Genomic DNA, 57,671 nt, shown 5'->3' with positions numbered 1-57,671 from the left:
TTGCGCAGGTCCGACTCGAACACGAGCCGGAACGCCTCGCCCTCGCCGTCGACGAAGTCGAAGTACGCCTTGGTGGCGAGATGGACGCGAATTTTGTTGTCGGTCGTGCCCGCCAACGCCTGGGTGACGTGGTTCACCAAGGCTTCGGTGTGCTGATCGATCAGCGCGAGGTAGAGGTCCAGCTTGCCGGGAAAGTGCTGGTAGAGGACCGGTTTGGAGACTCCCGCCCGGTCCGCGATGTCGTCCATCGCCGCGGCGTGGTAGCCGTTGGCGACGAAGACCTCCTGTGCGGCGGTGAGCAACTGCCGGCGCCGCGCCGACCGAGGCAAACGGCCGGTTCTGCCGCTGCTCGCGGTGACAGGATCACTGCTCACCGGGGTAGCCATGGTCTCCTCCAGCCTTGCGGAACCTCCGCACTTACCGCCGGGTAGCAAGAGTACGCGAGCTGTCTCGAACCTTCTGCCCGCTCCGCGGAACCGCCGTTCGGTCTGTCCGTTTGCACCCTTCGGTACCGGACCGTTCCCCCTCAGGTGCCTGACCGGACAGGCGATCCGTCGGTAGCCTGCGGGAGAGGTCGAACGAGACGGGAGCACGTCGTGACCACCGCTCCGCATCGCAACCAGCACCTGGTTGGGGCGCGTCCGGTGTTCACGGTGCGATCTCGCGGTCCGGGCGGTTCCCGGCCGATCGCGGTGGCCGCGTTGCTCGACGCCGTGCGCGCGGTGGTCGGGGTCCGTGGCGCCGAGCTTCGGACGGCGGCGGGTGGAGACCGTACTCTGCACGTGGATCTCGTCGACGGTGCCGACGAGGCCGCAGTGGCGTGGTCAGTGACCCGGATCCTGGACGAAAGGCTCGGCGTGGAGGTGGACCAGACGCGCTCGGTTCTGGTGGACGACGGAGTGGACGAGGCTCGGAGCGTTCCGCTCGACGGCCCGCAGCGCCGCGTCCAACTGGAGCGCTTACAGGTCGTCACCGGCGGCCTCGACGTCCGGGTGGACGTCGCGCTCGCGACGTCCTCGGCGCGGGTGGTGGGCTCCGCCACCGGACCCGCGGTCGAACGGACGGTGCTCCGGACGGTGGCCGGCGCGACCCTCAACGCGGTCGACGCGCTGCTGGAGGGCAGGGCCCGCTGCGGCCTCGACCAGGCCGAGCTCACCGACATCGGCTCCGACCGGCTCGCGGTGGCGGTCGTGACGCTGTTGACGCCGGGGCAGGTCGACCGCCTCGCCGGTGTCGCGCTGGTCCGGGGTGACGCCCGCCAGGCGATGGTGCGGGCGGTGCTGTCGGCGCTCAACCGGCGGTTCGAGTCGCTGCTCCCGGAGACCGCCGCCCCGGCGCCGTCCTGGGCGACCAGCTTCCCGCCCTCCGTGCCGCCGCTCGCGGTCGAGAACACCGCGACGTACCGGACGATCATGGGACCCGACGATCCCGAGGTCCCGCCCTACGACGCCGAGCCGGAGCCGGACGCGGCGGCCGCCGAGAGCGGGGGCGGCCACGCCGCCCACACCGACGCGACGCCGTCGGAGCCCGCCCGCGAGCCGATCCGAGGCGGCCGAGCGGCGCGCCGGGCCGCAGCCGCCCAGAGCGAGGCCGCAGCGCAGACCGAGGCGCCCGGGCGTCGTCGCGGTGATACCGGTAGTTATCCGGTTCCGAGCAGCGTCGAGCCGGAGTACGCGCCGAGCACGCCGTTGGTCTCGCCGTCGCCGTACACCGAGTCGATCGCGGCCCCGACCGGCGAGTTGGAACTCGCGCCGGGGCCGAACGGCGCGGCCGACCTGGGCGACTGGGCGGCGGCCACGTGGGCGCGGCTGGTTCGGAACGACGTCACCAAGGACTCCCCGGACGCGGAAGCGCCGGTCTCGCCCGCGGCCGCGCCCGCCGAGCGCTACCCGACCGGAAGTTTCCCGGTCGTCTCGATCGACCCCGACCGCACGAGCGGATCGATCCCGAGCGTAGATCTGCCGCTCCCGTCCGACCCGGAGCCGGACGCTCGGACCAGCGGCGATCTCTCGGCCTCGGCGGCGTCCGCGGTCTTCACCCCGCCGGCCGAGCCCACCTGGACGCCGCCGGAGGAGCCGGTGTGGTCCTGGCCGACGTCCGACGAGCCGGCGCCCGCCGCCGAGTGGACGCCGCCGCGCTGGGACGACCCGACTCCCACTCCGGACCAGCCGGGCAACATCCCACCGTCCTACGGCCGAACCGCGCACGGTGCGGCGGCATCGGGCGACAGTGCGGCGAACGGGGCCGCCGGTACGAACGGCAGTTCGGCGTTGGGCGGTCGGTCCGGCCTGTCCGGCGGGCTCGGTAGCGGCAGTTACCTGGAGCGGGAGTACGGCGGGCTGGGTCTGCCGCCACGGCGCGCCGAGGAATCGCCTGGTTTCCCCGAGCAGTCGCCGACCGGTGGGTCCGGCGGCGGGCGGGGGCGGCACGGTCGCGCGGAGTCCCCGGTCTCCGGGCAGCCCGCCGCGGGTCTCGGCCAGCCCGGCCCCGGGCACTCCGACCTGAGCCGGCCGTCTGGTCTGGGCCAGCCCTCGGGTCTGGGCCAGCCCTCGGGTCTGGGTCAGCCTTCCGGGTTGGGCCAGCCGCCGGGGTTGGGTCAGGCGTCCGGATACGGACCGTCGGCCGGGCCGGGACAGTCGACGCACGGCCCGAACGGTTACGGGGCGAACGGCGCCGGGCCGAACGGGGCAGGACCGAACGGGGCGGGGCCGAACGGGGCGGGGCCGAACGGATACGGCTCGACCGGGCTCGGTTCCGGGTCGGTCGGAGGCTTGGGTAGCCCGGTGGGGCTCGGTGGTTCGGCGATGCCGGGCAGCCCGGCCGGACTCGGCGGCCCGGGCGGTCTGGGCAACTCGGGTGGTCTGGGCAATTCGGGTGGTCTGGGGACCCCCGGCGGCTTGGGTAACTCGGGCGGACTGGGCGGGCTCGGACCCGCGTCGGGCTCCGCCGGCTACGGCACCAGCGGTCTGGGCGGCCCCACGTCCACGCCACCGCCGCGTCGTCGGCACGCCGCCGAGCCGACCGGCGCCTGGCCGGTGCACGACCCGCTCGGCCCCGGCGGCTCGTGGGCCGACCCGCAGCCGCCCCTACCTCCGGCGCAACGGGAGCCGAGCCAGTCCGAGCGGGGCTACCGGTCGGGTCCGCCCGGCTCCTCCGGCGAGTACCCGGAGCGGCGTGAGCAGCCACCCCGGGCGCGGCGGCGCTACGCGGACGAGGAGAACGGTCGGCACGGCGGCTACTAGGCGTTCTGTCCACGGACGTCGGTGACGGGCAGTACACCTGGACGACCAGTCGGGGTCAGCGGGCACACTGGGAAAAGTGAGACCAGCTCGACTCGCCCCTGATTCCGCTGTCCGCCCCCTCACCGTCCCACCGGTACCGCCCTGGCCCGGACGCACCGTCGACATCGACTGGCCAGGTGGAACGGTCGAGGTGCACGTCCGGGACACCCCGGCCACCGCACCGGACGCCGAACCGGCGCTCTACGTCCACGGCCTCGGCGGTTCTGGGCAGAACTGGACCGACCTCGCCGACCTCCTCTCCGACCGGCTCGACGGGCAGGCGATCGACCTGCCCGGATTCGGGCGTAGCGGTCCGGCCCTGCCCGGCGGCTACAGCCAGGAGGGCTACGCGGAGCTGGTGATCCGCTGGATCGAGGCGTCCGGACGCGGTCCGGTCCACCTGTTCGGCAACTCGCTCGGCGGTGCGGTGGTCATCCGGGCCGCCGCCCGGCGTCCGGATTTGGTGCGGACGCTGACGCTGATCTCGCCCGCGATGCCGGTGTACCGCCCGCGGGCCACGCACCGCCACATGCTCCCGGTGCTGGTCGTGCCACGCGTCGAGCGGGTGGTGGAGCGCATCCTTCGGGCCGCGACACCGCACCAGATGGCGCAGGGCATGGTCGACGTCTGTTTCGCCGACCCGACGTCGCTCCCGGAGCAGCGCTGGGACGAGGCCGTCGCCGAGGCCGAGCACCGGCTGGGGGTGCCGTGGGGAGCCGTCGCCTACGTCCGGTCGGTGCGTGGTCTGGTCGCCTCGTACCTGGTGCCGCCGGGTCGCTCGCTGTGGCGCCTGGCCGGGCAGATTCAGGCGCCCACGCTCGTGATTTGGGGTCATCGCGATCGGATGGTCGACGTCAAATTGGCGACAAGGACCGCAAAAGCGATACCGAATAGCCGTCTGCTCGTTCTACGCGGTGTGGGACATACAGCTCAACTCGAATCGCCCCGTATCGTGGCTCGGGCAGTTCTTCCGTTGCTGGACCGGAAGATTCGCTCCGCCGTGGGTTGATGCAAGGGCATTCTTGGTGGTGCACGGGGTAAACCGCGGTGGGGCTGGGGACACAGTGACCGGGGAGGCGAACTGAGCGAGCGGACCGCGGGCCCGTCCGTACGCGGAGACGACCCCGCACAGTCGCCGGACGATCGCCGCCCGGACAGCCGGCGTCGGGTGGCGCCCGAGCCACGCACCGACGCGTTCCGGGAGCGACGTGTGCGCCGCGTCGGTCATCCGGATGCGGAACACCGGGCGCGGCACGCCGTGCGCACGGAGATCCGCCGCGGACGCCGGCCCGGTGATCGTCCCGCGTCGGCACCACCGCACTCCGGAGCCTCCGCGAGCTATCTGCGCGCCGCGCGGCGGCGCGCCGCCCGGCGTCGGCGGCGGTTCCTGGTCCTGCTGACGCTGCTCACCTGCGTCCTCGTGCTGGTGGATCTGGTCCGGGGTAGCCGGACGGAACAGGAGCAGGTCGAACGGACCCGGGTGACGACCGCGGCGCTTCCGTCCGCGGTGCCGTCCGCGACGACCAATCCGAGCGGTGAGGCGATCCAGCCGGAGGCGAGCCCCAGCGCGTCGCCTGCCGTCTCGGTGCCGAAACGGGGCAGCGGGGCGTTCACCACCGCGAGCGGGACGACGCCGGTCCGCGGTACCGCCGGGACGCTCGTCCGCTACCAGGTGAGGGTGGAGCGCGGGTCCGGGCAGAAGCCCGACGACTTCGCCGCGGCCGTCGACGCCACGCTGTCGGATCCGCGCGGCTGGACCGCGGCGAAGAGGTGGCGCTTCCAGCGGGTGACCGGCGGCACCGTGGACGCGGTGATCTTGCTCGCCACGCCGGAGACCACGAACACGATCTGCCGCGCCGGTGGGCTGGACCCGGCCGGTTACACGTCGTGCCGGACCGGCGACAAGGTCGTCATCAACCTCGCGCGCTGGCTGCTCGCGGTGCCGGCGTTCAAGGGCGACCTGGCGACCTACCGCCAGTACGTCGTCAACCACGAGATGGGCCACCAGCTCGGCCACGGACACGTGCGCTGCGGCGGACGCGGCAAACCCGCGCCGGTGATGCAGCAGCAGACGCTCGGCCTGCAAGGCTGCGCGCCGAACGCCTGGCCGTTCGTCAACGGCCGCTACTTGACCGGCCAGTCGACGTCGGGCCAGTAACGGCTGCGGTCCTGTAGCCGAGGGCCGGGAACACTGACCGTTCCACGGGCTGTCCCACTACTTGGGCGTCGGGAACAATGGGCTTCCGATGCCGGTTCCCAACCGGTGGAGGCGCCGTACCGGCGCAGACTCTTTGCATGGAAGGAGCAGCTCGTGGCCCTGCCGCCGCTGGTCGAGCCGGCCGCGTCGCTGTCCGTCGACGAGGTGCGCCGCTATTCGCGGCACCTGATCATCCCCGACGTCGGGATGGACGGGCAGAAGCGGTTGAAGAACGCCAAGGTGCTGTGTGTGGGCGCGGGTGGGCTCGGTTCGCCGACGCTCATGTACCTGGCCGCCGCGGGTGTCGGGACGCTCGGCATCGTGGAGTTCGACACCGTCGACGAGTCGAACCTGCAGCGCCAGATCATCCACGGCCAGTCCGACATCGGCCGCAGCAAGGCGGAGTCGGCGCGGGACTCGGTCAAGGAGATCAACCCGTACGTCAACGTGATCCTGCACGAGACCCGGCTCGAGTCGGACAACGTGCTGGACATCTTCCGCGACTACGACCTGATCGTCGACGGCACCGACAACTTCGCCACCCGGTACCTGGTCAACGACGCGGCGGTGCTGCTCGGCAAGCCGTACGTCTGGGGCTCGATCTACCGGTTCGAGGGCCAGGTCAGCGTGTTCTGGGACGAGCACGGGCCGAACTACCGCGACCTGTACCCGGTGCCGCCGCCGCCCGGCATGGTGCCCAGCTGCGCCGAGGGCGGCGTCCTCGGCATTCTCTGCGCGTCGATCGCGTCCGTGCAGGCCACCGAGGCCATCAAGCTGATCACCGGCATCGGTGAGACGCTGCTCGGCCGGCTGATGGTCTACGACGCCCTGGAGATGTCGTACCGGACGATCAAGATCCGCAAGGACCCCGAGGCGGAGCCGATCACCGGCCTGATCGACTACGAGGAGTTCTGCGGCACGGTCTCCGAGGAGGCGCAGGACGCGGCTCGCGGATCGACGATCACCGCTTCCGAGCTCAAGGAGTGGGCCGACGCCGGCAAGGACTTCTACCTGGTCGACGTCCGTGAGCCCGCCGAGTTCGAGATCGTGAGCATCCCGGGCGCGACGCTCATCCCGAAGAACGACATCCTGATGGGCCAGGCGCTCGCGCAGCTCCCGCAGGACAAGCAGATCGTCCTCTACTGCAAGACCGGCATCCGGTCGGCCGAGGCGCTCGCCGCGGTCAAGGGCGCGGGGTTCAAGGACGCCGTGCACGTGCAGGGTGGCGTGATCGGCTGGGTCAAGCAGATCGACCCGAGCCTCCCCGAGTACTAAAAGCGCATGCGGCCGAATGATGTGGCGTTGGGCTCACCATGGCGAGCCCAACGCCACATCGTTCCGGGTCAGTCGACGCGCGCGGGCTCCCGCTCGGCGTGGGCCAGCCGGGAATGGGTCCGGCCGTAGGCGAAGTAGATGACGATCCCGATCGCCATCCAGGCCAGGAACCGCAGCCAGGTCGCGACCTGCAAGAACAGCATCAGGATGACGCACGAGGTGACGGCGAGCGTCGAGACCAGCGGCAGCGCTTTCACCCGGAACGCCCGCGGCAAGTCGGGGCGGGTGCGGCGGAGCACCAGCACCGAGATCGACACCAGCACGAACGCGAACAGCGTCCCGATGTTGACCATCTCGGCGAGCGCGGAGAGCGGCAGCAGCCCAGCCAGCACCGCGACGATCACACCGACGATGATCGTGATGACGTACGGCGTCCCGAACCGCGGGTGCACCTTGCCCAGGCCCCGCGGCAGCAGCCCGTCCCGGCTCATCGCGAACGCGACCCGGCTCTGGCCGAGCATCAGCACCATGATCACCGTGGTCAGACCGGCCAGCGCGCCGATCGTGATCAGGTCCGCGAAGAACGGTTGTCCGACGTCGCGGAACGCGGTCGCCAGCGGGGCTTCCGGGTCCAACTGGTCGTAGCGCTGCATGCCGACGACGACCAGCGACACCGCGACGTAGAGGACCGTGCAGATCAGCAGCGAGCCGAGGATTCCGCGCGGCACGTCCCGCTGCGGGTTACGGGTCTCCTCGGCGGCGGTCGCCACCACGTCGAAACCGATGTAGGCGAAGAACACCAGCGCGGCGGCGGCCAGGATGCCGCTGACCCCGAAGCTGGCCGGGCCGGAACCGAAGATCGTCTGGATCAGCGTGGCGGAGAGGCCGGACTCACCCTCCGTGGGCTTGCTCGGCGGCACGAACGGCGAGTAGTTGGACGCCTTGACGAAGAACAACCCGGCGACGATCACGAACAGGACCACCGCGATCTTGATCGTCACGACGATCGCGTTCAGCCGCGACGAGATGCGGATGCCGGTGACCAGCACCGCGGTCAGTGCCAGCGCGACCAGCGCCGCCGGCAGGTTGAAGACCCCGTCCTCGGCGCTGGCGATCGAGGCCGGTAGCTCCCAGCCGATCGACTCCAGCAGCACGGCGAGGTACTGCGACCAACCGACCGACACGGTGGCGGCACCGATCAACAACTCCAGGATCAGGTCCCAGCCGATGATCCAGGCGACCAGCTCGCCGATGCCCGCGTAGGAGAACGTGTAGGCGCTACCCGCCACCGGCAGCGTGGAGGCGAACTCCGCGTAACAGAGCCCGGCCAGGCCGCAGGCGATCGCCGCGAGAACGAAAGAGATCGCGACGGCCGGCCCGGCGGACTCCTTCGCTGCTTCGCCGGTGAGCACGAAGATTCCGGTCCCGATGATGACGCCGACACCGAAGACCGTGAGGTCCAGTCCGGACAGATCCTTCCGCAGCCGATGTTCGGGCTCTTCGGTCTCCCGAATGGCCTGCTCCACCGATTTTCTGCGCATCACGCTCATGGCTACCTCCCGGTCCGGCCGCCGTCGGATGCCCAGCCCCATACCTCGATCCGGGGACAGCCACACGCTCGTGGCGCTGCCGATTGGTCGGAACCGACGTCTCTCGACAGTCGGGAGGCTCGACGCTGCCGGCTACGCCGGTTCTCCGGGCCACCAGCGGGTGGCGTTCATCGCCACCTTGACGCCGCGGAACGCGACGCCCTCGGCACGGAGGCGGCGCGTCGCCTCGTCCTCGTGGCCCGGTGGGAGCCGACCGTCGGCGGCCACCACCCGGTGCCACGGCACCGCGCCGCCGTACCGCGCCATCACCGCGCCGACGGTGCGGGCCGACCCGCTGCCGGTTCGCTCCCGGACGACCTCGGCGACCATGCCGTAGCTCATCACCCGGCCGGGCGGGATCGCATCGACGACGTCCAGGACCTGCTCGACGTACTCACTCGGAGGCGCTGCGGTCACCGGCCCATTGAACCCTTCTCCGCCCGTGGCCGTCGTCGAGGTCTCGCGATCTCGGCAGCCGTGGCGCCGTCGGGGGCAGCCGGGCGTGGTGCCGGACGCCAGAATGCGACGGCGACCGAACGTGACAGGAGCGGGGACCTTGTCGTGTTCGATCTCACTACTTCCGCCGTGCCCACCGGAGCCGCCAGGATGCAAACGTGACAGTCACTCCGGTTTCGGCGACGCCCCAGCTGGGGCGCGGCATCCGGGTCGGGTACTCGGCCGGCTCCGTGGTGAACGGTGCGTTCGGGACGGTGCCGGGGCTGTTGCTGCTGCCGTACCTCACCGACACGTTCGCCGTCGCCGCCGGGCTCGCCGGCCTGCTCGTCCTGTTACCCAAAGCCTGGGACGTGTTGCTCAACCCGGTGGCGGGCCGGATCTCCGACCGGACGACGTCCCGCTGGGGTCCGCGCCGTCCGTACCTGCTCATCGGCGGTCTGAGCACCGCGGTCACGTTCGCCGCGTTGTTCGCTGGACCGTTCACCGGCGCGGCGGGTGCCGCCTACGTGACGCTCGCGTTCCTGGCCACCGCCACCGCGTTCGCGTTCTTCCAGGTGCCCTACGTCGCGATGCCGGCCGAGATCACTGCTGGTACCGCCGACCCCTACGCCGAGCGCACCCGGCTGATGACCTGGCGGATCGCAGTGCTGGCGCTCGCCATCCTCGCTTCCGGTGGTGCGGCACCCGCGATCCGGGACGCCGCGGGCGGTGGCCTCGCCGGCTACCGCGTCGCCGGTCTGGCTGTCGCCGTGCTGATCGCTGCGGGGGCGCTCGCGGCGTTCTGGGGCACCCGGCGCGCGCCGGTGGGCCCGGCGCACGAGAGCGAGCCGTCGCTGCGCAAGCAGCTCGCCGTGGCGCGGCGGAACCGTCCGTTCGCGCTGCTGCTCGGCTGCTTCGTGGTCCAAGCCGTGGGCATCGGCGTGATGCTGGCCGGTACCGACTACGCCGCCGCGGGTCCGCTCGGCGACGCGGGGGCGACCTCCCTGCTGTTCCTCTGCTTCGTGGGCCCTGCGCTGGTGGTCACGCCGGTGTGGGGCAAGGTCGGCGATCGGATCGGCAAACGCGCCGGGTACGTCGTCGGCTCGGTGCTGTTCGCGGTCGGTGCGCTGTTGGCCGGGGCCGCGTTCGCGCTCGGTGACGCGCCGTTGGGCGCGGTGCTCGGCGCGACCGCGCTGGTCGGCTGTGGGTACGCCGGCCAGCAGGTGTTCGGCCTGGCGATGCTGCCGGACACGATCGCCGCGGACGAGGCGGTCACCGGCCGCCGCCAGGCCGGGGTGTTCACCGGGCTGTGGACCGGCGGCGAGACGCTCGGGCTCGCGCTCGGCCCCGGCCTCTTCGGGCTTGTGCTGCAGCTCGGCGGCTATCGGTCCGGGGTGGACGCCGAGGCTCAGCCGGACAGCGCCAGGACCGCGATCGTCCTCGGCTTCACGCTGCTGCCCGCGGTGATCGTGCTGGTCGCACTGCCACTGCTGCGCCGCTACGACCTGACCCCGGCCCGCCTGGCGGCCCTGACCGACCGGGCAGCGCCGACCGACAATGCGGCCCCGACCGACAAGGTGGCTCCGACCGACGGGGCGACCTCGACCCACGGAGAAGCATGAGCCTCGACAAGCAGGGCGCGCCGGCCGACGACGTCCTCGCCGTGCTGGCGACACTGCGGTCCGGCGACCTGCCGACGCACGGCGGACGGACCTGGGCGTACGTCTACGACTCCGGGCTGGCCGGGCTCGACGCGCTGGCGCAGCAGGCCGCCGCGGCGGTGACCGGTGTCAACGGCCTCGACCCGACCGTGTTCCCGTCGCTGCTCACGATGGAGAACGAGGTCGTGGCCGCGGCCGCCGGGTTACTCGGCGGCGGGCCGGGGACGGTCGGCACCGTGACGTCCGGCGGCACCGAGTCGATCCTGCTGGCGGTGAAGGCCGCGCGGGACGGGCGCCCGGACGTCGAGCGTCCGCAGCTGGTGGCGCCGGTGACCGCGCACGCCGCGTTCGCCAAGGCGGCGGAGTACTTCCGGGTGGAGCTGATCCCGGTCGACGTCGACCCGGTCACGTTCCGCCCGGACCCGGCCGACGTCGCCGCGGCGATCACCGAGCGGACGGTGCTCGTGGTGGCCAGCGCGCCGTCCTACGCCCACGGGGTGATCGATCCGGTCGTGGAGATCGCGGCGGCGGCTGCGGAGCGCGGCGTCCGGTGCCATGTGGACGCCTGTATCGGCGGGTGGATGCTGCCGTTCTGGCGTCGGCTGGGCGTCGAGCTGCCCGCGTTCGACCTGAACGTGCCGGGCGTCACCAGCCTCTCGGTCGACCTGCACAAGTACGCCTACGCGCCGAAGGGAACGTCGGTGCTGCTGCACCGGGACGCGGAACTCCGGCGCAGCCAGTACTTCGCGTTCGCGGACTGGCCGGGCTACTCGATGATCAACGCGACGATGCAGTCGACGAAGTCCGCGGCACCACTGGCCGCGGCGTGGGCGGTCCTCCGGCACCTGGGCGAGGAGGGTTACCTCGCGCTGGCCGAGCAGACGCTGGCCGCGACCCGGGCGCTGATAGCGGGGGTGGCGGCGGTGGGCGGCCTCCGGGTGCTCGGCCCGCCGGACGCCAGCCTGGTGGCGTTCGGAGCCACGGATGCCGGCCCGGACCTGTTCGTGCTCGCCGACGAGCTGACCGTCCGGGGCTGGTACGTCCAGCCGCAGTTCGCGTTCGGTGCGCTCCCGCCGAACCTGCACCTGACCGTCACCGCTGCCAGCAGCCCGAAGCTCGAGTCGTTCCTCGACGACCTCCGGGACGCGGTGGACGCCGCACGTGCCCACGGACCGGTGGCGGTGGATCCGGGGATCGTCGAGGCGCTCCAGGCGCTCGATCCGTCGACGCTGACTCCCGAGGAGTTCGGGGGCCTTCTCGCAGCGGCGGGCCTCGGCGGCGGGGACGGCGGGTTCGCCTTGCCGACCCGGATGGCCGAGATCAACGCGCTGCTCGCGGCCGCTCCGCCACGCCTGCGCGAGCGTCTGCTCGTGGAGTTCTTCGGGCGCCTCTACACGCCGTAAGCCCCCAAGGCTGGATTCCTGCGGCCGCGGGCTGGTTGTCGCCGTTCCCGGGTTCTCGCGGAATGGTCGTCGCGCTTCCCGTGCCATGGCACGGGAAGCGCGACATCCACTGCGTGTGTTGTCCGGGAAGCGCGACATCCACTGCGTGTGTTGTCCGGGAAGCGCGACATCCACTGCGTGTGCCCTCCGGCGAGGGTGACCTCTGCTGTGCGCAGCGCGTCAACGTGGGTTGACGAATGCCGTAGTGTCAACTAACGTTGACGACATGAGTGAGGCAACGGAGCTGGCCGCAGCGGCCGGCAGCAAGGACGCGAGGGTCGGCCTACGCGCCGTCCGCGCGCTCCGCCGGCTGGCCGAAACGCTGGAAGCGGTGCAGGTGGAGAACGCCCGCCGTGCGGGCTGGTCCTGGCAGGAGATCGCCGAGGTCCTCGAAGTCAGCAAGCAGGCCGTCCACAAGAAGTACGCCGGGCGCGTCCCCGGCTCCCGCGACTGAGGAGGAGGGCACCGATGTTCGAACGGTTCACCAAGGATGCTCGCGAAGTCGTCGTCCGTGCGCAGGCCGAAGGCCGGGAGCTGCGCCATCCGGTGATCGGCACCGAGCACCTGCTGCTCGCGATGCTCGCCGACGACACCAACAGCGCGTACCCGGTGTTGCACGCCGCCGGGCTGCGATACGACCAGGTCCGCGCGGACGTCGTCCGGACCGTCGGCGGCGCCAACCGGATCCTGACCGACGACGACGCCGAGGCACTGAAGGCGATCGGCATCGACCTCGACGCCGTACTCGCCAGCGTGGAACGGTCGCTCGGCGACGAGAGCTGGACCACGCCGCCGCCGGAGCCGGAGCGCAAGGGATTGTTCCGCCGCCCGCAGCGCGGGACGCGATTCGGGCCGCGGGCGAGGAAGGTGCTGGAACTCTCCCTGCGGGAGGCGATCCGGCTCAAGCACCGCGAGATCAACGCCGAGCACATTCTGCTGGGCCTGATCCGGGAGGGCGAGGGTCTGGCCGCGCAGGTGGTCGTCGGTGCCGGGGTGAGCCTCGCCGATCTCCGCTCGGCGGCCGAGGATCACCTACGGAACGCCGCATGAGCGACGTCCTGATCGCCCAGCGGAAGCGGGTGCCCGGCGCGGAGTTGTACGTCGAGGCGCGGGGGAGCGGCCCGGTGCTGCTGCTGATCCCCGGCGGCACCGGGGAAGCGGCGAGCTTCGGCGCCCTGCCGCACGCGCTCGCCGACACCTTCACGGTCGTCACCTACGACCGGCGCGGTTTCGGCCGCAGCCGGACCGGCGCCCCGCCGGACGACGACCGGCGCCTCACCGACGACGTCGAGGACGCGCTGGCCCTGCTCAACGATGCGCCCGGATACGTTCTCGGCAGCAGCTCCGGTGCGATCGTCGCGCTGCACCTCGTCGCCCGGTGCCCGGAACGGGTGCGGCGGGTCGTCGCGCACGAACCACCGCTGGTGCCGCTGTTACCGGACGCCGCCCGCTGGCTCGCGCTCTTCGACGACGTCCACGCGACCTACCGCAGCGACGGCGCCGCGATCGCTCTCCGGGTGTTCAGCGCGGCGGTCGGGCTCCGAACGCCCGAGCCATCGAGCGACCCGTACCCGACCGAGATGCTCCCGCGGATGGCGTCCAACCAGGAGTTCTTTCTGGAGCACGAGCTGCGGCAGTACGTCCGCCGGGTGCCCGACCTCCGTGCGCTGAAGCGCGCGCGGGACCGCCTGGTGCTCGCCGGTGGACGCGAGTCCCGGGACGTCGGCGGCTACCTTCTGCCGTACCGCCCGAACCAGGTACTCGCGTCCCGGCTGAACCTCTCGATCGCCGAGTTCCCCGGTGCGCACGTCGGTTACCTGACGGACCCCGACGAGTTCGCGACCGTCACTCGTGCCGTGCTGTCTCCGGGCCGGTGATCCGCCGCAGCAGGGGTAGCGTCGAAGCCAGCACGCCGAGAGACGTAGCGATCCCCACCAGCACGAACACGTAGTACGCCATCCCCGGGGCGCGTAGCGAGTAGTCCAGCTGCGCCCGCAGGAACAGGTGGGCGGCGAGGAAGCCGGTACCGATCGCCACCGCAGCGACGGTCAATAGCGGCACCGCGCTCTCCAGCGTCACCACTCGGCGCAGCGTTCGGAGCGGCACGCCGGACAGGCGCAGCAGACTGAACGGGCGCTTCCGCTCCATCAACCCACCGACGACGCTCACCGCCAGGCTGCAGCCGGCGATCGGCAGGCTGCCGACGATGACGATCTGGGCCAGACGCTGCCAGATCACCAGGCTGTCGTTGAAGCTGGCGTTGTAGTCGTTGTCGGTACCCGGCGGAACGGGGTAGCCGGGGAACGTCGTCTCGAGCAGCGTGCGGGCGTGCTCGAGCGTCGCGGGTGCTCCGTCGGTGTCGACCAGGATCCAGCCCACGTGGACCTTCGCGAGCAGTTCCTCGGTGGAGATCCGGGCGGTCGGCCAGATGCGGCGCCCGGCGGCGTCGAACTGCTTCGCGCCACCGCTGGACTCCTCGTCCTCGTCGACCTGACCGGAGAGGATCGACGGCCAGACGGAGGCGACCTCGGCGCCCGGGGCGCACGAGCCGCGCTCGGGCGTCCGGGCGAGGTCGCTGCAGAGCACGAGACCGGAGTACGGGCCGTACCGGGACCCACCGGTCCGCGGCTGGTAGGGATCGGACCGGACCAGCGTCACGGCTTGCACCCCGTCGACCGACCGGAGCCCGGAACGCTCCACGGCACCGTCGACCGCGGTGGGCATCAGGACCTTCGGCTCCCGATCGTCGAACGACATCACCATCATGCTGGCGGCGGCCCCGGCCCGGTCCGAGCCCTGGTTCGCGACGATCGTCGTGATGACGCCGATCGCGGTGCTCGCCACGAACAGCGCCAGAATCAGGCCGCTGACCGCTCGGAACGCGGCCTTGGGATCGTCGGCGAGCCGGCGGGCGGCGATCAGCGTCGCCGGGCGGCTGGACCGCGCAGCGAGCACGCGGGAGCCGAGCATCGTCAGCCACGGACCGGCGATGACCAGGCCGACCATGATCAGCAGCATGCCGGTGAGGTACGCGGCGGTCTGGCCGTTGGTGCTCTCCGGACGTCGTCCGACGAACCACGCCAACTCCACGATGCCCGCCACCAGCGGAATCAGCCGGTACGCCCGGGGTGGCCGCGGCGTGGCCCGGCGAGCGATGCCGAGTGGCGACGTGCGGACGCGCCGCAGCGTGATCCGGGCGGCCACCGCAGCCGCCAACGGGATGCCGAGCGCGACCAGCAGCATGCCGGGCCAGTGCACGACGACGTCCTCGGCGTGGAACGGCGCGCCGGTGAACGACACCTCCGCGAGCGGCCGCCGCACTCCGACAAACGCCACGAACCCGAGCGCGGTGCCGAGTGCGGCCGCGACCGCCGACTCCACGGTCGCGATCGTCGAGACCTGCCGTGGCGTCGCGCCGACCAGACGCATCGCCGCGAACCGCTGCTCGCGGCGGGCCGCCGAGAGCCGGGTCGCCGTCGCGACGAAGATCAACACGGGGAACAGCAGCCCGGCGCCGACGACACCGAGGATCAGACGCATCGCCGCAGTCTGGAGCGCCGGTACCTCGGTGTTGAACCGGGCGATCCGGGGAGCGCTGGCCGGCATCTGGTCCGGGGCGGACCCGACCAGGATGACGAGCGCCTCCGGATCCCGCAGCGCCGCGTCGCCGATCGTGCCGACGTCCCGGCCGGGGTAGCGGGCGCCGAGCTGCTCGCGAGGGGTGTCGGCCAGTAGCTCGCGCAGGGCGGGGGAGGCGTAGTACTCGCCGGGCCCGGGCAGCCGGTCGACGCCGGGCGGCACCGGTGCGTCCGGACCGACCGCCGCGACGTCCACCCTGGCGATCGTCCGGCCGTCGTAGAAGTCCTCCCGGACCAACCACTGGAGTGGGTCGTCGGTGGTCCGCTGACCGCTGGTCAGTAGCCAGGCGCCGCGCTCGTTCTGGCGGTCGACCGCGTTGACGGCGGCGACGATCGAGAGCAGCAGGACCGTGCCGAGCGCGACCGCGGTGGCGATCAGCACGAGCCGAGCGATCGCCTCCCGGCCACCAGCGACCGTGAGCCGCAAGCCGAAGCCGATCACGGGGCCAGCACCGGGCTGTTGACCCGACCGTCCCGGACGACGACCTCGCGATCGGCGTAGGCAGCTACTCGCGCCTCGTGCGTCACCAGGATCACCGTGGTCCCGTGCTCGCGGGCGTTGTCGACCAGCAGGTCCATCACCTGCTCGCCGGTGAGTGAGTCGAGCGCGCCGGTCGGCTCGTCGGCGAAAAGCACCTCGGGCCCGGTCACCAGCCCACGCGCCAGCGCCACCCGCTGCGCCTGCCCGCCGGACAACTCGCCCGACCGGCGGTTGCCCAACCCTTCCAATCCGAGGCGTTCGAACCAGGGCTCCGCCTGCTTCACCGCGGCGGCCCGCCGGACCCCGGCCAGCAGAAGCGGGAGGGCGACGTTCTCCACCGCGGTCAGCTCCGGTACGAGCTGCCCGAACTGGAACACGAAGCCGAACCGGTCCCGACGCAGCGCGCTCCGCTTCTCCTCGGACAGCGTGTCCAAGCGCGTCCCGTCGAACCACACCTCACCGGACGACGGCACCAGGATCCCGGCCAGGCAGTGCAGCAACGTCGACTTACCGGACCCGCTGGGGCCCATGATCGCGAGCACCTCGCCGGCCTTTATCTGCAACGCAGCGCCGCGCAGTGCGGGGGTGGCGCCGAACGACAACTCCAGGTCGCGGGCTTCCAGGATCATTACCGCACCGCCTTCGCGAGGGATTCGAGCCGGGCACTGGTCAGGTCGATCCACCGCAGATCGGCCTCCAGGTGGAACAGGCCGTGGTCGGCGAGCAGCCCGTCGACCAGCTCGCCCTTGCGCTTGATCTCGGTGAGCTCGCGCATCCGGGCCAAGTGCGCGCTGCGCTGGCGATCGAGGTACTCCTCGGCCGGGCGCTGCAGCATCAGCGAGAGCACGACCTTGGAGAACAAGATGCTCTGCAGGTTCGGTTCGGGCTCGACCGGCTCGGTGAGCCAGGTGTCGACCTCGGTCGCACCGCGGTCGGTGATGACGTAGCGCTTGCGCTCCGGACCTTCGCCGGGGGCGACTTCGCCGACCACCACCTTGCCGTCCCGGCTCAGCCGGCTCAGCGTGGAGTACACCTGCCCGAACGACAGCGGCTTCCCGCGGCCGAAGAACGTGTCGTAGTCGCGTTTGAGGTCGTAGCCGTGGCTGGGCTCGCGTTCCAGCAGGCCAAGCAGGGTGAGGGGGACGCTCATGCGGCCACTATACGCTGAGAGTATACGCCGAGTACATAGTCAATCTCGGAACCGCGCGGTGGGGCGGGGCGACTCTTGTCGGGCTCGCGTGGTCTCATGCGAAGGTGGGTGAAGGAGAGCCGGGGGTCGCGGAGGTGCCGGCGACGTTCGCCGGCCCTGCCGCCCGCGCATCGGCGGCTCGTGCGGCGGCCGAGGTCGCGGCACACGCGGCGGAAGCCGGTGCCCCGCCGGTTCAACGCACCTCGCCCGGCTCCGGCGCGGGCCGGGGAGGCCGAGGCCGGCGCCCCGAGAACCGGTACCGGCTGGTGCGGACGCCGGTCGAGCCGGCTCGGGAGTTCCCGCTCGACGCCGACCAGCGCGCCGTCGCGGAGCACACCGCCGGCCCGCTCCTCGTTCTGGCGGGGCCGGGCACCGGCAAGACCACGACGATCGTCGAGTCGGTGGTGGCCCGCGTGGGGGCGGGCGCCGACCCGGAGTCGGTCCTCGTCCTCACGTTCGGACGCAAGGCCGCCGGCCGTCTGCGCGAGCGGATCACCGAGCGGCTCGGCCGCACCACCACCGAGCCGCTGGCCCGGACGTTCCACTCGTACGCCTGGGGCCTGCTGCGCCGGGACGCCTCGTCGCGGGACGATCGTCCGCCTCGCCTGCTCACCGGGCCGGAGCAGGACGCGCTGATCCGGGAGCTGCTCGACGGCAACGTGGAGGGCATCGGCGTCCGCTGGCCCGACCCGGAGCAACTGCAGGCGCCGCGCGGCTTCGCCGCGGAACTCCGCGACCTGATGCTCCGCGCGTTGGAGCGCGGCATCGACCCGGTCGGCCTCGACGATCTGGGCCAACGGCAGGATCGGGACGACTGGCGGGCGGCCGCCCGGTTCCTCCAGCAGTACTTCGACGTCCTCGAGTTGCGGGACAGCGGAACGACCGCGTCGGGAATCGCCTACGACAGCGCGCTGATCATCCAGGAAGCGGTCAGCCTGCTGCGCAACGATCCGGAGCTTCTCGAGCAGGAACGCCGCGCCCGCCGGTACGTCTTCGTCGACGAGTACCAGGAGACCGATCCCGCACAGCGCGAGTTGCTCCGGCTGCTCTGCGGCGGCGGCCGGTTCCTCGTCGCGGCCGGTGACCCCGACCAGTCGATCTTCGGCTTCCGCGGTGCCGATCCCGGCGGCGTCCGCTCGTTCGTCGATGACTTCCCGACCGCCGAGGGCGTACCGGCGCCGACGATCGTCCTCGGCACCGCGCACCGGGCCGGCCCGACGCTGCAGGAGACCGCCGACCGCGTCGCGACCAGGCTCCGGGGTGGCGTCCGGCAGCGCACGCCCCACCTCGGTCCGGAGACGCCGCCTGCGCTGGCCGACGGCGTCGAGGTCGTGGTCGTCCGCAGCGCCACCCAGGAAGCCGCCTACGTCGCGCACCGGCTGCGCCGTGCGCACCTGATCGACGGTGTGCCCTGGTCGCGGATGGCGGTCCTGGTCCGGTCCGCACCGCGGTCGGCCGGGACGCTCCGGCGCGGCCTGGTGCACGCGGGAGTACCGGTGGAGGTGGACACCGACGAGTTGCCGCTGGCCCAGCAGCGGGGCGTGGCGCCGCTGGTCCGCGCGCTCGGCGTCGCGCTGCACCCGGAGCGGCTGGACGACGCGGCGGCGGTCGGCCTGCTCACCTCGCCGCTCGGTGACGCCGACGCGCTGAGCCTGCGCCGGTTGCGGCAACAGCTGCGGCTGGTCGCGTCCGCCGGTGGGGACACCCGCTCCTCGGCCGAGCTGCTGCCCGAGGCGCTGGCCGACCCGCGGGACCTGATCCCGGTGGACTCGGAGTGGGGTCGGCCGGCCCGCCGGGTCGCGGCCGTCCTGAGCGCGATCCGGGACGCGGCTGCGGTCCCCGGTGCGTCGCCGGAGAGCGTCGTGTGGGCGGCCTGGGAGGTGTCCGGGCTGGGGCCGCGGTGGGAGGAGGAGAGCCTGCGCGGCGGTTCGGAGGGCGCCGACGCCGACGCCGCGCTGGACGCCGCCATGGCGCTCTTCGACCAGGCCGCCAAGTTCGTCGACGGGCTGCCCGGCGCCACCTCGACGATGTTCGTCGACTACCTGGAGCACCTGCGGATTCCCGGCGACTCGATCGCGCCCACCGGCCAGCGCGCCGAGGTCGTCCGGATCCTCACCGCCCACGCCGCCAAGGGGCTGGAGTGGGACGTCGTCGCGGTCGCCGGGGTCCAGGAAGGACTCTGGCCGGATTTGCGGCCGCGCGGCACCGTGCTCGGCTCGGAGGAACTCGTCGATCTGGTCGCCGGCCGCCCTCCCCAGTTGGCCGGCCACCTGTCCGCGCTGCTCGACGAGGAGCGCCGGCTGTTCTACGTGGCGGTCACCCGGGCCCGCCGAGCGCTGCTGGTGACCGCGGTGGACACCGTCGACGGCGAGGACGCCGAGCAGGCGTCCCGGTTCCTGGACGAGATCGACCCGCCGGAGCAGCCGCTCGTCCCACGGGACGACGACGGCGGCCGGCCGCAGGCCGTCGTCCCGCGTCAGCTCACGCTGCCCGCGCTCGTCGCGGAGCTGCGCCGAGCGGTGCTCGACCGCGAGGGCGACCCGGCACGGCGACGCGCGGCCGCCCGCCAGCTGGCGCAACTGGCCGACGCCGGGGTGCCGGGCGCCGACCCGGCCGAGTGGTGGGGATTCGCGCCGCTGTCCGACGCCGAGGCGCTGCGCGGCCCGCACGAGATGGTCGCGGTCTCCCCGTCCCGGGTGGAGGCGTTCCAGACCTGCGCGCTGCGCTGGCTGCTGGAGACCAGCGGAGGCGGGACGACCAGTGCCGCGCAGGGCATCGGCACCGTGGTGCACGACGTCGCCGCCGAGGTCACCGCCGAGCAGGCCGTTCCCGACCTGCAGGCGCTCTCCGACCGGCTCAACGAGCGCTGGCGCCGGGTCGACCTCACCGGCTGGTACGGGCGGAAGCAGCACGAGCGGGCCAACCAGATGGTCGAGCGGCTCGCCGACTGGCTGGCCCGCAACCCGCGTCAGCTGATCGCCGTCGAGCGGGAGTTCTCGGTGGAGATCGGCCGGGCGACGGTCCGCGGACGGGTCGACCGGCTGGAGCGGGACGACGAGGGCCGCCTGGTCGTCGTCGACCTCAAGACCGGGCAGAGCAAGCCGTCGGCCGAGAACATCCCGACCCACCCGCAGCTCGGGGTGTACCAGCTCGCGGTCGAGCACGGTGCGTTCGGCGAGCACGGCACCGAGTCCGGCGGTGCCTCGCTGGTCCACATCGGTATGCCGACCCGCCGGGCCACCGAACAGGTGCAGGAGCCGCCCCGTGTTGCCAAAAAAGGCGCACAGTGGGCCGAACGCCTGGTGCAGGACGTCGCGGACGGGATGGCCGGCAGCGTCTTCGTGGCCACTCAGAACAACTACTGCCGGATGTGCGCGGTCTCCGCGTCCTGCCCGATCGTGTCGGGTCAGGTGACCGATGAGTGACGGTTGGCCCGCGGGCTCGTTCTCCGCGCTGGACATCGCCGAGCGCCTCGGCCTGCCCCGCCCGACCGACGAGCAGATCGCGGTGATCGAGGCGCCGCTCGCGCCGGTGCTCGTGGTGGCCGGTGCCGGCTCCGGCAAGACCGAGACGATGTCGGCCCGGGTGGTTTGGCTGGTCGCCAACGGCCTGGTGCGGCCGGAGGAGGTGCTCGGCCTCACGTTCACCCGGAAGGCCGCGGCCGAGCTGGCCAACCGGGTACGGCAGCGCCTGGGCCAGCTGCGGGCGGTGATGCAGGGCAGCGTCCAGGTGGGCGACCCGACGGTGGCCACCTACAACGCCTACGCCGCCCGGGTCGTCGCCGAGCACGGTCTGCGGGCCGGGTACGAGCCGTCGGCACGCCTGCTCACCGACGCCCGGACCTGGCAGCTGGCCAGCGGCTCGGTCCAGATCTACGACGGCGACATGTCCTACGTCGACTGGACACCGCCGACCGTCTCGACCGCGGTGCTCGACCTCGCCGGTCAGCTCGCCGAGCACCTCCGCACCACCGACGAGCTGGTGAGCTGGACCGAGGCGTTCGTCCGCCGGATCACCGCCCTGCCCAAGGGGCCGCGGCAGCGCAACGACCTGGCGCCGGAGCTGAAGAAGGTACTCGACGTGCAGCGGGCCCGGCTGCAGCTGCTGCCGCTGGTCGAGGAGTACGACCTGCGCAAGCGCCGGGACGAGGTGATGGACTTCGCCGACCAGGTCTCCCGCGCGGCCCGGGTCGCGAGCAACCATCCCGAGGTCGGCCGGGTCGAGCGGGCGCGGTACCGGGTGGTCCTGCTCGACGAGTACCAGGACACCAGCCACGCCCAGCTGGTGCTGCTGCGGTCGCTGTTCGGTGACGGTCATCCGGTCACCGCGGTCGGTGACCCCTGCCAGTCGATCTATGCCTGGCGCGGCGCCAGCGCCGGCAACCTGACCCGCTTCCCCGAACACTTCCCGCGGAAGGCCGGCGACACGCCGGTGCTGCCGCTCACCACCAGCTGGCGCAACGGACCGCAGATCCTTGGCCTCGCCAACGCGCTCTCCGCGCCGCTCCGCGGCACCCCCGGAGCCGGTCCACGGTCGTGGGTGACCGACGCGGTCGCCGGGACGCCGGTGCCCGAACTGCAGGCCGCCCCCGACCGTCCCGACCCCGGCGAGGTGGTCTGCGCGCTGCACGAGACGGTGCAGGACGAGGCGCTCTGGATCGCCCAGCAGATCGCCCCGCGCTGGCGAGCAGGCGGTGAGCGACCGCCGACCGTCGCGGTCCTGGCCCGCACCAGGAACCAGTTCGAGCGGCTGGCCGACGCGCTGCGCGCAGCCGGGCTACCGGTCGAGGTGGTCGGCCTCGGTGGCCTGCTGGCCACGCCCGAGGTCCGCGACCTGGTCGCGACGCTCAACGTCCTGATCGATCCGACGGCGGGCGCCGCGTTGATCCGGTTGCTGTCCGGTGCGCGGTGGCGGCTGGGTCCCCGCGATCTGGACGCGCTGGGGCGCCGCGCCCGTGAGCTGGTGGAGGCCACCGGCGGACCGGGAGAAGACCTCCCGATCGAGAAGGCCGAGGAGCGCAGCATCATCGAGGCGCTCGACGACCTGGGTCCGGCCGAGGCCTACTCGCCGACCGGGTACGAGCGGCTGACCCGGTTCGCCGCTGAGCTGCGGTCACTGCGGCTGCGGGTCAACCAGCCGGTCCCGGACCTGGTCGCCGAGGTCGAGCGGCGGCTCGGTCTGGACATCGAGGTCGGCAGCCGCACGCTGGACGCCGCCGCGCCGGGGACCGCGTCCCTGGCCCGAGCGCACCTGGACGCGTTCGCCGACGTCGCCGCCGACTTCGCCGAGGCGGCCGAGACGCCGACGCTCTCGGCGTTCCTGTCGTATCTCGGGGCCGCCGACGAGCGCGAGCGCGGCCTCGCGCCGGGGCAGGTGGACGTGCGGGCCGGCGCGGTGCAGGTGCTGACCGTGCACGCCGCCAAGGGCCTGGAGTGGGACATCGTGGCGGTGCCCGGTCTCTCCGGCGGCGTGTTCCCGGGCACGGCGAAGATGTCCGACACCTGGAGCCGCGGGCTCGGCGTGCTGCCGTTCGAGCTCCGCGGGGACGCTGCCGACCTGCCGTCGCTGGTGCTGGCCGGAGTGACCGATCAGAGCGAAGCCAAAGCCGCGCTGGCCCGGTTCGGCGACGCGTGGAAGGCCCGGGCGCTCGCCGACGAGCGGCGGCTGGCCTACGTCGCGGTGACCAGGGCCCGTCACGTCCTGCTCTGCTCCGGCGCCTGGTGGGACGCCGGGATCGAGCCCCGCGGCCCGTCCCCGTTCCTGCGCGAGGTGCACGAACACTGTGTCGCGGGAGACGACGGCGGCACCGTCGACGTCTGGACCGACGAGCCGGAGCTGGGGACGGTGAACCCGCTGCTGGTCGCCGGTCGGGTCGCGCCGTGGCCGTTCGATCCGCTCGGCGCCCGCCGGGACGAGGTCGAGGAGGCCGCGGCGCTGGTGGTGGCCGCCGGCAGCGCGGAGGAGACCGAGGCGGAGCGGGAGGCCGGTGCGGCCTGGGCCGAGGAGGCCGAGATGCTGCTGGCCGAGCGGGCGGGGGCCCGCCCCGACGGGACTGAGCCCGACAACTACGTGGTCGAGGTTCCGCTGCCGTCCCAGCTCACCGTCTCGCAGCTGGTACTGCTGCGCCGCGACCCGGACGAGCTGGCGCGGCTGCTGCGGCGTCCGGTGCCGACGCCCCCGGCGCCGCTGGCGCGTCGGGGCACCGCGTTCCACACGTGGCTGGAGCGACGTTTCGGCGCCGACCGCCTGCTCGATCTGGACGAGTTGCCCGGCGCTGCCGATGCCGACCAGACGCCGGACGACGACCTGCCCGCGCTGCAGGAGGCGTTCCTGCGCAGCGAGTGGGCCGACCGGGTACCGCAGCAGGTCGAGGTGCCGTTCGCGACGCTGCTGGGGGGAGCGCGACCCCGGGAGAGCATCGTGCTGCGGGGCCGGATCGACGCGGTGTTCCGCACCACCGACGGCTGGGAGGTCGTCGACTGGAAGACCGGGCGCCCGCCGTCCGGGGAGGCCGCGGTGGCGGCCGAGGTGCAGCTCGCCGCCTACCGGCTGGCCTGGGCGGCGCTGGCCGGCTGCCCGGTCGAGGAGGTGAGCGCCGCCTTCCACTACGTCCGCGCGGTGCGCACCGTCCGCCCGGTCGACCTCCTCGACGAGACCGGCCTGGCAGCGCTGGTCACGGCGCTGCCGACGGTGTCGCGGTAGGTCGTCGGGACAGCTCGACCGTGATCCGGGGGCCGCTCTCGCCGGTCACCCCGAGCCGGACGCCGATCTTCGGTACCTTGACGCCGGCCTGCGGTAGCTCCGGGAACCAGTACTGCCGGCTGTCGTCGAACACCGGCTGCGGACGCTGTCCCCGCAGATAGGACGCCCGGCCGCTGACGTGCAGCGTGAACGAGCGCGGGCGGCGCAGGGAGAAGGGCGCGTCGTAGAGCTGGACCCGGGTGCGCCACGGCTCGCCGTCGATCCGGCGGATGGGGCGCGGATGAGCATCGACGATCAGGTTGCGCCCGGCCCCGGGATGCGCGCTGACGTTGTTGTCGCGCTGGGACGTGTCCCAGTACGTGACCAGCAGACCCTCCTCGTAAGAGAAGCGCTCGATCCAGTTCGGCTTGGTGTCCAGCCAGCCGAAGTTGTACGGGCCCTGCTGCAGGTAGCGGTCGTAGGACCGGGCGGTGCGGTGGGCGGCGAGGTAGTAGTGGTCGCGGTCGGCGACGTGCCGGTCGGTGACCCGCACGAACCCGCCGGACGCCGCCCAGCCCCCGGCGGCGTCCTCGGCGTCTTCGGTAGCGACCGGGTCGCCGCCGACGGCGACGCGGACGTCGTCCACCAGAAAGCCCTGGCCGGCGCTCGCCTGATCGGTCGTGTACCGGAAGCGCAGCCCGATCGAGCGGCCGGCGTACCGGGAGAGGTCGAACGTCGCCGGTTTCCACCCGTTGCTCTTGCCGTCGATGCCGTGGCCCTCGGCGGCCTTCGTGATCGAGCCGGCGATCGCGCGCCAACCGGTGCCGGCGTCCACCTCGACGTAGACGTAGTCACACGGATCGGCCTCGCAGTCCTCGACGTCCCAGTGGGCCCGAAACGTCAGCGTCGCGGGACCGCCCTTCGGAAGGCGGAGACGGCGGGTGAGCGTGGCGTCCAGCTCGTCGTCGGTGCTGCTCCACCAGCTGCGCCGGCCCTGCGGTGGTGCCGGCAGCGGGGTCGTGACCCGCTTCTTCGGCAGGACGACGAGGAGCGCCTGCGGGTCGTCGGTGGTGTACTCGGCCGGGCCCAGCGTGAACCGGCGGGAAGCCCCGGGAACCGCGATCTCGTAGTCCAGCCAACCGAGTTGCAGCTTCTCCCAGGCACCGAGGTCGGCCAGGCGGGTGCCGTTGCCCTCGCCGGGCCGGGAGAGCCTGCTCTGCGACATCAGCGACCACCACTCCATCGGGCTGTCACCGCCGGTCAGGTCGTACGCGTCGGGTAGGCCGAGGTCGTGCCCGTACTCGTGGGCGATGACGCTGACGCCGCCGTTCTCCGGCTGGGTGGTGTAGTCGGCGACCCAGAGCCCGGTCTTGCCGATCTGCGTGCCACCGTCCTTGTTCCGGGGCGGCCCCGCCTTCTTCGCCAGGTTCGAGTAGGCCTTCCAGCGGTGCGACCAGATCGCGTCCTCCCCGTAGCGGGGTTCCTGGTCGGCCTGGTCGCCGCCGGCGTGGATGAGCTGGAAGTGGTCGAGGTAGCCGTCCGGCTCGTCGAAGTCGCCGTCACGGTCGTGGTCGTAGCGGTCCCACCGGTCGTACGCGGCCAGCTCGGCCCGGATCTGGGCGTCGGTGCGGCCGCGGCGGTGCTGGGCGGCGACCCACTGGGCGAGCGCGTCGCGGACCAGCGCCCAGGTGTTGGAGCAGACGCTCCGGCTGCAGGGAGTGCCGTTCGAGCGTCCGTAGCGGGCCTGGTTGTAGCGGACCCGCACCCAGTCGGTTACCTGTCCTTGCACGCTGTACCGACCGGACGACTGGGCCTCGAAGTACGTGCGGAGTGATTCGCCGGGCCCGAAGTACAGCCGCCGGTAGTGGGCGGGGCCGTAGCCGGGTTGCCAGGCCGTCGAGTTGTCTTTCGTCCGGTCCGGGCGCGGGATCTGGTTGTGGCGGGGACCGTCGAACGTCTCCGGGCCGGGGGTCGTCGCGTCGGTGTCGCGGTCGGGGAAGTCGGGGTGGCGTTCGTCGCCGAACTCGACCAGGACGACGAAGATCCGGTCGGTCTTCTCGCGGGCCAACTCGACCCAGTCGCCGGGGCGCCCGTTCTCCCTCGGGTCTTTCGGGTCGAGACGGACCACCGTGCTGGCGCCGCGCTGACGCGGGATCGCCCGGCCGGCGATGACGTCGGCGAGCGCACGCTGACGGAGTGCGCGGCGCTTCTCCTCGCGCGGCGTGAGCAGGTCGTCCTCGACCCCGAGGTTTCGTCTGTCCGCCCGTGGCTCAACGCCACTGGGTTCCGGCTGTGCGACGGCGCGCGGCGCTGGGTGGGTGACCGCGGCCCCGAGCACGGCGACGAGGAGGCCGGCCGCCGTCGCGGCCCGGACCGACAGCTTCCGCACGCCCACCCCCGGCGGTCCGGGCCCGGCCGTTCTGCCGAGCGCCCGTCACCAAGGATTATGGGCGAAATAGATGATTTACCCTATTATCCGCGCCGAGACGGTTCCTAGCTCCGCACGCGGGCGAGGATGACCTCGGCGATGCGTTCCGGAGCCTGGTCGGGGAGCCAGTGACTCAGTCCGGGCAGCTCGACGAACGTGTAGTCGCTCTCGACGAACGTGCCGCACGCCTCCGCCCCGGTACGGCCGAGCGCGAGGTCGCCGTCGCTCCAGACATAGGTCGTGGGGACGCGGACCGGCGCCGCCTCCGCCGACTCCCGGCCGGACATCGCCCGGTACCAGTTCAGCGCCCCGGTCAACGCGCCAGGCGCCTGCAGCGGGCGCACGTACCGGTCGAGCTCAGCCTGGGACACCCCCGAGCCGCCGAACGACTTGCGCAGCAGTCGGGCGTCGAAGGCCAGCAGGGTGCGCTCGGCCACCCAGCGGCGTCGGAAGAACAGCATGTACGCCGACTTGCGCTTCTGCTCCGGGTCGTCCCGTAGCGCGTTCACCAGCGCGTGGGGGTGCGGCACCGACAGCGCGGTCAGCGTGCGGACGCGGTCGGGGTGGCGTCCGGCGAGATGCCAGGCGACCGCGGCACCCCAGTCGTGGCCGACGATGTGCGCCGCCTCCAGGTCCCGCGCGTCCAGCAGCGAGACGACGTCCGCCACCAGGTGGTCCATCCGGTACGCGTCGACGTCCTGGGGCCGCGCGCCGGGGGAGTAGCCGCGCTGGTCGGGCGCGTACGTGCGGTACCCCGCCTCGTGCAGCAGGCGGCTCACCGCGTCCCACTCGCGGGCGTTCTGCGGAAATCCGTGCAGCAGGACCACCGGCTCACCCGAGGACGGGCCGCCGACTTGGACGTCGAACGTCCACCCGTTGGCGGTCCACTGTTCGTGGGTCAGTGCGTCATGGGGCATGCGGCGGTCCTCCCGGCGGTGGTCGCACGTGGTACCCGACAGTACCTACTCCTGCTGATCGGCGGGGAAGGCACAGAACTCATTGCCCTCCGGGTCGGCCAGGATCCACCACCGGATGTCGTCGTCCGGGCGGCGGAGCAGGACCGCCCCGGCGGCGAGCAGCGGCTCGGGATCGGGACCTTCGAGCGTGACGTCCCAGTGCACTCGGTTCTTCACGCCCTTCGGCTCCGGCACCGGGCCGAACACCCAGGCGTCCCACGGGAAGCCCGCAGCACCCTCGATCCAGGCGTACTCCCCGTGCTCGGCCTGCCGCACCTCGCCGCCGACTTGCGCCGCCCACCACGTCGCCTGGGCCAGCGAGTCCCCACAGTCGACGACCAGCTCGAACGGGGCCGCCGGGACCTCGGTGACCGCCGGCGCACCGGGCCTCGGTGGGAACGCGCAGAACAGATTGCCGTCCGGGTCGGCGAGCACCCACCACGGATCGGCGCCCGGCTCGGTGACCACCCGGGCGCCGAGCGCCACCAGCGGGGACGGGTCGGGCTCCGGCAGCCGCAGGTCGAGGTGGACGCGGGTCTTCCCGATCCGGGCTTCCGGAACGACGTTGACCCAGATCTGGGTTGCCCGGGACGCCTCAGGTCTCGCCTCGACGCGGTACCCCGAGCCTGCGCCTTCGGTGAGCGTCGTTCCGAGTACGTCGGCCCAGAACCGGCCCAGCGCTTCGGCGTCGGACTCCGTGGCGTCCACACACAGATCACGAAACCGCGCAATCATGCGCGGCCCGCTGAGAACGACGCTGACGGGCGGCCCCGGCGACTTGAGTATGACCAATACGAGGCGTCGACGGGGCCGCACGCCAGCCCCGCCCTCAGCGGGCTCCAGGTCAGAGCATCGACGTCCATTCAGCCCAGTTTAGTGATCCGATTCTGCGGGCCCGGGGCGATCGGGGTGCCGGCGCCGAGGTAGGCGGTGAGCGCGTCGATGTCGAAGCCCGGTGCGGTCGCCCGCGCGGTGCCCTCGGTGAGGTTCGTGAACCCGTCGCCACCGTTGGCGAGGAAGTCGTTCGTCGTCACCCGGTACGAGGTCGCCAGGTCGATCGGCGCCCCGTTCAGCGTCATCGTGGTGATCCGCGACCCGGCTGCGGCGCGCGTGTCGTACGAGAACGTGAAGCCGGCCGAGACTTGCAGGATCCGCTGCGTGGTCTGCCCGTCGAACCCGACGAACTGCTGCTCGAGCACGTCCTTGAGCTGCTGCCCGGTGAACGTCTGCGTCACCACGAGGTTGTTGAACGGTTGGACGGTGAACGCCTCGCCGTAGGTCACCTGGCCCGGCGCCTCGCCACCAGGGGAGTTCGCGTAGTTCAGCGAGGCGCGGATACCACCCGGGTTCATCAGCGCGATCTGGGCGCTCGCGCTGGTTGTGGTGTACCTCAGCTGGGCGTCGGCGATGACGTCGCCGAGTGCGCTCTCCCCGGCGGCGTTGTTCGAGTTCGTGATGTCCGCGGTGATCGACCCGATCACCTCGTTCGCGATCGGCGCGACCGCGGCGCGGTACTTGTCCGCGACCCGCTTGACCGCCGGGTCGGCCTTGGCCGGGTCGCGGACGTAGGCCCCGCTGGCGTCGGTCTTCCAGGTGCCGTCCGGGTTCCGGACGCCGTTCTCCGCGATGACGTTGCGCGCGGACACGGTGGAGAAGGTGCCCGCTCGCTTGTCGAACGTCGCGTCGATGTCGGTCACCAGCACGCCGTTGGTGCCCGCGCTGGTGACCACGGAGGTCTTCCCGGACGAGTTGGGCAACGCGCAGCTGTAGAAACGGTGGGTGTGCCCGGAGGCCACGACGCCGTATGCCGGATCGACCTTCGCGACGATCGGCGTGATGTCACCGGCGAAGCCCGCGCACCCGGACGGGTCGGCAGTGGACCCGGTCTGGCTACCGCCCTGGTGGATCAGGAGGACCAGCGCGTGGACGCCGCGCTTCTTCAGCTCGGCGGCGTACTTGTTCGCGGTCTCGGCTTCGTCGAGGAAGTCCACGCTGGTGATGCCGGTCGGGTTGACGATGCTCGGCGTTCCTCTGAGCGTCATGCCGACGAAGCCCACCTTGACGCCGCCGACGCTGCGGATCGTGTACGCGGGGAAGATCGGCTTCCTCGTCGCCTTGTCGACGACGTTCGCGGCGAGGAAGCGGAACCTCGCACCGGCGAACCCGTCGCCGTCCTGGCAGCCGTCGGTGGGGTGACATCCGCCGTACTGCAGGCGCTTCAACTCGGTGACGCCCTCGTCGAACTCGTGGTTCCCGACCGCGTTGATGTCCAGGCCCAACGTGGACAACGCTTCGATCGCCGGCTCGTCGTGGAATGCGGCGGAGACCAGCGGTGAGGCGCCGACCATGTCACCGGCGCCGACGGTGAGGGTGGGAGTGCGCCCGGCCTCCCTGCGCAACTTCCGCACCGCGGTGGCCAGGTACTCCGACCCGCCGGCCGGAACACCGTTGACCAGACCCCCGCTGCCGGTCGGCGGGTCGATCGCGCCGTGGAAGTCGTTGAACGACAGCAGCTGGCCGGTAGCCCGCTGGGCCTTGGGCACCTCGCTGGAGAACGCGACCGTCACCGGGCTCAGCGGCGTCCAGGCGTCGGCGGCCGGACCGGTGGTGCCGCTCGGTGCGGCGCCGGCCAGTGGCAGCGCGGCGACGAGGCCCACGGCGAGCACCGAGAGGGCCAGCGACCGGACGGTACGCCGGCGGTAGAGAGGGGTGGACATCACACTCTCCTCGCGGGATGCGTCATGTTGTGGGCGACCTTAGGGGGAACCCTGGCTTCCCATCGCGAACTCCGCATGAATACGTCGACAGGTTCTTAGAGGACCGTTATGCAATTGCTGCCGTAGCGCGAGATCGCGTTCACTGCCCGTAGGGAACGGCGCGCGACGCGACCAATTCGAGAAAAGTCCGTGGATTCGGTCGCGAATTTCGCACTCGTCGACCGATTCTTCGGCCAACTGCGGGAATCGGTGACGAGAAGGTCGTTGGAGAGACGCGGCCGGCCCATCCGCGCGCTACCGAGTGACCGAATCGCGACATTGGTGCGTTGCCCCGGTGACAGTTTCCCGACCGCGGACAGCGCAGACTAGCGCTGTCATGCAACCGACGGCCGTCGCGGAGCGTCCTACCGCGTGAGGGAGTTCCATTCGGCCCGGCGTCGTCCGGGGCCGACGGGAGGTGTCGAGGATGCGCTTGTACCGGCGAGCTCACGCTGCCGGGTGGTCGACGGTGGTGCTCAGCGCTGCCGCGGGCCTGGCGGTGGCGGCCCTGGTCGCGCTGACACCCTGGCAGGTACCCGACATTTCAGGGGCACGTGACCGGGCGGAGTCCGTGAGGGAGAATCAGAGCGTCGAGCGCGGCGTGAACGTCCGGAGCTTCATCGCCGCGACCCGGGACGTCGACGGCGCGGAGTGGTACCGAACCGCCGACTGAGGACGCACGACGCCGCACCCGGGCCGGATCGATGCACGGGAGCGGTGTGGAATGACGACGCCCGGAACGGGCGGGCCCGCCGATGGCGCCGCCCGGAGCGGTGAATCGGCGGGGGCCGACAACCCCTGGGCCCGGCCGTCCGGGGGGAGCGGCGAATCCGCGGTCACCTGGAGACCGCCCTCGACCAGTACGCCCGGCGGGCCGGGGACTTCCGGCTGGCCGGCGTCTTCCCGCGGGTCGGCGTCTTCCGGCGGGTCGGCAGGGGCGGGTGGGGTCGCGCCCGGCGGGCCGGGTCGGTGGACGCGGACCGGGGCGGCGACCGGCTATCCCGTGGGTAGCGGATCGCCCGGCGCGGCGGGGCCTGCCGGTCCCCCCAGCGCCGCCACGACGTCTCCGGTAGCGCGGTGGCTCGTGGCCGGCGGCGTCGTCCTGGTGCTGGGGCTCGTCGTCGTGCTGACGCTCGCCGCCACCGGCGCCTTCCGCAGCGACCGGCCGACCCTGTTCGGACCGGTCGCGGGCGAGGACCCCGAGGCGTCGAAGCCGCCGCTGGCGCGGCTGTGCCCGCCGGCGTCCGAGGACCCGCCGCCAGGTGGGGAGCAGCCCTCGCCGGTGGACGGGCCGCGGATCACCGACCGCGACTCCGGTATCTCGTACCTGCGGCTCGGTTCGCCCTGGCAACTCTGGGACCAGGGCTCCTGGGGGCAGGGAACGCTCGGCGTCGACTTCGGCACCGGCTACTACTTCGTGACCGAGACTTACTCCGGTGGTGACTACCTGGCCTCGGTGCTCTCCGGGAAGGTGCCCGCGACCGTGGGGGACAGCCTCTCGCTGAACCTGCCCTGCGCGGGCCGCCAGGTCGCCGAGGACGTCCGGCGCGCCTATTACCCACAGCCGAACGTCAAGAAGCAGACCCGCGACGAGCAGGTGCTCGTGGGCGGGCGGCCGGCGTGGGTGTCGACGTTCCACCTCTCGTTCGAGGCGAACGGGCTGGAAGCGCGGGGCGAGCAGGTGGCGGTGGTCCTCGTGGACGTCGGCCGTCCGGACGCCGCCGTGCTCTACATCTCGATCCCGGACACCCACCGGCAGTACAACCCGGAGATCGATCGCGTCATCGCCTCGATCCAGCCCGCCTAGCCACCGCCGACGGCACCCGCACGGGGGCATTTTCGGGAAGGCCACCTCGGCGGGCACACGGCAGCGCGCCGGTCGCGGAAGCGACCGGCGCGCGAGCCGTACTGGTCAGTCGCCGGAGGAGCCGGTGTAGAGGCTGTCCAGCTCAGCCTTGTACTTCTCCTCGACGAACTTGCGCCGGACCTTGAGGGACGGTGTGATCTCCCCGTTGTCCACCGAGAGGTCGTGCGGCAGGATCACGAACCCCTTGATCGTCTCCCAGCGGTTGAGCTGCCCGTTCAGCTGGTCGATCCCGGTCTGGACGTGTTCCCGCACCTGCGGGTGGCTCGCCAGCTCGGCCACCGAGAGCGACTCCAGCCCGGCGCCCTGAGCCCAGGCCTTGATCTCGTCCGGGTCGAGCGTGATCAGCATCGTGCAGAAGTTCCTGGTGTGCACCAGCACCTGGCTGACCTGCGGGACGATCGTCTTGAACAGCCCTTCGATGTACGACGGCGCGACGTACTTACCGCCGGACGTCTTCACCAGGTCCTTCTTGCGGTCGGTGATCCGCAGGAATCCGTCGTCGAGCTCGCCGATGTCTCCGGTGTGGAACCAGCCGTCCTCGGACAGGACGCTCTCGGTCTCCTCCGGCAGGTGGTGGTAGCCCCGCATGACGTTGCCGCCGCGCAGCAGGATCTCGCCGTCCTCGGCGATCTTGACCTCGAGGTCGCCCAGCGGCAGGCCGACCGTGCCCAGCTTGAACCGCTCCGGGAGGTTGACGAACGCCCCGGCGGTGGTCTCGGTGAGGCCGTACCCCTCGTAGATCGGGACGCCGGCCGCGTGGAAGAACTCGGCCACTTCGCGGGAGAGCGGAGCGGCGCCGGAGATCATGCCGCGCATCCGGCCGCCGAACCGGGCCTGGAGCTTGCTGAAGACCAGTTTGGTCGCGATCGCGTACTTGACCGCGAGCAGTCCGGACGGCTCCTTGCCCTGCTCGCGCAGCGCCACGACCTCGCGGCCGACGCCGAGCGCCCAGTTGAAGATCTTCCAGGTCGCCCCGCCCTTCTCCTGGGCCATGGAGCGGACACGGTTGTAGACCTTCTCGTAGATCCGGGGGACGCCCGCCATCACGGTCGGCTTCACCACCGGGAGGTTCTCGATGATCTTGTCGACCCGTCCGTCGACGTAGCTCTCAAACCCGATCGTCAGCTGGGCGCAGAGCAGCACCTTGCCGAACGAGTGCGCCATCGGCAGCCAGAGGTACTGGACGTCGCCGTCCTCGATGATGCCGAGGTTCGCCTGGGCGTTCGACTCCCAGATCCAGTTGGCGTGCACCAGCCGGACGCCCTTCGGCCGGCCGGTGGTGCCGGACGTGTAGATCAGCGTCGCCAGGTCGTCGGGGCCGATACCCGCGACCCGCTGTTCGATCAGGGAAGGCTCACCGGCCAGCCGCTCGCTCCCGCGCTCGGCCAGTTCCCCGAGGGTCAGGATCTCGGGGCCGTCGGCTTCCCGGTCGATGTCCGTGCCGTCGATGACGATGATCGCGCGAAGGTCCGGCAGGTCGGCGGCTTTCGCGCGGAACTTGGCCAGCTGAGTGGCGTCCTCCGCGAAGAGGATGCTGCTGCCGGAGTCGGCCAGGATGAATGCGGCGTCCCCGGCCTCGGTGGTCGGGTAGATCGTGGTGGTCGCCCCGCCGGCGCACATGATGGCGAGGTCGGCCAGGATCCACTCCACCCGGGTGCCGGACGCGATCCCGACCCGGTCGCCAGGCTCTACCCCGAGTTCAACCAGCCCGGCGGCCAGCGCGGTGACCTGGTCGGCAGTCTCCTGCCAGGTCAAGCTGGTGGTTCCGACGGTTCCGGGTGCTGCGGTGGTGATCGGCGCGGGCCCGGCGAACGCCCGGCCAGTGGGGTTTTTCGCCACCTGGGCGAGGAAAAGCTGGCCGATCGAGCGGTGCCCGGTGTCCACGGTGACGGTCATTGCTGCGCGCTCCTTCGCCCCCGGCAGCCCGCCGCGGAGTGCGGTGGTACCCGCGCCGTCCGACGGGCGGGCGCCGGAACAGAGTGTGATGTGGCACACGGTACGGGCGAGCGGGTGACGATGTACCAGGTTCACCGAGGTGAGCGCTCTGCATCGATTTAGCCCCCGTCCGGCGGAACGCTTCCGCGGAATGTTCGGCCACCCGGTGGTTGGCCAGGTCAAACGTTCGGTGTGGCGATGGTGTGTCAGGCATCGGAACGACTTCTGCGGTCCTGGTCGGACACGCCTGTTCCGTTTGGACGAGAGGCGCACGCCCGTCCACGGTCGGTGAGCAGAGCGGCGGCTAGTCGAGCGGCTGGAGCCCTGGCTCACCGACCGCGCTCCATGAGTGCGGGCGTTCCGCGACTCACGGGCTAGGGTCGAGGGCGTGTCTGCACCCACCTCTGCCGGCGCGCCGGTCACGATTCCCGCCACCGGCTTCCCGGTCGAGCGGTTCACGTTGCCCAACGGCCTCCGTGTCGTCCTCACCCCGGACCGGTCCGCGCCGGTCATCGCGGTCGGCGTCGTCTACGACGTCGGTATCCGTTCTGAGCCGCAGGGCCGTACCGGCTTCGCGCACCTCTTCGAGCACCTCATGTTCCAGGGCTCGGAGAACCTGGAGAAGCTCGCCCACTTCCGGTACGTGCAGGCGTCCGGCGGGGTCTTCAACGGCAGCACCCACCTCGACTACACCGACTACTACGAGACGCTGCCCAGCAATGCGCTGGAGCGCGCGCTCTTCCTCGAGGCCGACCGGATGCGGCGCCCCGAGCTGACCGCCGAGAACCTCGCGAACCAGATCGCGGTGGTCAAGGAAGAGATCCGGGTCAACGTCAAGAACCGGCCGTACGGCGGGTTCCCGTGGCTGCTGCTGCCTCCGGTCATGTTCGACACGTTCGCCAACGCCCACGACGGCTACGGCTCGTTCGAAGACCTGGAGTCGGCGACGGTCGAGGACGCGCAGAGCTTCTTCTCGACGTACTACGCCCCCGGCAACGCCGTGCTGGCGGTCGGCGGTGACCTGGACGTCGCCGGCGCCACCGCGCTGATCGAACGGCACTTCGGGGACGTTCCGGCGCGGACCGTGCCGACCCGCCCCTCGTTCGCGGAGCCCGACCTCACCTCCGAGCGGCGCGCGGTCCACCACGACGCGATGGCGCCCCTGCCCGCCGTCGCGATGGCCTGGCGGGTGCCCGACCCGGTCGGTGACCTCTCGGCGTACCTGCCCTACGTCGTGCTGGCCGAGGTCCTCACCGACGGGGACGCGTCCCGGCTTCAGGAGCGGCTCGTGCTCACCGACGCGATCGCGACCAGCGTCTCCGGTTACTTGGGCTTCATGGGTGACCCGTTCGACGTCCGCGACCCCACCGCGCTGCTGCTGCAGGCCCACTTCCCGCCGTCGGTGCAGGCCGAGACCGTGATCACCGCCATCGACCAGGAGATCGAGCGGCTGGCCGGCTCCGGCCTGGCGCCCGGTGAACTCTCCCGGGTCCAGGCCCGACTAGCGGCCCACCTGCTCAGAGAGGTCGACGCGGTGCTCGGCCGAACCCTCAGCATCGCCGTGCTCGAGCAGCAGCGTGGCCGCGCCGAGCTGATCAACGACTTGCCGCACCTGCTGGCCGAGGTCACCGCGGAGCAGGTCGTCGCCGCGGCGCAGACCCTGCGCCCGGCCCGTCGCGCCGTACTCGAATTGGTCCCGGGGAGCGCCCAGTGAGCCCACAGCACGCCGCCCCGCGCCGCACCGTCCCGGCGCTGGAGGAACCTCGGGCGCTGCCCGAGCCGGAGGTCGCCGAGCGCACGCTCGCCACCGGCCTGAAGGTCGTGGCCGTCCGCCGCGGCACGGTGCCGCTGGTCGAGATCCGGCTGCGGATCCCGTTCGCCGGCGCGGCAGCGGGGGAGGATGTCTCGGTCGCCGCGGTGCTCGCGAACACCGTGCTCTCCGGCACCGGGAGCCACACGAACGTCGAGCTCGCCGCGGAACTGCAGAAGATCGGTGGCGGCCTCTCGGTCGGCGTCGACCCCGACCGGCTGGTGGTCTCCGGGAACACGCTCTCCGACGGGTTGGGTCGGCTGCTGGAGATCCTCAACGAGGTCCTCACCACGGCGACGTACCCCGAGCGCGAGGTGGGCACCGAACGCGAGCGGCTCGCCGACCGGATTCAGATCGCGTTCTCGCAGCCCTCGCAGCTCGTCCGGCGCGCGCTCCTGCGGCGGATCTACGGCACCCACCCGTACGCGATCGAGACGCCGGAGCCCGACCAGGTCCGGGCGATCGAGTCCCCGGCGGTGCGCGCGCTGCACGCCGAGCGGGTCCTGCCGGTCGGCAGCGTGCTCGTGCTGGTCGGCAACATCGATCCGGACGCGACGCTCGACCTGGTCGAGCAGGCGCTGGGCGGTTGGTCGCCCACCGGCGTCGCGCACCGCACTCCGCCGGCTCCGCCGCTGGCCGCCGGCCCGCTGCTGCTGGTCGACCGGCCGGGCTCGGTGCAGTCGTCGTTGCGGGTGGCGCTCCCGGCAGTGCCCAGGGCGCACGCCGACTACGCCGCGTTCCAGCTGGCGAACCTCGTCTTCGGCGGGTACTTCTCGTCCCGTCTGGTCGAGAACATCCGCGAGGACAAGGGCTACACCTACTCACCGCACTCCAGCGTCGACCACTCGGCGGCCGGGTCGGTGACGCTGGTCAGCGCCGACGTCGCGACCGAGGTCACCGCGCCTGCGCTGCTGGAGATCGCGTACGAGCTGGGTCGCATCGCCACGCTGCCGCCGACCGCGGAGGAGCTGGAGCAGGCCCGTCAGTACGCGATCGGGACGCTGGCCCTCTCGGTGTCGTCGCAGGCGGGGCTGGCCGGGATGCTGATCGCGCTGGCCGGCACCGGGCTGGACCTGAACTGGCTGGCCGAGCACCCGATCCGGCTGGCCAAGGTGACGCTCGAGGAGGTCGCCGCGGCGGCCGCCGGGTACCTCGCACCGTCCGGCGGGGTGACCGTCGTCCTCGGTGACGCCGAGGCGGTCACGGGCCCGCTCGGGGCGCTCGGCCCGGTCGACCGGCCGTGACCGACTCCGGCGCGCAGACGCCCGGGTGGGGCGGTCCGGAAGGGTCCGAAGGCTCGGAGGGAGTGCCGACGATCGACCGGGAGCGGACCGCGACCTGGTCGACGAGTGCCTCGCCGGACGGCGTCGGCGCGGACACCGAGTCCGCGGTGCCGGTCTGGCGTCGGCTCGCGCTCGGCCGCGCGATGCCTGATCGGGCCGCCCACCACCGCCTGGACGCCGCCTGGCTCGACGCCGCCTGGAAGCGGGCCCGCGTCCTGCTGCTGGACGAGCGGGGCCGGGCGCTGGTCGAGGGACCGGCCGAGTCGCCGCGCCTGGTGTGGTTCGCGGCCGAGGACCTGGCGGCGGAGGTCTCCGACGACGAGCGGCTGTTCCTCGCCGAGGAGGACGGCGTCCCGTACTTCGCCCTGCTCACCGCGTTGCCGGAGGTGGTGACCGACGGGCGGCGTCCGGCGCACCTGCGGGAGGTCGGTGCCCAGCTGGCTCCGCTGGAGTCGGCGCTGTTCAGTGAGGCGCTCGGGCTGGCCAACTGGCACCGGGACTACCGGTGCCAGTTGGCCAGCCCGAGCGCCTCACTGAACAGCGCCGACTCCAGCGGAGCCAGCTGGGCACCGGGACTACCGGTACGGGCCCCGGACCGGGACCCGTCTCGGCTGGCGGGCGGGCGGCTGGGAGGCCGAGGCCGTCGACGGTTCCGAGGTCGTCTACCCACGGACCAATCCAGCCATCATCGTGCTCGTGCACGACGGCGTCCCGGGCGACGCGGGGCGGTGCCTGCTCACCCGGGGTCTGTCCTGGCCGGAGGGTCGTTACTCCTGCGTCGCCGGGTTCGTCGAGCCGGGCGAGGCGGCGGAGGCCGCGGTGTTCCGGGAGGTGGCGGAGGAGACCGGGGTCCGGATCCGGGAGGTCCGGTACCTCGCCAGCCAGGCGTGGCCGCTGCCGGCGTCGCTGATGCTCGGCTTCTACGCCCTGGCCGACTCCGACCAGCCGGTCGTCGTGGAAGAGGTCGAGCTCGCCGACGCCCGCTGGTTCACCCGGGGTGAGCTCCACGGCCGCGGGCCGGGTCCGGCGCCGGTCGTGCCGCCACCGCTGTCGATCGCGCACGAACTGCTGACCGCCTGGCGCGACGAGCGTCTCTGAGGACACTGCTTCTCGCACTGTGATGCGCGCCACTCGCGTATCACCGGAGCGGGTCGCGGCTCTGTACAGGTGAGGCCGCCCCGGTGAGCCCCCTCTCTCGTCGGGGCGGCCTGTTCCGCGGAGCCCCGGTGCGGGGTCCGCGCACCGGCTAGCGGAGGTCAGCGATGCAGAGCAGTGTCACCAGGCCGCGGGTCGTTCCGCCGCGGGTCGTTCCCCCGCGGGTCCGTCCGGCCCGGTTACCGGCTGCCGACGCAGCATCCGGCCCGGATCGCACCGGCGAGTCCCGAGTGATCCGGCGAGTCGTCGCCGGTGCGTTGATGAGCGTGGTCTTCGTCGGCGGGACGGCAGGAACCGCGCTGGCCGCTACCCGTGACGTGCCGAGTGAGGGCGTCCCGGCCGTCGTCCGACCGGCCGCCGCGTCACCGACCGCGCCGATCACGGACTACCGCTCGCCGGCCCTCACCGGCTCCACGACGGTCTTCACCTGGCCGACGCCCTCGACCGAGACGTCGGGCTCCTCGACGAAGTCGACCGCGGTGCGTGTGATCGACTCCGACTACGGCGTGGTGCACCGGGCCGGGACCGCTACCCGAATCGTCACGGTGTGGGCCGTCGCGGCCACCCTGGCCGCCGTCGGCGTGCTCGCCGGCTCCCTGCTCCGCCGCTGAGGTCGAGCCCGCTGGGTCAAGCCCGGACCAGCACGGCAAGGTGGCGTGGGTCGTCGGCGCGGACCACGACGTCGGCGGTGCTCGCCGGGTCGACCTCCGCCTCGTAGCGTGCGAACGCCGGTAGCGTCCACGCCTCGTCGGCGGGGGTGCGGCGGCGGAGCGCGGCGGCGGACAGCCGCAGGTGCACGGTGAGGTCGAACGGCAGCCCACGACCGAGCAACAGCGGCCCGTCGACGAGCAGCACGGCGCGCGGAGGCACCGGCCGGTAGTCCGCGCGCACCGCCCGGTCGGTCGCGGCGTCCCAGAGCGCAGGCAGGTACCGCCCGCCCTCCGCCCACGGGGTGAGCACCTCGCGGGTCAGCCCGCCCGCGTCCAGCCAGTGGTCGTAGAACGAGTCCGGGTCCGTCTTGCCGAATTCCCAGCGCAGCGACGCGGGCCGCAGGAAGTCCCCGGCGCGCACCCGGACCGCAGCCACCCCGCCGGCTCGTAACGGGTCCACGAGCCGGTCGGCCAGCTGCCCCGGCTGCGCTGCGTCGGCGCCGTCGATCGCGACCCGCAGCGGCCGCGCACCGGCGCTCGCGACTGCGGTCAGGCAGGTCTCGACGAGAAGCTCGGAGAGGGCCTCCGGGGACACCGGCACCGGGTGGTGGGTCAACTCACTCACCTGGTCGAACGTACCCGGCTGCGGCGTTCGCGCCGGTGCGGCATCCGGCGCTTCTCGTCCAGAAAGCGTTGAACGGGCACTATCTGACGGCTATGTTCCCGTCGTGGGCGGTCGTAGCTGACCGGTTCGCCACCACGACCGGGGGTGACGATGGGGCTCGCCGCACTGTTACGAAGGACGGACTTCCGTCTGCTGTTCGCCGGGCAGGCGCTGTCGATGTTCGGCGACTCGGCGATGTTGCTGGTTCTGGCGATCTGGGTGAAGGAGCTGACCGGCAGCAACGGGGCAGCCGGGCTCACGCTCGTGTTCGTCGCGCTGCCCTCGCTGATCGGCCCGCTCGGTGGGTGGCTGGTCGACCGCGTGCGGCGTCGGCCGTTCCTGGTCGTGACGAACGTCTGCTCGGCGGTGGCGGTGTTACCGCTGCTGGCGGTGCGCTCGCGCGAGCACGTGTGGCTGATCTACACCGTCGCCGCGCTCTACGGCACGCTCCTCGTCCTGCACGTCGCCGCACTCAACGCGCTGCTGAAGGCGATGCTGCCGGAGAGTTCGCTGGGCGCGGCCAACGCGGTGCTGCAGACGGTGAAGGAGGCGCTGCGCCTGGTCGCTCCGCTCACCGGTGCGGCGCTCTACACGGTGGTCGGCGGCGCCGGAGTCGCGCTGCTGGACGGCCTGACGTTCCTCGGCGCGGCGATCGCGCTCGGCGCCCTGCGGGTGGCCGAACCGGACCGGTCCGCTGCCCAGCAGCAGTCGGTCCGGGCGGAGCTGGTGGCCGGGTTGACGTTCCTCTGGCGTGCCCGGCCACTGCTGCACGTCACCGTGGCGCTGGCGATCGCGCTGCTGGTGATCGGGATCGCCGAGTCCGTGGTGTTCGCGATCGTGGAGTGGCTCGGCCGCCCGCCGGAGTTCGTGGGCGTGGTCGTCGCGGTCCAGGGCATCGGCGCGGTGCTCGGCGGGTTCGCCGCCACCTGGCTGATCCGCGCGGCCGGAGAGGTGCCGACGGTGATCGTCGGGCTCGCGACCTTCTCCCTCGGTGCGGTGGTGATGATCGCGGTCTGGTTGCCGGTGGTCGTCGTCGGCGTCGTGCTCGCCGGGTTCGGCCTGCCGCTGGTGCTCGTCGGATTCGTCACGACGCTGCAGCGCAGCACGTCGGGCGCGTTGATGGGGCGGGTCACGACCGCGGCCTACCTGGTGATCGGCATCCCGCAGACGGTCTCCGTCGCGCTCGGCGCGCTGCTGGTCTCGGTGCTCGACTACCGGCTGCTGCTCGGCGTGATGTCCGGTGGGACGCTGCTGGCGGTCGCCTATCTGCTGGTGACCGGGCGCGCGGCAGCCTCGCCGGCCGATCCGACGGCGTCGGACGCGCGGCTGGCCGGGAACGTGCCCGGAGCGATGTCGGCGAGCCGGGCGATGGGGTGGGCGTTACCGCCCGCCCCTGCACCCGCCGACGAGCCGTCGCCCGCCCCTACCGATTCTTCGTCCGGGTCACCGGCCGAGCTTGGCCCGGACGTCGGCGATGCTCGGGTTGGTCAACGCTGAGCCGTCCGGGAACTGGACGGTCGGCACGGTCTGGTTGCCACCGTTGACGCTCATCACGTACTCGGCGGCCCGCGGGTCGTGCTCGATGTCGACCTCGTTGTACTCGATGCCCTCGCGTGCCAGCTGGCTTTTCAGCCGACGGCAGTAGCCGCACCAAGTGGTCGAGTACATCGTCAGGGTCGAGACCGCCGACGGGGTCGATGCATCCATTCCGCGCATCCTTCCTAGCTGACCAGTACTTGGTGAAGCCGATCCACCGGTGGCGTAACACCGGCTGGGGACGGAGCCTTCCCGAGCCCGAACGTTTGGCACTATCAACGAGTGACCGTCACCCCCGCCGCGTCCGTCGACACCCCTCCCAGCCGCCTCGCAGATCCCGACGCGGTGCTGGCCGGTCTGGACGACGAGCAGCGGGCGGCCGTCCTGGCGCCACGCGGCCCGGTCTGCATCCTGGCCGGCGCCGGTACCGGAAAGACGAGGGCGATCACGCACCGCATCGCCCACGGGGTGCTTACCCAGGCAACCGCCCCCAACCACGTACTGGCGGTGACCTTCACCGCACGGGCCGCCGGGGAGATGCGCGGTCGGCTGCGGGCGCTCGGCGTCGCGGGAGTGCAGGCGCGCACGTTCCACGCCGCGGCCCTGCGACAGCTCCGGTACTTCGCGCCGCGGGTCTTCGAGGGCCGGGCGATGCCGGAACTGCTGGAGACCAAGGCCCGGGTGGTCGGCCAGGCGGCGGCGCGCGAGCAGGTGAAGCTCGACCGCACCGGCGTCCGCGACCTCACGTCCGAGATCGAATGGGCCAAGTCGGCGCTGGTGGAGCCGGACGGATACGTCACGGCCGCCGCCGAGGCGTCCCGGGAGACGCCGCTGCCGCCGGACCAGGTGGCCGTGGTGTTCGCCGGCTACGAGCGGCTGAAGCGCCGGATGGGCGTCATCGACTTCGAGGACCTGTTGCGGGCGACGGTCTGGGCGATCGAGGACCACCGCGACGTCGCCGACCAGATCCGTGCCCAGTACCGGCACTTCGTCGTGGACGAGTACCAAGACGTCAACCCGCTCCAGCAGCGGCTGCTGGAGGCCTGGTGCGGCGGGCGCGACGACCTCACGGTGGTCGGCGACGCCAGCCAGACGATCTACTCGTTCACCGGGGCCAGCGCCCAGTACCTGATCGACTTCCCTCGTCGCCACCGCGGCGCGGTCGTGATCCGGCTGGAGCGCGACTACCGGTCCACACCGCAGGTGGTCGGACTCGCCAACGACGTGATCGCGGCCGGGCGAGGGGTCGAGGCGTCGGTCCGCCTGCAACTCGTCGGCCAGCGGGCGCCCGGCCCGAAACCGCGGGTCTCGCACTACCCGGACGAGCCGGCCGAGGCCGCGGCCGTCGCCGCCCGCTGCAAAGAGCTGCTCGCCTCCGGGGTTTCCGCGGCCGAGATCGCGGTGCTGTTCCGGACGAACGCCCAGTCCGAGACGTACGAGCAGGCGCTGGCCGACGTCGGCGTCCCGTATGTCGTGCGCGGCGGCGAGCGCTTCTTCGAGCGTCCCGAGGTCCGCGAGGCGATGATGCTGCTCCGCGGTGCGACCAGGGCGGCGGAGGCGGACGCCGCCGACGGCATCGGGACCACAACCGTCGACGCGGTGATCGGCGCGCTGTCGGGGCTGGACTGGCGTCCGGACAAGCCGCCCGCCGGTGGCGCGGCCCGGGAACGCTGGGAGGCGCTCTCGGCCCTGCTCCGGCTCGCGGAGGAGACGGTCGCGGCCGATCCGGCGGCGGCCGACGCGGCGGTCGGCATGCCCCGCTTCGTCGACGAGTTGGCCGCCCGCGCGTCGGCGCAGCACGTGCCGACGGTCGAGGGCGTGACGCTCGGCTCGCTGCACGCGGCGAAGGGCCTGGAGTGGGACGCGGTGTTCCTGGTCGGTCTGGCCGAGGGCACGCTCCCGATCTCGTTCGCGAAGACACCCGCGCAGTTGGAGGAGGAGCGCCGCCTGCTCTACGTCGGCGTGACGCGAGCCCGGGTGCACCTCTGGCTGTCCTGGGCGGCGGCCCGCTCGCCGGGTGGCCGGGGTAGTCGGCGCCCGTGCCGGTTCTTGCCGGCGGTCTCGCTCCCGGCAGGCGTCCCCGGCACTGCCGTCGCACCGGCGTCGAAGTCCGCCGGGCGGTCCACCGCACGGTCGCTGCCCACCTGCCGGATCTGCGGCGTGGCCCTGTTCGACCCGACGCACCGCAAGCTGCGTCGCTGCAGCAATTGCCCGGCCGACTACGACGAGGAGCTGTTCGAACGGCTGCGGACGTGGCGGGGAGCGCTGGCCAAGGAGCAGAAGCTGCCTCCCTACGTCGTCTTCACCGACGCGACCCTGACCGCGGTCGCGGAGCAGCAGCCGAGCAGTGAGGCGCAGCTGGCCGAGATCCCCGGGGTCGGGCCGCGCAAACTCACGCTCTACGGAGGTGCGTTGCTGGCGCTGGTGAGCGGCGCGGATCCGGAGTCGCTCGTGGCGCCGATCGACTCCGCCTGAGCGCTCGACGAGCGAGATGAACGACCGGCCAACGCGGTTTGAACTCCGCGTTGGCGGTCGTGTCGGTTTTGTCGGCGTGTCGGCCGCGACGCGCCGTCGCACTGTCGGGTGGCAGACACCTGTCGACGTCTGGCCGAAAAAGGTGTTGGCCCGTAACCCGGCTCGGGCTTAACCTGCCTTTGCGCCGGGGAACTGGCGCTCGTTCCAGGACGAGTGTGTTCTGGTTCGGTTGGACACTCGCACGCACCGAGGGAGGTGGCCGAAGTGATCAAGTACTTGGTTTCCGAGCTGTCGGCTGCCGCCGTGCCGTCGGTGCGTCTCGGCATGCCGTCCGTGGCCCCGTCCTGGCGTATTGCTGATGGCCCCTGGGCCGGCAAAGCCGTGACGGTCGCCCCGTCGGCAGCAGCTCGGAAGCGGATCGCGCCGACCGGCGCGCCTGCGTACGCGCATGTTGTCTGCGCCGCGCAGCACACGTTCCAGGTCTCGGGGGAGAAGTCCGCCCTCCAGGCAGCCATGGCCGAGTTCCTCGGCAATGGCAGCACCTTCGCTACCCAGGTCCAGACCCAGCTGAGCGCCGACGCCACGCGCGTCGACGGTCGAGCGGGATCTCCGCCTCGAGGTACGCCGGTCTAAAAGACCGGCGGCACTCCTCGAGGCCGTGGATCCCACTCACCGGGATCCACGGCCTTTTTGTTTGTCCCCGTCCGGCGGGGCGGGCCACTGGCCCGGCTCGCATCAACCACCGAGTGACACAGCACGACGGAAGAGGAGATCCGGTCATGACGGCAATCGATCTGGCCCCGATGGACTTCGGGGTGATCGACCCGGACGAGGCGCTGCCCTGCCGGCGGGAGGACCCTGAGCTCTGGTTCGCGGAAAGCCCCGCTGACCTGGAGCTGGCGAAGGCCCACTGCCAGGAGTGCCCGCTCCGTGAGGCGTGCCTGCAGGGCGCGCTCGAGCGGCGCGAGCCGTGGGGTGTTTGGGGCGGCGAGATCTTCGAGCGTGGAGCCGTGATCGCACGGAAGCGTCCGCGTGGTCGTCCGCGCAAGAACACGGTCGCGGCCTGATGAGCCGCGTCCTCGCTACGCACCGGTTCCGTCAGTCGACCGGTCGTCGCCTCGTCCAGTACCCCGTAAAGCCCGAGCTGAGCCCGAACTTCGAGATGAACCACGAACCGACCTGGAGCTTTGAGATGTTACTTCTGAACGAAACTCTGGCCCGATCCCGAATGCAACAGGCCGTGCCGCGTCGTACCCACTTGGGTGCCCGCCGGCCGGCCCGCGTCGTCGCCGCAGCGGCTGCCCGACTGCGGGACCGCCTCTGAGCGAGTAACCACGACCGCGACAGCCCGCCCCGGCTCCTGCCGGGGCGGGCTGGCCCACGTTCAGGCCACCACCCATACCGACGACGACGCCGCTGGCGATGTCCGCGGTGGCGATGTCCGCGGTGGCGACGTCGGCGGTGGTCGGCTCAGTCGGCCGTGTCGGCGAGCGGCTCGACGAAGCCCGGCTGCCACCGCTCCACCACTCCGCGGTAGGGCGCCTTGGCTTCCAGCTGGCAGAGCACGCCGATCGAGCCGAGCGTCACCCGGTGGATCAGTAGGTACGACGGCGGCAGGTTCAGCTGGCGTCCCAGCTGGTACGCCGCGCTGCGAGGATCGCCGAGCCGGGTGGCCTCCTTCCGCAGCCAGGCCCGGGAGAACTGGAACTCCTCGACCGCGAGCGGATCGAGCATGGGGCGCAGGTAGGCCAGCAGCTCCTCCGCGTCCACGTCGGCGTCCCGCTTCACGAAGCCTTCGTCCCGGAGCCCGGCGAGCACCGCCTGGGCGTCACCGGCCAGCGCCAGCCGCGCCAGGCGTCCGACCGGCTCCGGCAAGCCGTCCGGGAGGCGGGCGACCGCACCGAAGTCCAGGACGCCGAGCCGGCCGTCGGGCAGGAGCCGGAAGTTTCCGGGGTGCGGATCGGCGTGCAGCATTTTGCTCCGGGCCGGGGCGGAGAAGTGCAGCATCGCCATGAGCTCGCCGGCACGGTTGCGGTCCTCCACCGAACCGTTCGCGATCACCTCGGAGAGCGGTGTTCCGTGGATCCAGTCGGTGACCAGCACCCGCGGGGTACCGGCCAGCACTCGGGGCACCGCGATCTCCGGGTCGTCCCGGTAAGCCTTCGCGAACGCCCGGGTCGCCTTCGCCTCCAGGTGGTAGTCCAGCTCCTCGGCGACGCGGTCCTTGAGTTCGGCGACGAGCGGCTTGATGTCGAGGCCCGGCTGGAGCACGGTGAACATCCGGGCCACGCGTCCGAGCTGGTTGAGGTCGGCGAGCAGCGCGGGGCCGGCGCCCGGGTACTGGATCTTGACCGCGACCTCGCGCCCGGACGACCAGACGGCGCGGTGCACCTGCCCGATGCTCGCGGCGGCAGCGGGCACGTCGTCGAACTCGCGGAACTTCGTCCGCCAATCCGGCCCCAGCTCTTCGGCGAGGACGGCGTGCACGGTCGCGGCAGGCAGCGGTGGAGCCGCCTCCTGGAGCTTGGTGAGTGCGGCCCGGTACGGCTTGGCGAGCTCTTCGGGGAACGCGGCCTCGAAGATGCTCAGCGCCTGGCCAAACTTCATCGCGCCGCCCTTGAGCTGCCCGAGCACGCTGAAGAGCTGCTCGGCGGTCCGCTGCTGGACTTCACGGGCGACGGCTTCGGCCGGAGCCCCGCCGAGCCGTTTGCCGATGCCGAGGGTGGCGCGTCCGGCCATCCCCAGCGGGAGCGCGGCGAGCTTCGCGGTGCGGGTGAACGCCCGCCGGGGGATGTCGGTCACCTCTCTATTGTCGCGCGCTCTCCGCGAAGCCGTCCGGGGTGGCGGCATCGGCGCTGTGCAGGCAGTCACAGCGCGGGTGCGGCGTCCAGGATCGGTGCCGCAGCGGGACACCCGGCGGTCCCACTTCCAGCGAGACGCCCACCGCGCTGGTGACCGCCCCCTCCAGGTAGCCGGTCACCTCCGCGGCGGCGAGCGCAGCGGCGGTGCTGACCACGATCGCTTCCGCGGGCTCCGGCCGACGGTCGGTCGCGAGCTGGGCCGCGAGCACCGGCCAGGCCGGGTCGCGGTCGCGACGGTGCTGGTCGACGCAGGTCAGGCAGGCGGTGCGGCCGGGAACGACCAGCGGCCCGACGATCGCGACGCCGTCCCGCAGCAGGACCGGCAGGTGCGGTACGCCCGCGGACGTCCACCGCACCTGGTCGCCGGGCGGCGGGAGCGGACCGGCGGCCAGGACGACGAAGTCCGGTGGCCCACCGCCCGGGCGGGTGTCGACCGCCGGGGAGGCGCGCCGAGCGGCGTCGATCGCCGCCAGCACGTACGGGCGCCCGATGTCGTCCGGGCCGAGGCCGCCGACCGTCACGTCGTCCGGCGTCGCCACACCGGTGCCGGAGACGACGACCCGGCCGACGCCACCCGCGGCGAGCAGTGCTGCCACCACCGGTCCCACTCGACCGCGGCACCGGACCAGGACGTGGGCCCGTCGGCGGGCGGCCATCCGGTCGACCGCGTGCGCACCGTGAGTGAGCAGGGCGGACGCCAGCGCGGGCGGGAGCGGTGGGAGCGCGGCGTCGGCATCGGGCTCGACGCGGGGCGTCAGCGCGTCGGCGTCCACGACCGCGCCGCGTGCGATCAGGGCGGTGATCAGCGCCTCGGCGGTGGTGCGGGCCAGGCCGGCCGGCGGGGCGGCGACGACGTCGGGGAGGGTGCGGCGGCCGTCGAGCGACGTCAGGAACGACGCGACGCCCGCGTCGACCGCGGTGAGTACGACGGCGCGGTCAGGGTCGGCGCCGAGTTGGAGGGTGGTGGCGTCCCGCCACAGTCGGGGGAGCGCGGGAAGCAATAACGGACGCATACGCGGGCCTTCCCGGCTGCGATCAGCCGACGACGGAACGGGCTCGCATCGAGCGTGCCGTTCCGCGCGGCCTCCTGCTCCCGTCGTCCACAGGGGTCCAGCTCCGGTGTTCCCCAGGTGGAGTCCGCCGGCGCGGTCGGTCGGGGCGGCGCCGTCGCCGCCCCGACCCGGGACCGGGAAGTCAGGCCTTGCCGAGGATGCGGTTCATCTTGGTACCGCATACCGGGCAGGAGCCCTTCGCCATCCGGCGCCCGGATTCGCTCGTCGTGACCTCACCTTCGAAGTCACGCTTTTCCTTGCACTTCACGCAGTAGCCGTTGTACGTGTCGGCCACAGTGCCTCCTCGGCTGGACAGGGTCGGCCGACGGTGACAGGCCCGCCGGGTCGCCCGACCTTATCCGGCAAAACGGGCATAACTTGCCGGAGGCTCGCCGGGATACCTCACCGTGTCGCGCCGGAAAACGCCGCAGGGCCTCACGCGTAAGCGTCGGTCGCCGTAGCGGGCAGCAGCGCGCGCCGTTAACGGGCTGCAGAAGGGCCCTTGGGCGGCGCCGGTCCCTGTCGCTTTCCCCGACGTGTGTCGGTGAGCGGAGTCGGACGGTCGCCTTTGCGGGCAGCAGAAGGGCCCCTGGACGGCGCCGGTCCCTGTCGCTTTCCCCGACGTGTGTCGGTGAGCGGAGTCGGACGGTCGCCTTTGCGGGCAGCAGAAGGGCCCCTGGACGGCGCCGGTCCCTGTCGCTTTCCCCGACGTGTGTCGGTGAGCGGAGTCGGACGGTCGCCTTTGCGGGCAGCAGAAGGGCCCCTGGACGGCGCCGGTCCCTGTCGCTTTCCCCGACGTGTGTCGGTGAGCGGAGTCGGACGGTCGCCTTTGCGGGCAGCAGAAGGGCCCCTGGACGGCGCCGGTCCCTGTCGCTTTCCCCGACGTGTGTCGGTGAGCGGAGTCGGACGGTCGCCTTTGCGGGCAGCAGAAGGGCCCCTGGACGGCGCCGGTCCCTGTCGCTTTCCCCGACGTGTGTCGGTGAGCGGAGTCGGACGGTCGCCTTTGCGGGCAGCAGAAGGGCCCCTGGACGGCGCCCGTCCCGTCACCTTCCCCACGTGCCGGGGCGGACGGTCGCCACAGGGGCTCTTGTGACGCTAGGCCGCGACCCGCCCCTGCGTCAACGCCAGGAGCGATTCACCTGCTCCGACCACCCTGCTCCGGAGGGGCGTCGAGCAGGACATCCACCCTGTGGATGAGGCTCGTCCACAGGATTCACGACACGGCAGACGGAGCGGCCGATCGAGGGCTAGCGTGCCTCTATGGACCCCGGACGCCCGATCTCCGTGCAGGTCCGGCGCAGCGCGCGCCGGCGCCGCACGGTCGCGGCCTACCGCGATGGTGACACGGTTGTCGTGCTGATCCCCGCGCGCTTCAGCGCCGTGGAGGAGCGCGAGTGGGTGAAGAAGATGCTCGCGCGCCTCGATGCGCGTGACCGTCGTTCCCGACGCCCGCGCGGCGACGCCGAGCTGGAGGCGCGTGCTCTCCGGCTCGCCCAGAGCTACCTCGGCGACGACGTCCGGCCGGTGAGCGTCCGCTGGGTCAGTAATCAACGCGGCCGCTGGGGCTCGTGCACGCCGGCGGAGGGCACGATCCGGCTGTCGTCGCGGCTACGGGGAATGCCCGACTGGGTGATCGACTACGTCCTGGTGCACGAGCTAGTGCACCTGCAAATCCCCGGCCACGGCCCGGACTTCTGGGAGCAGGTCGACCGATACCCGCGGGCCCAGCGCGCCCGCGGCTACCTGGAGGGCGTCGCCGCCGCGTCGTCCCTCGATCTGTCTGAGGCCGAGGCCGACGACTCCGCGGTCGGCGCGTAGCCGCCGCAGGAGCGACCTAGAGGCGGCCGCGCGGTTCCCCTCGAGCGGGGCGAACGGATGCTGCCAAGCCATACCCGCTGCTGCCCGGCGTGCCGCAGTTGCTCGGCGTCGGCGTCCGGGTCGAGCGAGAGCGGCCCAACCGGCCGTCGATCGGCGCATGGGACGCGGTCCCACCTGATGGTCGTCGAATCCTGCACGTGATCACGTGCAGGATTCGACAACGATGCGTCCTCCACGACCAAACATTGCGGTCAAACAGTGCTGTTCAGTTCGCATTCGGGCAGCTACTTTAGCGGAAATCGGACTTCGTGAGGGGGCGCGGTCCGCACTAGCGACGCCATCCCAGGGTGGCGCGCAACCACGCACGGGCGAGCGGACGACCGTCGGGTTGGGCCCCTGGCGGCACCGAACCCGCCAGCCCTGCAGGCGCGTCGATCTCAGAGTTTGTCGAAGTCGCTCATGTCGAAGTCGGGGCCGTCGGAGTCGTTGCGCGCGAACGCCTCGGGGTCGTCCAGGTCGCTCGAGGTCGGCACCAGGTCCGGGTGCGCCCACACCGCGTCGCGCCCCTCGGCGCCACGGTGCTCCAGCAGCGCCTCCCAGAGCTTCGCCGCGTCCCGCAGCCGCCGCGGGCGCAGCTCCAGCCCCACCAGCGTGGCGAACGTCTGCTCGGCCGGCCCGCCCTCGGCCCGGCGGCGCCGGAACGTCTCGGTGAGCGCGGCCGCACCCGGCAGACGCTCCGCCGCAACCCGGTCGACGATGTGCGAGACCCAGCCCTCGATCAGCGCGAGCGCGGTCTCCAGCCGGGCCAGCGCGGCCTGCTGGGCGGGCGTGTCCTCCGGCGTGAACAGTCCGCCGGTCAGGGCCTGCTGCATCGACTCGGGGTCGGACGGGTCGATCTCCCGCATCGCCCGCTCGATTGTCTCGGGATCCACCGTGATGCCGCGGGCGTACGCGTCGACGGCGTCCAGCACGTGTGCGCGAACCCAGCTGACGTGGCCGAACAGCCGGGCGTGCGCCGCCTCGCGGAGCGCGACGTAGAGCCGGATCTGGTCGGCCGGCTGCTCCAGGCCCTCGCTGAACTTCGCGAGGTTTGCGGGCAGCAGCGCAGCGGTACCCGACGGCCCCAACGGGAGGCCGATGTCGGAGGAGGTGAGTACCTCGCCCGACAGTTGCCCGACGCCCTGGCCGACCTGGCCGCCGAACATCATGCCGCCGATGCCGGCGAGCATCCCGGTCATCGGGCCCAGCTGGGCGGCCGCCTGCTCCGGCAACATCTTGCTCATCGCGCCGACCACCCGCTCGGCGAGCGGGTCGCAGAGCCGTTTCCACGCCGGAATCGTGGCGTCGATCCACTCCAGCTGGCTCCACCCGACCGCGTGCGAGACACCAGAAGGCAGACTGGTGACCAGGTCGAGCCAGACGTCGGCGAGCCGGAGGGCGTCCACCGCCTCCTGTCGCTCGGCGCCGGTGAGCGAGCGGTCGGTCTGCCGCGCCAAGCCGGTGGCGACCTGTTTGGCGAGGTCCCAGTTGACCGTTCCGCCAGACTGTGACGACGAGAGGATTTGCTGCAGTTGCGCCATCATCGCTGCCCACTGCGGGTCGTTGGGGTTGGGTTGTCCCCCCGGAAGCGCGAAGCCGAACGGGGTGTCGGTCATGACTGGCTCACCATGCCGTCAACGGTATCCCCGGTAGGCCCGTGATGACTCGTCCGCTCCGTGCCGCGCGTGCCGCCGCAGCGCCGCCCGCGGGCCTCACCGTCGCGGTCACCGGTGCGGCGTCGCCCATTGGCCAGGCGATATGTCGCCGTTTGGCCAACGCTGACGGAATCCGCCAGGTGATTGCGCTCGACGCGAAAAAACCGGGTGTGCCCACGGTCCGCTACCGCAAGGCGGATCCGACCGACCCGAAGCTCGCCTCGGCCCTGCACAAGGTCGACACGCTCGTCCACGTGGCGGTGGCCGACGATCCCTCCCTCGACCGGGCCGAGCAGCGCCGCCGGACGGTGACCGGCGCCTCGGTGGCGCTGACCGCCGCCGCCGCGACCGGCGTCCGCCACGTCGTGCTGCTCTCGTCGGCGCGGGTGTACGGGGCGTTCGCCGACAATCCCGTTCCGCTGCCGGACGGGTCGCCGGTCCGGGCCCGTCCGGACGGCAGCGCGCTGGACGACCTGCTCGCGGTCGAGGAGTTCGCGGCCCGGGCCAGCCGGATGTACCCCCAGGTGGAGACCGCGTTGCTCCGGCCGGCCGTGGTCGTGGGCCGGGGCATCGACCGCCCGGCCGGCGGTGCGCTCGACGGCCCTCGGCTGCTCGTCGTGCGGGGCACCAAGCCGATCTGGCAGTTCTGCCACACCGAGGACCTGGCCGGCGCGGTGCTCACGACCGTGCTCGCCCGGCTCACCGGACCACTGAACGTCGGATCCGAAGGCTGGCTGCAGCAGTCGGAGGTCGAGCGGATCCTCGGGCGACGCCGGGTCGAACTCCCCGCGGACGCGGCGGTCGGGACCGCCACCCGCCTGCACGCCCAGGGGATCAGCGGCGACCCGGCCAGCCAGCTCGACTATCTGATGCACCCGTGGGCGGTGGCCGCCGACGGTCTGCGCGCCGCGGGCTGGGAGCCCGCCTACACCAACGAGGACGCGTTGAGCAGCTGGGCGCAGGGCCGGCCGCTGCTCCCGCTCCGGATCACGGTGAAGGGCGCGGCCGTGGCCGGTGGCGCCGCAGCCGGTGTCTCGGTCGCGCTGGTCGGTACCGCCGCGTTGGTCCGGCGGGCCCGGCGCAACCGGGGGACCCGCCGGTGATCCCACTCGCCGGCGCTAGCCGGGATTGGGCCCGCAGCCGGAGCATCCTCGGGTGACGCGGATACGCTGGCGCCCATGATGTTGCGGCGCGGCTTGACGGTGTTCGTGGGCGCCATCCTCGCGTTGCTGCTCTCGCTCGGCATGGCGTTGCTCCCGGTACCGTACGTGGCTCTCGGCCCCGGCCCCACGGTCAACACGCTCGGTAGCCGCGACGGCCACGAGATCGTGACGATCACCGGAACTCCGACCAGCGAGTCCAAAGGGCACTTGAACCTCACCACGGTCTCGGTGAGTCCGGACCTGAACCTCGGCAACGCGCTGGTGGGCTGGTTGGACGGCACGGTCGCGGTGGTGCCGCGGGAGGTCGTCTACCCGCCGGGGGAGACCCGGCAGCAGGTGAACCAGGAGAACGCGGAGGCGTTCAAGAACTCCCAGACCTCGGCCGAGACCGCGGCGCTGCGTGAACTCGGTTACCCGGTGAAGGTGACGGTCACCAGCGTTGCGCCCGGGTCCCCGTCGACCGGCAAGCTCGCGGTCGGCGACGTCCTCACCTCGGTGGACGGCACCGAGGTGACCAGCGGCACCAAGCTGCGCACGCTACTCGCCGCCAAGCAGCCCGGCCAGGCGACGACGATCGGCTACCAGCGCGGAACGACCAGGGGCACGGCGTCGATCACGCTCGCCCGCGGCGACGACGACGGGCGTCCGCTGCTGAAGATCTCGACCAAGGACGACCAGCCGCACCCGTTCCGGGTCTCGTTCGACCTCGACAAGATCGGCGGTCCGTCCGCCGGGCTGATGTTCGCGCTGGCCGTGATCGACAAGGTCAAGCCGGAGGACCTCACCGGCGGCACGTTCATCGCCGGCACCGGCGAGATCGACGACGACGGCAAGGTCGGCGCGATCGGCGGCATCGCCCAGAAGATGGTCGCCGCCAAGCGAGCCGGCGCCACCGTCTTCCTGGTGCCCGCCGACAACTGCCTGGAGGCCGTCGGCGTGGCGCCGGACGGGCTGGAGCTGGTCCGGGTCGCGACGCTGGACGACGCGCTCACCGCGCTCGACCAGCTCCGAGCCGACAAGCGTCCGCGAGGCTGCTGAACCCTCCCCGCGCGGCTCGGGTAGCCGCGCGGGGATCGGCCGCACAACCCTCAGTCCAGCGTCGCCCGCAACGCGACCACCAGGTTCGGCGCCAGGTCGGCACCGTAGACGACCTCGTTCGGCTCGGCGTCACCGTGCGGGCGCATGCGGAGCGCGCACGCGCTCGTGCCGTCCCGGAGCACACCGGCCACCATCCGTACCTCCCGCCGGTCGGCATGGTTGGCGGCCCAGTCCACCGGGTCCGCGTCGTCGGGGCGGGCGTCCTCGGCGTCCGGCGGGAGCACCAGCACCTCCTGCACGAGCGCGCAGCCGAGCACCGACTCCGGCCACGCGATGCGGGCCAGCGTCTCGTCGAGCGGCGCGTCGCCGAGTGACTCCTGTTCGACCGGCGTGATCGATCCGGGTTCGATCTCGGTCGCGGACAGCCCCACCTGGTCGGCCAGGCCGGGCTCGGCGGCCAGCAGTTCTGCGGTGTCGACCAGGGCGTAGAGCGCCGGTGGCTGGTCCCAGCCACCGGCGTTCGCGTGCCGCTCGAGTTCGAGGACGACGGCGTGCAGGGGGTCGGGGAGCGGGGCGCCGTTCATGCCGGAGTGGACTTCGCTCATGGCCCAATGCTGGCACGGAGCTGTGACAGGCGTGGTCCGCAGCCTGGTGGCTGGTAGATGCAAGGTAGGTTTGGTCCACGCTTCACCGCAATCCACACCGGGAGATGCCCGTGGTCATGCGTTCGCCGTTGCCGTCGGTGAGCCGACGCGCCCGGCGTGTCGTCATCGTTCTCGTGTCGGCCGTCGTGCTGCTGTTCGTGCTGACGGCAGGAAGCAGCCTCTACGCCGACTGGCTCTGGTACGACGAGGTGGGTCTCACCAGGGTTCTTTCGACGACCCTGCAGACCCGGCTGCTGTTGTTCGTCCTCTTCGGTGTGGTCACCGGGGCGATCGTCGCGGTGAACGTCTACGTGGCGTACCGCCTGCGGCCGATCTTCGCGCCGATGTCGCTGGAGCAGCAGAACCTCGAGCGGTACCGGATGGCGATCGCGCCGCGGTTCGGCCTGCTGACGCTCGCCGTCGGGGCCGTCGTCGGGATGATCACCGGTCTGTCCGCGCAGGGCCAGTGGAAAACCTGGCTGCTGTTCGTCAACTCCACGCCGTTCGGCGAGACCGACGCGCAGTACGACCGGGACATCTCGTTCTACGTCTTCGAGTACCCGTTCTGGCGGTACGTCCTGAGCGTCGCGTTCACCGCGATCGTGCTGTCGGTCATCGCTTCGTTGGTCGTCCACTACCTGTTCGGCGGTATCCGGCTGCAGGCCGGTTCCGGGGGACGCCTGAGCACCGCGGTCATCGGGCACCTGTCGGTGCTGCTCGGCATCTTCGTCGCGCTGAAGGCGGTGGCGTACTACCTCGACCGCTTCGGCATGCTCTTCGGCTACAACGACTCGACGAAGACGCACGGAGCCTCCGCGGCCGACATCGAGTTCCTGTTGCCGGCGAAGAACATCCTCTTGTGGATCGCGGCGCTCTGCGCGCTGGTGTTCTTCGCCAACCTCGGGTTCCGGCGGGTGCTGCCGCCGGCCATGGCGCTGATCCTGCTCGGGATCTCCGCGATCGTCATCGGTGGCGCGGTTCCCGCGCTGGCCGAGCAGTTCACGATCAAGCCGAACGCGATCGACCGCGAGGCCGACTACATCGAGCGCAGCATCAGCGCGACCCGCGATGCCTACGACATCGACGACATCCAGCGGCAGGATTACGCGCCGAACACCAACGCGACGCCCGAGCAGGTCAAGAAGGAGGCCGGCACGGTCGGGAACGCGCGACTGCTCGACCCGAACGTCCTCTCCGACACGTTCACCCAGCTCCAGCAGGTGCGAACGTTCTACCGGTTCAACTCCAGCCTCGACATCGACCAGTACACGGTCGACGACCAGTTGCAGGACTACATCGTCGCGGTGCGCGAGATGGACACCAGCCGCCTGGACGAGGGTCAGAAGAACTGGATCAACCTGCACACGAGCTACACCCACGGCTACGGCCTGGTGGCCGCGCCGGCCAACCAGGTGACCGAGGGCGGCCAGCCGTACTTCGTCTCCGGCTCGCTGGGGGAGGCGCCGGCGTCCGACAGCGAGGCGTCCGAGCAGCAGGCGGCGAAGCTCGCCGCCGCGTTCGCCACCGACAACCCGGTGAAGCAGCCTCGGGTCTACTACGGCGAGCTGGCCAGCGATTACGCCGTCGTCGGTAAGGCGCCAGGCGGTCGTGACCGCGAGTTCGACCGACCCACCAGCCAGGGCGGCGACCAGAGCGAGCAGGTCAGCTTCACCTACGACGGCGAGGGCGGCGTCTCGGTCGATTCGCTGACCCGTCGAGCGTTGTACGCGTTGTACTTCCGGGAGCGCAACTTCCTGCTGTCCGACGCGCTGAACGAGAACTCGAAGGTGATGTACGTCCGGAACCCCCGCGAGCGGGTGGAGAAGGTCGCGCCGTTCCTGACTCTGGACGGTGACCCCTATCCCGCGGTGGTGGACGGCCGGATCAAGTGGATCATCGACGGTTATACGACCAGCAATTACTTCCCGTACTCGCAGCGCGAGACGCTGGGCGCGACCGCGGTCGACTCGCGCACCGGCGCGGGCACGGCAGCGCAGCCGAACGACCAGATCAACTACATCCGGAACTCGGTGAAGGCCACCGTCGACGCCTACGACGGCACGGTCTCGCTGTACCAGTTCGACGACACCGACCCGGTGTTGAAGGCGTGGAACAAGGCCTTCGACGGCATCATCAAACCGAAGAAGGACATCCCGGACGAGCTCGCCGAGCACTTCCGCTACCCGGAGGACCTGTTCAAGGTCCAGCGTTCGCTGCTCGCGAAGTACCACGTCACCGCCGCGGACGACTTCTTCACCGGCCAGGACTTCTGGCAGGTGCCGGACGACCCGACGCCGGCCCGGGGCGGCAAGCAGCCACCGTTCTACGTCGTTGCGCAGTGGCCGGATCAGGCGAAGCCGACGTTCCAGCTCACGACGCCGATGGTCGCCAACCGGCGGAACAACCTGACGGCGTTGATCAGCGCGCACTACGACGACAACTACAAACCGGTGCTCCAGATGCTGGAGCTACCAGGTGACTCGCAGATCGCCGGTCCAACCCAGGCGCAGAACAAGATGCGCAGCGAGGACACGGTCCGCGACAACCTCAACGTGCTCGACCTGGGCGACTCCCAAGTCGTCTACGGCAACCTGTTGACGTTGCCGGTGGCGGGCGGGTTGCTCTACGTCGAACCGATCTATCAGAGAGCCAGCGGGCAGGACTCCATACCGCTGTTCCAGAACGTGCTGATGTCCTACGGGGAGAAGGTCGCCTACCAGTCCACGTTGGGCGGTGCGCTGGACAACCTGTTCGGCCCCGGCGCCTCCGAGGACGCACCCGAGGGCCAGCAACCCGGCGACAGACCGAGTGGGACGCCGTCCCCAGGGGCGACGCCGTCCCCGGGAGCGACACCGACTCCGTCCACGACGGGTACGCCGGCACCGACCACCAGCCCGACGCCGTCCGCACCACCGGCAGGCGGGAACGTGGACGCCGCTGCCGCGGCGGTGGAGAGAGCGAACGCCAACCTGAAGGCCGCCCAGCGCAGCGGTGACCTCGCCGCGATCGGTAAGGCCAGTCAGGAGTTGGCGAACGCCGTCGACGCGTGGCAGTCGGCACGCGCGAGAGCGAGTGCCAGTCCGACGCCGCGACCAGGCGGCTGACCGGCTGATACACCGAGGCCCCCGCCGGATTCGTCCGGCGGGGGCCTCGGTGTTTGTGAGCTACGGCCGGGACTCGTGATGCCGGCGGCCGTGGGTGCGCCGACGCTCCTTCATCTCCGACTCGTAGACATGGCGACGCCCACCTAGCAGCTGATTGCGGGCGTCCTCCTCCATGCCGCGGAATGCCGCGTAGTAGCCGTCCTCGTACTCCTCGACGATCTGGAACGTCCAGCGGCCCTCCAGGACGTTCCGACCGATCAGCTCGTTCTCCACCCGGTCGGCCAGCGCTCCGTGGCCGGCCTTGCGGAGTAGTTCGACCGCCTCGTCGAGCATCAGGTCGGCATGGCCGGTCAGCTGGTGCAGCGCGTAAAGGTGCCCGCGGGCCTGCTCGATCGTCTCGAGCGCCTCGCTGAGCTTGCCGACCGCCGCGACGGTCTCGTCGTCCACGCCCTCCGGGCGCTCGTGGGCAGGGTCTGGCTGGGTGGGCATAGGGGTCAGTTGCTCTCTCGGTGCAGGGCGGACGGCTTGTGCACGGCGGTACCACCGCTCTTCTCGCTCTTCACGAGGTACTGCGGATCGTCGGCGCTCGCCCGGACGGTGCGGCCGCCGGCCTCGGTGTCCTCGGTGATCTTCTGTTCGACGGTGCCGACGGCCTCGCCGCCGTGGCTCCGCCAGCTCACCCGGTCACCCTTGCGAAACGACTCTGCCATTGGTGCCCGCCTCCCTCATCGGCTTCGGACGCTCCGCGGGGATGCCCGGGGACACGGACGGACAAACGCGTCGTAATCGCTGGTGGCGGGCGTCACGCGGGGCCGTTTTGCAGTTCCCGTGATCACCGCGCTATGGTTATGGAGCAACACGGCAACACCGCAAGAACAGCAAGACAACGGCGCGGGGTGGAGCAGCTCGGTAG

At 71.8% G+C, this 57,671-nt stretch carries 44 protein-coding genes and 2 pseudogenes (1 of these 46 running past the window's edge); 26 read left to right on the top strand and 20 right to left on the bottom strand.

Annotated features, from left to right (window positions below):
* Nucleotides 1-386, bottom strand: partial view of a TetR/AcrR family transcriptional regulator gene (locus ABEB28_RS28900; RefSeq protein ID WP_376981238.1) — the 5' portion only. 292 nt of this gene lie to the left of the window's left edge; only the first 386 of its 678 coding nucleotides appear in the window; it begins with the start codon at nucleotides 384-386; the stop codon falls past the left edge of the window.
* Between the two features lie 210 nt (nucleotides 387-596).
* Here ABEB28_RS28900 and ABEB28_RS28895 point away from each other — a divergent pair, with 210 nt between their 5' ends.
* From ABEB28_RS28895 to moeZ, 4 genes are all read left to right on the top strand, one after another.
* Entirely contained in the window at nucleotides 597-3,242 is a 2,646-nt protein-coding gene (locus ABEB28_RS28895; RefSeq protein WP_345731397.1) for a hypothetical protein, read from the top strand.
* 76 nt (nucleotides 3,243-3,318) lie between these two features.
* The gene (locus tag ABEB28_RS28890; RefSeq protein ID WP_345731396.1) at nucleotides 3,319-4,290 is read left to right on the top strand and encodes an alpha/beta fold hydrolase; all 972 of its coding nucleotides are present in this window, start codon (nucleotides 3,319-3,321) and stop codon (nucleotides 4,288-4,290) included.
* A gap of 201 nt (nucleotides 4,291-4,491) precedes the next feature.
* Nucleotides 4,492-5,439, top strand: coding sequence for a DUF3152 domain-containing protein (locus ABEB28_RS28885; protein ID WP_345731395.1), 948 nt, complete (start codon nucleotides 4,492-4,494; stop codon nucleotides 5,437-5,439).
* 153 nt (nucleotides 5,440-5,592) lie between these two features.
* Complete coding sequence (gene moeZ / locus ABEB28_RS28880; RefSeq protein ID WP_345731394.1) at nucleotides 5,593-6,753, top strand: adenylyltransferase/sulfurtransferase MoeZ; 1,161 nt, start codon at nucleotides 5,593-5,595, stop codon at nucleotides 6,751-6,753.
* Between the two features lie 68 nt (nucleotides 6,754-6,821).
* Here moeZ and ABEB28_RS28875 read toward each other — a convergent pair whose 3' ends face one another.
* The gene (locus ABEB28_RS28875) at nucleotides 6,822-8,303 is read right to left on the bottom strand and encodes an amino acid permease (protein WP_345731393.1); all 1,482 of its coding nucleotides are present in this window, start codon (nucleotides 8,301-8,303) and stop codon (nucleotides 6,822-6,824) included.
* Nucleotides 8,304-8,435: 132 nt separating this feature from the next.
* Nucleotides 8,436-8,759 (bottom strand): MGMT family protein, encoded by a 324-nt coding sequence (locus ABEB28_RS28870; protein ID WP_345731392.1) that lies wholly within the window; start codon nucleotides 8,757-8,759, stop codon nucleotides 8,436-8,438.
* A 197-nt stretch (nucleotides 8,760-8,956) separates the two neighbouring features.
* Between ABEB28_RS28870 and ABEB28_RS28865 the strand changes: the two genes are divergently transcribed.
* The 5 genes from ABEB28_RS28865 to ABEB28_RS28845 all read left to right on the top strand — a co-directional run bounded on the left by ABEB28_RS28865 (nucleotide 8,957) and on the right by ABEB28_RS28845 (nucleotide 13,757).
* On the top strand, nucleotides 8,957-10,399 hold the full coding sequence (locus tag ABEB28_RS28865; RefSeq protein ID WP_345731391.1) for an MFS transporter: 1,443 nt from the start codon (nucleotides 8,957-8,959) through the stop codon (nucleotides 10,397-10,399).
* Nucleotides 10,396-11,841, top strand: a complete 1,446-nt coding sequence (locus ABEB28_RS28860; RefSeq protein ID WP_345731390.1) for a pyridoxal phosphate-dependent decarboxylase family protein — start codon at nucleotides 10,396-10,398, stop codon at nucleotides 11,839-11,841. Before ABEB28_RS28865 ends, ABEB28_RS28860 begins: the two co-directional genes overlap by 4 nt.
* Before the next feature lie 265 nt (nucleotides 11,842-12,106).
* Nucleotides 12,107-12,334, top strand: coding sequence for a helix-turn-helix domain-containing protein (locus ABEB28_RS28855; protein ID WP_345731389.1), 228 nt, complete (start codon nucleotides 12,107-12,109; stop codon nucleotides 12,332-12,334).
* Between the two features lie 14 nt (nucleotides 12,335-12,348).
* The gene (locus ABEB28_RS28850) at nucleotides 12,349-12,930 is read left to right on the top strand and encodes a Clp protease N-terminal domain-containing protein (protein WP_345731388.1); all 582 of its coding nucleotides are present in this window, start codon (nucleotides 12,349-12,351) and stop codon (nucleotides 12,928-12,930) included.
* Complete coding sequence (locus tag ABEB28_RS28845; RefSeq protein ID WP_345731387.1) at nucleotides 12,927-13,757, top strand: alpha/beta fold hydrolase; 831 nt, start codon at nucleotides 12,927-12,929, stop codon at nucleotides 13,755-13,757. Before ABEB28_RS28850 ends, ABEB28_RS28845 begins: the two co-directional genes overlap by 4 nt.
* Here ABEB28_RS28845 and ABEB28_RS28840 read toward each other — a convergent pair.
* From ABEB28_RS28840 to ABEB28_RS28830, 3 genes are read right to left on the bottom strand one after another with little or no spacing between them, the layout of a single operon-like run.
* Nucleotides 13,726-15,960 carry an ABC transporter permease gene (locus tag ABEB28_RS28840; RefSeq protein WP_345731386.1) on the bottom strand — a complete coding sequence of 745 codons (2,235 nt, stop codon included), beginning with the start codon at nucleotides 15,958-15,960 and terminating at the stop codon, nucleotides 13,726-13,728. The genes ABEB28_RS28845 and ABEB28_RS28840 overlap by 32 nt on opposite strands.
* Entirely contained in the window at nucleotides 15,957-16,628 is a 672-nt protein-coding gene (locus ABEB28_RS28835; RefSeq protein WP_345731385.1) for an ABC transporter ATP-binding protein, read from the bottom strand. The genes ABEB28_RS28840 and ABEB28_RS28835 overlap by 4 nt, the downstream gene beginning before the upstream one ends.
* Nucleotides 16,628-17,149: a PadR family transcriptional regulator gene (locus ABEB28_RS28830; RefSeq protein ID WP_345731384.1), complete on the bottom strand. Its 522-nt coding sequence runs from the start codon at nucleotides 17,147-17,149 to the stop codon at nucleotides 16,628-16,630. Before ABEB28_RS28830 ends, ABEB28_RS28835 begins: the two co-directional genes overlap by 1 nt.
* Before the next feature lie 305 nt (nucleotides 17,150-17,454).
* On the opposite strand from ABEB28_RS28830, the gene ABEB28_RS28825 reads away from it, so the two are divergent.
* Both ABEB28_RS28825 and ABEB28_RS28820 read left to right on the top strand, forming a co-directional pair.
* A complete protein-coding gene (locus ABEB28_RS28825) occupies nucleotides 17,455-20,613 on the top strand; it encodes an ATP-dependent helicase (RefSeq protein ID WP_425559007.1) in 3,159 nt (1,052 codons plus the stop codon).
* A complete protein-coding gene (locus ABEB28_RS28820; protein WP_345731382.1) occupies nucleotides 20,606-23,890 on the top strand; it encodes an ATP-dependent helicase in 3,285 nt (1,094 codons plus the stop codon). The genes ABEB28_RS28825 and ABEB28_RS28820 overlap by 8 nt, the downstream gene beginning before the upstream one ends.
* On the opposite strand, the gene ABEB28_RS28815 is transcribed toward ABEB28_RS28820, so the two are convergent.
* From ABEB28_RS28815 to ABEB28_RS28800, 4 genes are all read right to left on the bottom strand, one after another.
* Complete coding sequence (locus ABEB28_RS28815; RefSeq protein WP_345731381.1) at nucleotides 23,862-26,258, bottom strand: immune inhibitor A domain-containing protein; 2,397 nt, start codon at nucleotides 26,256-26,258, stop codon at nucleotides 23,862-23,864. The two genes, ABEB28_RS28820 and ABEB28_RS28815, sit on opposite strands and share 29 nt — an antisense overlap.
* Nucleotides 26,259-26,362: 104 nt before the next feature.
* The gene (locus tag ABEB28_RS28810; protein WP_345731380.1) at nucleotides 26,363-27,214 is read right to left on the bottom strand and encodes an alpha/beta fold hydrolase; all 852 of its coding nucleotides are present in this window, start codon (nucleotides 27,212-27,214) and stop codon (nucleotides 26,363-26,365) included.
* A 45-nt stretch (nucleotides 27,215-27,259) separates the two neighbouring features.
* Nucleotides 27,260-27,961 carry a VOC family protein gene (locus ABEB28_RS28805; RefSeq protein WP_345731379.1) on the bottom strand — a complete coding sequence of 234 codons (702 nt, stop codon included), beginning with the start codon at nucleotides 27,959-27,961 and terminating at the stop codon, nucleotides 27,260-27,262.
* Between the two features lie 155 nt (nucleotides 27,962-28,116).
* Nucleotides 28,117-29,970: a bifunctional metallophosphatase/5'-nucleotidase gene (locus ABEB28_RS28800; protein WP_345731378.1), complete on the bottom strand. Its 1,854-nt coding sequence runs from the start codon at nucleotides 29,968-29,970 to the stop codon at nucleotides 28,117-28,119.
* Between the two features lie 466 nt (nucleotides 29,971-30,436).
* Here ABEB28_RS28800 and ABEB28_RS28795 point away from each other — a divergent pair, with 466 nt between their 5' ends.
* Nucleotides 30,437-30,682, top strand: coding sequence for a hypothetical protein (locus tag ABEB28_RS28795; RefSeq protein WP_345731377.1), 246 nt, complete (start codon nucleotides 30,437-30,439; stop codon nucleotides 30,680-30,682).
* A gap of 411 nt (nucleotides 30,683-31,093) precedes the next feature.
* On the top strand, nucleotides 31,094-31,816 hold the full coding sequence (locus ABEB28_RS28790; RefSeq protein WP_345731376.1) for a hypothetical protein: 723 nt from the start codon (nucleotides 31,094-31,096) through the stop codon (nucleotides 31,814-31,816).
* Between the two features lie 105 nt (nucleotides 31,817-31,921).
* On the opposite strand, the gene ABEB28_RS28785 is transcribed toward ABEB28_RS28790, so the two are convergent.
* Entirely contained in the window at nucleotides 31,922-33,772 is a 1,851-nt protein-coding gene (locus tag ABEB28_RS28785) for an AMP-dependent synthetase/ligase (RefSeq protein WP_345731375.1), read from the bottom strand.
* A gap of 427 nt (nucleotides 33,773-34,199) precedes the next feature.
* Here ABEB28_RS28785 and ABEB28_RS28780 point away from each other — a divergent pair, with 427 nt between their 5' ends.
* The 5 genes and pseudogenes from ABEB28_RS28780 to ABEB28_RS28765 all read left to right on the top strand — a co-directional run bounded on the left by ABEB28_RS28780 (nucleotide 34,200) and on the right by ABEB28_RS28765 (nucleotide 38,670).
* Nucleotides 34,200-35,525: a M16 family metallopeptidase gene (locus tag ABEB28_RS28780; protein WP_345731374.1), complete on the top strand. Its 1,326-nt coding sequence runs from the start codon at nucleotides 34,200-34,202 to the stop codon at nucleotides 35,523-35,525.
* Nucleotides 35,522-36,865 carry a M16 family metallopeptidase gene (locus tag ABEB28_RS28775; RefSeq protein ID WP_376981240.1) on the top strand — a complete coding sequence of 448 codons (1,344 nt, stop codon included), beginning with the start codon at nucleotides 35,522-35,524 and terminating at the stop codon, nucleotides 36,863-36,865. Before ABEB28_RS28780 ends, ABEB28_RS28775 begins: the two co-directional genes overlap by 4 nt.
* Before the next feature lie 182 nt (nucleotides 36,866-37,047).
* Nucleotides 37,048-37,335, top strand: a pseudogene (locus tag ABEB28_RS43225) (NAD(+) diphosphatase); the annotation flags it as partial.
* A gap of 196 nt (nucleotides 37,336-37,531) precedes the next feature.
* Nucleotides 37,532-38,002: pseudogene (nudC, locus tag ABEB28_RS28770) on the top strand (NAD(+) diphosphatase); the annotation flags it as partial.
* Nucleotides 38,003-38,166: 164 nt separating this feature from the next.
* A complete protein-coding gene (locus ABEB28_RS28765) occupies nucleotides 38,167-38,670 on the top strand; it encodes a hypothetical protein (protein WP_345731373.1) in 504 nt (167 codons plus the stop codon).
* 16 nt (nucleotides 38,671-38,686) lie between these two features.
* On the opposite strand, the gene ABEB28_RS28760 is transcribed toward ABEB28_RS28765, so the two are convergent.
* Nucleotides 38,687-39,334, bottom strand: a complete 648-nt coding sequence (locus tag ABEB28_RS28760) for a nucleoside/nucleotide kinase family protein (RefSeq protein WP_376981242.1) — start codon at nucleotides 39,332-39,334, stop codon at nucleotides 38,687-38,689.
* Between the two features lie 150 nt (nucleotides 39,335-39,484).
* Here ABEB28_RS28760 and ABEB28_RS28755 point away from each other — a divergent pair, with 150 nt between their 5' ends.
* Entirely contained in the window at nucleotides 39,485-40,870 is a 1,386-nt protein-coding gene (locus ABEB28_RS28755) for an MFS transporter (RefSeq protein ID WP_345731372.1), read from the top strand.
* Here the strand turns inward: ABEB28_RS28755 and ABEB28_RS28750 are convergent.
* Nucleotides 40,817-41,080: a mycoredoxin gene (locus ABEB28_RS28750; protein ID WP_345731371.1), complete on the bottom strand. Its 264-nt coding sequence runs from the start codon at nucleotides 41,078-41,080 to the stop codon at nucleotides 40,817-40,819. The genes ABEB28_RS28755 and ABEB28_RS28750 overlap by 54 nt on opposite strands.
* A gap of 111 nt (nucleotides 41,081-41,191) precedes the next feature.
* On the opposite strand from ABEB28_RS28750, the gene ABEB28_RS28745 reads away from it, so the two are divergent.
* From ABEB28_RS28745 to ABEB28_RS28735, 3 genes are all read left to right on the top strand, one after another.
* Complete coding sequence (locus tag ABEB28_RS28745; RefSeq protein ID WP_345731370.1) at nucleotides 41,192-43,384, top strand: ATP-dependent DNA helicase UvrD2; 2,193 nt, start codon at nucleotides 41,192-41,194, stop codon at nucleotides 43,382-43,384.
* A 264-nt stretch (nucleotides 43,385-43,648) separates the two neighbouring features.
* Nucleotides 43,649-44,017, top strand: coding sequence for a hypothetical protein (locus tag ABEB28_RS28740; protein WP_345731369.1), 369 nt, complete (start codon nucleotides 43,649-43,651; stop codon nucleotides 44,015-44,017).
* A 146-nt stretch (nucleotides 44,018-44,163) separates the two neighbouring features.
* The gene (locus ABEB28_RS28735) at nucleotides 44,164-44,451 is read left to right on the top strand and encodes a WhiB family transcriptional regulator (protein WP_345731368.1); all 288 of its coding nucleotides are present in this window, start codon (nucleotides 44,164-44,166) and stop codon (nucleotides 44,449-44,451) included.
* Between the two features lie 403 nt (nucleotides 44,452-44,854).
* Here the strand turns inward: ABEB28_RS28735 and ABEB28_RS28730 are convergent, their stop codons facing one another.
* The 3 genes from ABEB28_RS28730 to ABEB28_RS28720 all read right to left on the bottom strand — a co-directional run bounded on the left by ABEB28_RS28730 (nucleotide 44,855) and on the right by ABEB28_RS28720 (nucleotide 47,592).
* The gene (locus tag ABEB28_RS28730) at nucleotides 44,855-46,186 is read right to left on the bottom strand and encodes an ABC1 kinase family protein (protein WP_345731367.1); all 1,332 of its coding nucleotides are present in this window, start codon (nucleotides 46,184-46,186) and stop codon (nucleotides 44,855-44,857) included.
* Nucleotides 46,187-46,190: 4 nt separating this feature from the next.
* Complete coding sequence (locus ABEB28_RS28725) at nucleotides 46,191-47,258, bottom strand: TOMM precursor leader peptide-binding protein (protein WP_345731366.1); 1,068 nt, start codon at nucleotides 47,256-47,258, stop codon at nucleotides 46,191-46,193.
* Between the two features lie 181 nt (nucleotides 47,259-47,439).
* Nucleotides 47,440-47,592 carry a DUF5679 domain-containing protein gene (locus ABEB28_RS28720; protein ID WP_169745129.1) on the bottom strand — a complete coding sequence of 51 codons (153 nt, stop codon included), beginning with the start codon at nucleotides 47,590-47,592 and terminating at the stop codon, nucleotides 47,440-47,442.
* 965 nt (nucleotides 47,593-48,557) lie between these two features.
* On the opposite strand from ABEB28_RS28720, the gene ABEB28_RS28715 reads away from it, so the two are divergent.
* The gene (locus ABEB28_RS28715) at nucleotides 48,558-49,115 is read left to right on the top strand and encodes a M48 metallopeptidase family protein (RefSeq protein WP_345731365.1); all 558 of its coding nucleotides are present in this window, start codon (nucleotides 48,558-48,560) and stop codon (nucleotides 49,113-49,115) included.
* Nucleotides 49,116-49,552: 437 nt separating this feature from the next.
* On the opposite strand, the gene ABEB28_RS28710 is transcribed toward ABEB28_RS28715, so the two are convergent.
* The gene (locus ABEB28_RS28710; protein WP_345731364.1) at nucleotides 49,553-50,770 is read right to left on the bottom strand and encodes a zinc-dependent metalloprotease; all 1,218 of its coding nucleotides are present in this window, start codon (nucleotides 50,768-50,770) and stop codon (nucleotides 49,553-49,555) included.
* Between the two features lie 44 nt (nucleotides 50,771-50,814).
* Between ABEB28_RS28710 and ABEB28_RS28705 the strand changes: the two genes are divergently transcribed.
* Together ABEB28_RS28705 and ABEB28_RS28700 are read left to right on the top strand one after the other, a co-directional pair.
* Nucleotides 50,815-51,912 carry an NAD-dependent epimerase/dehydratase family protein gene (locus tag ABEB28_RS28705; RefSeq protein WP_345731363.1) on the top strand — a complete coding sequence of 366 codons (1,098 nt, stop codon included), beginning with the start codon at nucleotides 50,815-50,817 and terminating at the stop codon, nucleotides 51,910-51,912.
* A gap of 78 nt (nucleotides 51,913-51,990) precedes the next feature.
* Nucleotides 51,991-53,010: a YlbL family protein gene (locus ABEB28_RS28700; protein WP_345731436.1), complete on the top strand. Its 1,020-nt coding sequence runs from the start codon at nucleotides 51,991-51,993 to the stop codon at nucleotides 53,008-53,010.
* Nucleotides 53,011-53,060: 50 nt separating this feature from the next.
* Here the strand turns inward: ABEB28_RS28700 and ABEB28_RS28695 are convergent, their stop codons facing one another.
* A complete protein-coding gene (locus ABEB28_RS28695; RefSeq protein WP_345731362.1) occupies nucleotides 53,061-53,615 on the bottom strand; it encodes a PPA1309 family protein in 555 nt (184 codons plus the stop codon).
* A gap of 116 nt (nucleotides 53,616-53,731) precedes the next feature.
* Here ABEB28_RS28695 and ABEB28_RS28690 point away from each other — a divergent pair, with 116 nt between their 5' ends.
* Nucleotides 53,732-56,758, top strand: coding sequence for a UPF0182 family membrane protein (locus ABEB28_RS28690; protein ID WP_345731361.1), 3,027 nt, complete (start codon nucleotides 53,732-53,734; stop codon nucleotides 56,756-56,758).
* 60 nt (nucleotides 56,759-56,818) lie between these two features.
* On the opposite strand, the gene ABEB28_RS28685 is transcribed toward ABEB28_RS28690, so the two are convergent.
* Both ABEB28_RS28685 and ABEB28_RS28680 read right to left on the bottom strand, forming a co-directional pair.
* On the bottom strand, nucleotides 56,819-57,247 hold the full coding sequence (locus ABEB28_RS28685; RefSeq protein WP_345731360.1) for a hypothetical protein: 429 nt from the start codon (nucleotides 57,245-57,247) through the stop codon (nucleotides 56,819-56,821).
* A gap of 5 nt (nucleotides 57,248-57,252) precedes the next feature.
* Nucleotides 57,253-57,468 (bottom strand): hypervirulence associated TUDOR domain-containing protein, encoded by a 216-nt coding sequence (locus tag ABEB28_RS28680; protein WP_345731359.1) that lies wholly within the window; start codon nucleotides 57,466-57,468, stop codon nucleotides 57,253-57,255.
* Nucleotides 57,469-57,671: the final 203 nt, after the last annotated feature.

The organism is Cryptosporangium minutisporangium (assembly GCF_039536245.1).
Taxonomy (GTDB): domain Bacteria; phylum Actinomycetota; class Actinomycetes; order Mycobacteriales; family Cryptosporangiaceae; genus Cryptosporangium; species Cryptosporangium minutisporangium.
Note: the sequence above shows the minus strand (reverse complement) of the source record. Positions and strands in the feature narration are given on the sequence as shown.

Coding starts and splice junctions, on each gene's coding strand:
- ABEB28_RS28710 (WP_345731364.1), bottom strand. CDS start 50,770: ATGACCGACACCCCGTTCGGCTTCGCGCTTCCGGGGGGACAACCCAAC.
- ABEB28_RS28795 (WP_345731377.1), top strand. CDS start 30,437: ATGCGCTTGTACCGGCGAGCTCACGCTGCCGGGTGGTCGACGGTGGTG.
- ABEB28_RS28685 (WP_345731360.1), bottom strand. CDS start 57,247: ATGCCCACCCAGCCAGACCCTGCCCACGAGCGCCCGGAGGGCGTGGAC.
- ABEB28_RS28850 (WP_345731388.1), top strand. CDS start 12,349: ATGTTCGAACGGTTCACCAAGGATGCTCGCGAAGTCGTCGTCCGTGCG.
- ABEB28_RS28700 (WP_345731436.1), top strand. CDS start 51,991: ATGTTGCGGCGCGGCTTGACGGTGTTCGTGGGCGCCATCCTCGCGTTG.
- ABEB28_RS28800 (WP_345731378.1), bottom strand. CDS start 29,970: ATGTCCACCCCTCTCTACCGCCGGCGTACCGTCCGGTCGCTGGCCCTC.
- ABEB28_RS28695 (WP_345731362.1), bottom strand. CDS start 53,615: ATGAGCGAAGTCCACTCCGGCATGAACGGCGCCCCGCTCCCCGACCCC.
- ABEB28_RS28855 (WP_345731389.1), top strand. CDS start 12,107: ATGAGTGAGGCAACGGAGCTGGCCGCAGCGGCCGGCAGCAAGGACGCG.
- ABEB28_RS28830 (WP_345731384.1), bottom strand. CDS start 17,149: ATGAGCGTCCCCCTCACCCTGCTTGGCCTGCTGGAACGCGAGCCCAGC.
- ABEB28_RS28690 (WP_345731361.1), top strand. CDS start 53,732: ATGCGTTCGCCGTTGCCGTCGGTGAGCCGACGCGCCCGGCGTGTCGTC.
- ABEB28_RS28820 (WP_345731382.1), top strand. CDS start 20,606: ATGAGTGACGGTTGGCCCGCGGGCTCGTTCTCCGCGCTGGACATCGCC.
- ABEB28_RS28715 (WP_345731365.1), top strand. CDS start 48,558: ATGGACCCCGGACGCCCGATCTCCGTGCAGGTCCGGCGCAGCGCGCGC.
- ABEB28_RS28875 (WP_345731393.1), bottom strand. CDS start 8,303: ATGAGCGTGATGCGCAGAAAATCGGTGGAGCAGGCCATTCGGGAGACC.
- ABEB28_RS28705 (WP_345731363.1), top strand. CDS start 50,815: ATGACTCGTCCGCTCCGTGCCGCGCGTGCCGCCGCAGCGCCGCCCGCG.
- ABEB28_RS28755 (WP_345731372.1), top strand. CDS start 39,485: ATGGGGCTCGCCGCACTGTTACGAAGGACGGACTTCCGTCTGCTGTTC.
- ABEB28_RS28735 (WP_345731368.1), top strand. CDS start 44,164: ATGACGGCAATCGATCTGGCCCCGATGGACTTCGGGGTGATCGACCCG.
- ABEB28_RS28750 (WP_345731371.1), bottom strand. CDS start 41,080: ATGGATGCATCGACCCCGTCGGCGGTCTCGACCCTGACGATGTACTCG.
- ABEB28_RS28725 (WP_345731366.1), bottom strand. CDS start 47,258: ATGCGTCCGTTATTGCTTCCCGCGCTCCCCCGACTGTGGCGGGACGCC.
- ABEB28_RS28845 (WP_345731387.1), top strand. CDS start 12,927: ATGAGCGACGTCCTGATCGCCCAGCGGAAGCGGGTGCCCGGCGCGGAG.
- ABEB28_RS28860 (WP_345731390.1), top strand. CDS start 10,396: ATGAGCCTCGACAAGCAGGGCGCGCCGGCCGACGACGTCCTCGCCGTG.
- ABEB28_RS28680 (WP_345731359.1), bottom strand. CDS start 57,468: ATGGCAGAGTCGTTTCGCAAGGGTGACCGGGTGAGCTGGCGGAGCCAC.
- ABEB28_RS28835 (WP_345731385.1), bottom strand. CDS start 16,628: ATGATCCTGGAAGCCCGCGACCTGGAGTTGTCGTTCGGCGCCACCCCC.
- ABEB28_RS28765 (WP_345731373.1), top strand. CDS start 38,167: ATGCAGAGCAGTGTCACCAGGCCGCGGGTCGTTCCGCCGCGGGTCGTT.
- ABEB28_RS28810 (WP_345731380.1), bottom strand. CDS start 27,214: ATGCCCCATGACGCACTGACCCACGAACAGTGGACCGCCAACGGGTGG.
- ABEB28_RS28785 (WP_345731375.1), bottom strand. CDS start 33,772: ATGACCGTCACCGTGGACACCGGGCACCGCTCGATCGGCCAGCTTTTC.